We start from the raw sequence: 43484 nt of genomic DNA, 5'->3' as shown, positions 1-43484 counted from the left end.
CGGCGCGCCGCCCCTGCTGCCCGAGCGGCCCACCTCGCAGTACACGGCGCCGGAGATGACCGCCGCCCACCTGGCCGGGACGCCGCCGGACGCGCCGACACCCCAGGGCGACCTGTGGGCGCTCGGCACGACCCTGTACGAGATGGTCGAGGGCCGCCGCCCGCTGCGCGGCCCCATGCCGGGCGCCCGGATCAAGGCGCTCCGGGACGCCCGCCCACCGCGGGTGCGCCGGCACAAGGAGTTCGGGCCGCTCATCGAGGGCCTGCTCGAACCCCACCCGGGCGCCCGCCCGAAGGCGCCGTCGGTGGCCGCGGCCCTGCGCTCGGCGGCCGGCCGGCAGGAGCCGGTCACCGACACCCACTGGGCGCTGGCCACCCCCAAACGACACTCCCGCTGGCAGCGGCTGCGCAGCCTCCTCATCCAGGTGGGCACCCTGGTCGGCAGCCGGCTCGCCGCCGCGTTCACGGCCGGGGCGCTGGCCGCCCTCCTCGGCCTGCGGCTGGCCGGCGGATCGGCCGCACCGGACGTGGCCACCTCGTTCCTGTCGGCCATCGTCCTCGGCACCGCGTCCGGCCTCGTCGTACTGAGCGGGAAGTGCGTGTGGCACGCGGTGGCGTACGTCAGGGTGCGATTCCGGCGCGGGGCGCGGGGCCGGGCCGGTGCCCTGAGCGGAGACGGGGCCGGGGGCGGAGACCTCGGCAGGGGCTCGGGCCGCCGCCCCGCCGTCACCCACGTCTCGCACGCGCACGCACCGTGGTTCCCGCCCGGCCAGGGCGCCGCCGCACCGCCCGCCGCGGACGACGTTGCCCCGTCCGCGGACGGCAGCGTCGCGGTGCAGGCCCGGGGCGGCCCCGAGTCGGCCGTGGTGATCGCCGGGCTCGACCATCAGTCCCTCGTGTTCAGGGGCAACCGTGGCTCCGTGGAGCCGGAGACTAGCGACCGCCGCAAGCCGCGCAAGGCGCAGGCCGGGCGGCCCCGCCCGGAGCCCGGCCCCGCCCGCCGCCACCTGGTCCGCCCGGCGCGGTCCCGCCGCCCCGCCACTACCCGCCCGGGCCCGTCCCGTACGACCACGGCCCGCCCGGAACGATCCACCACCACCCCCGGCCTCACCCACGAGAACCCGGGCGACCCGAGCAACCCCGCCCCGCGCCCGGAGCACGCGGATACGGGCCGGACCGATACGCGCCGGGGCGGCGCGGGCCAGGGTGATGCGCGGCAGGGTGATGCGGGTCGGGCCGGCGCGGGGCGGGGTGATGTGCGGCAGGGTGATGCGGGCCAGGCTCGCATGGGCCGGGATGATGCGAGCCAGGCTGGCACAGGCCAGGGTGATGTGGGCCGCGCCGATACGGGCCGGGTGAGTACGGGCCAAGTCGATACGAGCCACGTGTCCACGGGCCACCCGGGGGCGAACCACCCGGCGCCGAACCACCCCGAGCCCCACCACACAGGCCCCCACCACGCCGGGGACGAACCACCCCACCCTGAGACGACACCCGATGCCGAACTCGACGTAGCAGAAGCCGAATTGGCGGAGCCGGAAGAGGGTGAGCCGTCTCGTACGGCCACACTCCCGCCACCCGCGGCACAGAACCACCGGGACGAGCCACCGCCCGCGGCGGCGCACGAAACCGACCCACCCACGCCGGCGAATGCCACCCAACCGCCCGTGCCGGCGGATGCCACCCAACCACCCGCGTCGGCTGACGAAACCAACCCACTTCCACCAGTGCGCAACACCAACCCAACCCCACCGGTAGCCAACAAGCCCCAGCGTCCGGCCGCCGCAGGCCCTCCCCCCAGGCCAGCCGCCCCAGCGGGCTACCCACCCACACCCCCTTGGCGGCCCACCGGCCCCCCCTGCCTGCCGCGGCTCACGCTGCGCGACGGGCCGGCCCGGGTGGGGGCGCCCGCGGAGTTGGAGTTCGTACTCGAAGTGCCCGACGAGCACCTGTGGGCGCGCCAGCCCGAGCACCCGTCGGCCTACCTCATGCTGGTCGCCGCGGCGCGCACCGCGGGCTTCATCACGCCGCCGGCCCGCAGTTACCGCGCGGGGCACGGCAGCGACGGTGCGGCCACCTTCTCCTTCACGGCGCGCGAGCCGGGCGAGCACCAACTCAGGTTCACCGTCTATGACCGCGACTACGGAGTGGTGCTCCAGGAACTCGACGCCACCATGACCATCGAGGCCCCCGCGCGCCCCGCCGTGCAGGCCGGACCACCCCCGGGCGGGCCCGCGACCCCGGTCGACGCCGCCGAACGCAACCAGGCGCCGGAGTTCTGAGCCGTTGGACGAGAACATTGCCCTGACGAGTAGTCAGGATGCTAGTTACGGCTACCGTCTGACCCTCGCGCCCACCCGCGAGCTCCGGGACCTCATCGTCTGCCTGCGCGTCCAGGACGGCCGGCCGTGGCTCATCGTGTGGGGCGAGACCGGGGTGCTGCCCCGCTCCCGTAGCCGCGAGCACTGGGCCGAGCTGGAGACGGACGTACGTGACATCAAGGACCTGTCGGCGCAGCTCCTGGCCGACTGGAAGGCGTTCGTGGACTACCAGCCGGCCGACCGGGCCGCCGGCATCCGCCCGTACGCCACCGGTGCGGACCTCAGCAGCCGCCCGCCCGGCGAGGTGCAGCGGCGGGTGGCCGAACTCGTCCGGGCCGGCAGCCACCTCCTGGACACGCTGCTGAGCGGCCACGACCCGAACCTGCTGCGGCTGCGCGCCTTCCTCGCCACCGCCCTGCACCGCCGTGACCTGCGCATCCGCTTCGATTCCGATCTTGACCTGCCCTGGCCGCTGTTGGCCGTCGGCGAGGAGGTCCCGCCGATATCGGGCCCGCCACCGGCGCCCGCCCCGTACGCGTCGCTGACGGTTCCGTACGACGTCCAGGTGTCGTCCGTCGCCAGCCCCCCGACCGCCCCCGGGGCCCCGGGCAGCAGCCCCGCCGGAGCCCCCGGCAGCGCCCCCGAGAGCCCGGCCGAGCGCCCGGCCGACAACCCCACCGCCCCCACCGCCCCCTCCGAACTCGCCCAGCTCTTCGACCTCTTCCTGGGTCACCGCCACCTCATCGAGACCGCGTCCGGCGCGTACGAGACGGACTTCTACTACGCGGCCAGCCGGGCCCGCCCGATCAGCAGCGCCAACGTCGACGAGGGGCTGCGCAGGGCGTCGCGCGTGCCCGAGGCGCAGCGGGTGGCCGCCGAGGTGCACAAGCTGCTGGACGACCAGACGGAGCTGACGGAGCGGACGGACAGTGACACCCTCCTCGCCGACCTCGGCACGGCCCACTTCGACGAGGACCTGATGTACTTCTTCTGCCACGGCGCCGTACTCCGCGACGGCGACTCCACCTGGCAGGCGTTCCAGCTCACCGACGCCCGCGCGGTGCACGCCGGCCGCATCGACAGCATCCGCAAGCGGCACACCGAGGCGAACCGCACCCGGGGCGAGTTCGTCCCGTTTCACCCGATGGTGGTGCTGAACGTCTGTTACGCCGGCTCCCCGATGACCGGCAGGTTCGCCAGCCTGGCCGGCAGCTTCATCCAGCACGGCGCGCAGGGCGTACTGGCCCCGTCCATCGCCGTGCCCCAGCTCTTCGGCGCCGAGTTCGCGCTGCGCTTCCTGACCCGCTACCTGGTCGACCGGTCGGCGGCGGGCGAGGCGGTGCGCGACACCGTCCGCTGGTTCGCCGCCGAGTACCACAACCCGCTGGGCCTGATCTACGGGCTCCACTGCGGCCTGGACAGCAGGCTGCCCCCCGCCGCCCCGGACGAAGGAGCGACCGCCCCGTGACCGTGCCGCACCACCGCAGCCCCCGCTCCGGCCCCCGGCCCCGGCCCCGCGACGTCCGCCGCCGGGCCCGCGCCGCCCAGGTCCCGGCGCCGGCCGAGTTCGCCACCGTCGACCTGGACCACGACGGCTGGCTGCTGACCCCCGAAACCGGCGAGCCGGTCCCCGCCGACCGGCTCGTGGACCACCTGGCGCACTGGCTGCGCCCGCCGGAGTGGGCCACCGACATCCTGGTGTACGCGCACGGCTGGCAGACCGGCCAGCCCGCGGCCCTGCGCAACGCCCAGCGCCTGCTGGCCCTCGTCCACCAGCAGCACGCCCGCCACCCGCGCCTCTACCCCCGGCTGCACACGGACGCCGGCTACGCGCCGTGGACCGTGGTCGTCCGCTGGCCCTCCTCGTCCCAGCGGCTGCGCAAGGGCTATTACGCGGTACGCGACCGGGCACACGCGATGAGCGCCCCGGGCCGCGGCTTCGCCCCGCACGTACTCGGTCACCTGCTGGGCTACCTCGACGCCGAACGCGGCGACCCGAGGGCCGACACGCTGCGCACCGCGACCGGCCGCTACCTGCACCTGATCGGCCACTCCTTCGGCGGCAGGTTCCTGTGCGAGGCCGTGCAGTGGGCGGCGGACGCCACCGCCGGCGACACCCTCGGCTGGAGCATCGCCACCGACCCCGGCCGGCCGTTCACCGTCGACTCGCTCACCGCCTTCCAGATGGCGGCCCCCAGCAACGCCTTCGACGGCACGTTCCGCACGCTGCGCCCCGCGGCGGGCGGTCACCGGGCACCGGTCGGCGGCCCGATGGTCTTCACCCACTCCCGCCACGACCACGCCACCGGCTACTGCCACCTGCACGCGGAGCACCTGCCCGGCATCGGCCACGGCGGTATGCGGCTGTCGCCGGCCCGCGGCGACCTGGCCCCCAACGACGTCGCCCACACCGACCTGCACCCGGCCGACCGGCCCTACCCCCGCACCTGCCTGGACCACCCCTTCGTCAACGTCAACGCGAGCTGGCGCTACCGCAACAGCCCCCTGAACCCCCTCCGCGCCCACTCCGACTACTTCCACCCGGAATCGGCCCACTTGCTGCTGAGCTTGGCGGAGTGGTCACGGCCTTGAGGGGCGGTGGGCCATGTCGAGGCGGCTGGGCCGGTCAGGCCAGGGCGGTGTGCGGGATGGTGGTTCGCGCGTGTTCGTAGAGTGCGCGGGCGGTGTTGTTCTTGAGGTGGGGGCGGAGGGAGGTGAGCATGGTGTGCATGCGTTCGTCTGCTCGTGCGGAGTGGACGAGGGGGTAGTCGTCCAGGACGTTGCGCCAGGTGGCGCATGCGGCTTCCAGGTGGCCGACTTGTAGTTGTCGTTCGGCCAGGAGTGCCTGGTGGTGGACTCGTGTGCGCCTGTATACGGTGTGCCGGAGTTTTCCGGCTTGTTGCATGGCGGCGATGGAGCCGGTCAGGTCGCCGAGTTCGTAGCGGACTTCGCTGGTGTGGTAGCTGAGCGCTGCCGGGTCGTAGGAGCCGAAGGTCTTTTCCTGGGATTCTGCTTGGTCCATGGCGACTTCGGCTTCCCGTAGCCGGGCGAGTGCTTCGGTTCGATGGCCGACCTTCGCGGCGGAGTGTGCCTGTTGCCCGGCGAGGAAGGCTCGCATGCGGGGGCCTGCCTGGGGTGAGGCGGCGGCAGCGGCGTCCGCCAGTCGCATGGCTGCCTGGCCGTGGCCGAGGTTCACGGCTTGCACGCTCATGCCGCGCAGTGTGGTGCAGTACGTCAGGTGGTCTTCGGCGGCGCCGGCGAGTTCCAGTGCTTTGACGTAATACTGCTGGGCGACGTTGTGCAGGCCCTCGTCAACGGCCATGTAGCCGGTGAGGTAACACAGGTCGGATGCGGCCGACATCATGGCTTTGCGTACAGGTTCCGGTGCTTCGGTCTTCAGGTAGACCGCCACGGTGTTGATGAGGAAGGCGGCGGCCATCGGGCGGGCGTGGCGGCCCCCGAATTGGTCGTCGAGTTCCGAGATGCGTTCGGTCATGGCGATGACGGTGTTGACGTCGGTCATTCCCATCGCCTGTACGGTGCCGACCTGCGCGGCTTCCATTCTGCCGACCACATCGGGCCAGTTGGGGATGGTTAGGGCGACGGAGAAGAGGCCAGCGCCGAGAACACTGCGGCGTGAGGGGTCCATATCAGCCCTCCCGAGATCGATCAGCCCATCCACGGTACCCGGATGACTGTTCGACTGGCCCGCTGGCGCGGGAAAGCCTGCCTCGCTGTAGGTGATGGGGCGACCCAGCTTGCGCGCAAGGACGTCCAGGATGAGCGGCTGAACTTGCCTTTTGGGCAGATGCCCCATGCGCCATTGATGGACGGAGGGTTGCCGGTACTTGAGGTGCATGCCTTGCTCGGTGCCCGCCTTGTTGACGGCTTGGGCGAACTGACGGTGTGTCCAGCGAGTCTCGTGGAACAGCCGATTGAGGCCCACTGCCGGCTCTGGCGTAGTCACTGGCCTAACTCCCTGCGGTGGTAGGCGGCTTAACTTTCTTAACAACCCGTGGGCCCCACACCGTACCGCTCAGAGCGATGAGTCGATTACCTAGAGCAAGAAGAGCCTCCACGGCCGGTAGGACGGTCGTGGAGGCATGGTGACCGCCCATCGCGAGGTAGACAGTCATGCGCCAGATTACGCCCGAAGGAACCGACAGGGGCAGGGTCGATGCGACCAGCAGCCCCGGAGACGTCCTGACCTGGCCCCCCTGCCAGTGCGGGGACAAGGACCGTTGCCCGGAACTCCGCCCCAAGGCCACTCGGCCCCTCAATCTGTACGGCGACTCCGTTGCCGTGACGGGGGGCGAGGCATGAGGGACGACGGCACTCACCGCGTCCTGATCATGGGTACCCCGCTGCGCTTCTTCCTCAGCTTCGGCGAGGACGGCACGTGGTCACCCGTCACGGACGTTGAGTTCCACGACGCGTACCAGGAGTCGATGTTCGACCCCGACGCGCTACGCAGCAACGTCCTGTGCCCCAACCGCCTTCGCGCGGAGTACGAGACCGTCGAGGGTTGGTGCTGGTCGGACGGCCGGGCCGCGTACGGGCTGATGACCCTCGATGGCCGGGCGCCGCAGGCGTGCGCCGGGTTGCAATCCCTGACCCACGGAGGCGAAGCCGCGTGAAACTCGTACACCCCCTGAACGCGGTCAAGCCCGCGAACCCGCCCCGCGAGGTGTGGGTGTTCTTGCTGATCCGCTGCCCGGTCGAGAACCCGAAGTACTTCGCGCCGCTCGGGATGTGGCCGCGTGTGCTCCAGGTCGTACGGGACGGGTGGGCCTGCCCGCCGGGTGTCGTCGTGCAACCGGGGGAGGCGATCGTCGACGCCGCCCGTCGGGTGGCTGACGCATTGGGCATCCGGTTGCCGAAGGGGGCCGCCCTGCTCGCTGTGGATCAGCAACCCGCCATCGATGGCGAGCAAGACGAAGAAATTGCTTTCGTCTTCGATGGCGGTAGCGCTGCCGAGGACGCCTTCGCCGATCTGCCCCGCGATCAGGTCGAAGTCGAGTGGTCGGCCGTGGAGAACCTGGAGCGCGTCGCGCTCGTGCACGCTCTCCGTACGCGGCTGCTTGCTGTCGAGCCGCCCGTGTTGGTCGAGGGGATGCCGCTGCCCGAGCCCAGGCGGGGGGAGGGGACCGCTTAGGTCGGGTCCCCGACCTTGGGGCCGCCGGGTGCGTGGGTGTGCCCGGCGGGGTCGGTCGGGGTGGGGCGGGCCGGCGTTCGCCGTGCGGCAGCCGCCCGTGCGCGAGCCGTCGAGGGTTCGCCCCGCCCGCCGCCCCCCGCCGAGGGGGCGCGCGTCGTCAGGAGCCGCCATGCCGATGAATGACTGCATATGTCGCTAGCTATCCGGATATGCATGTTCGGCGAGCCGGCGGAGCCGATCGAGCAACGTGGTGCCCCTTCCCGACTCCCCGACTCCCCGGCCTCCCGGTCATTCGGCTTTTCGGCATTCAGCGGTTCAGTAATTCGACATTTCTACATTTCGATAGTTCGACATTTCAACGTTGCGGCATGGGGTGCTTTCGGTCTTTGCCTCCAGCGGCAGGAGGGAGATCCGAATGGGTACACCGGCGCCCGACGAGACGGGCCCGGCCAGCGCCACGCATGCGCAGGCCCTGGACGTGATGATGCAGGACGTGCTCCAGGCGGTGGGCGTCCCGGTCGACGCCGCGTCCGCCCGCCCCATCGCCCCCTTCTACGCCCGCAGCCCGGCCGCGGCCGGCGGCGCGCGCTCACCCGCGGGCGCCGGGCCCACCAGCGCCGGGCCCACCGACGCCCGCGGCCCCACCGGCACTGGCCCCACTGGCACCGAACCCATCAGCACCAAGCCCATCAGCACCGAGCCCCCGGGCGTGCCTCCGGCCGGGGACCCGCAACCACAGGCAATCGTGATCACCTCGGCAGACGGCCTGCCGCGCAGCGCCCTGCACGTGGTGCGCGACCCGCGGGCCCCGCTCGGCTGGCGGGTGGTTCCGCTCGACCTCGGGGCCGGTGTCGAACCGGCCGAAGTCGTCGTCGTACGCCACCCGCTGCGCTGCGTGGTGCTGGACGCCGCGGGCGCGCTGCACGCCTGCGCGTTCGATCCGGAGCGCGGTGGTTTCGGCCCGGCCCGACGGCTAACGGCTGACGACGGCACCCGCTGGGAGGAACTGCGCTCCGACGGCGGGGGGCTGGCCTACGCGCGGGCCCGCGCGCGAGACGGGGCCGACGCACGGCACGGGACCCACACCCAAGACGAGGTCGACGCACTGCACGGGGCCCACGCCCGAGACGGGGCCGAAGCGCAGCACGGGGCCGCCCGCTACTCCCTGCTCCGCGCGGCAGGAGCGCAGGAAGCGGAGTTCCCCGGTGCGGGTCGCGGCAGCGTACTGGTGGACGTCGAACGGGGCGACGGCCCGTACGCCTACGCCGCACGGGTGATCCCGAACGACGCGTACCCCGTACGCGTGCAGTGGCGCAGCGAGGACGGGGCGCGGAGCGGGCAGGTGCGGCTCGCCGACGAGGACGGCAAGCGGGCGCGGCAACTCGTGGCGCTGTACCCGGACGGCGCGGGGGTGCTGGTCCTCGTCGTGAACCGGGACGGTTCCTTCTCCTGCGCCCGGATCGACGACAGCGCGTGTGGCACGGGGCGGCTCGTGGCGGCGCCCGTACCGCCGATGCCGGTGGCCGTGGAGTTCGCCGACGTCGTCCCGCACCGCAGCCGGGAACCTTACGGCGGGGCCGAACGTGATGTCCGGGACGTGTACGCGCTGGACGCGGCGCAGCGGCTGTGGGTGCTGCGCGAGAGCCGGACGGCGCCGGGGCGTTGGCTGCCGCCGGTGCCCGGCGACCGGGAGGTCGGCCGCATCGCCGGCGCCGGCCGGGAGCACGGGGAGCGGGACGCCGCGCGGTTCTCCTGCCACCGCGACGGCCCGCTCCGGCGGCTCCACGTCCACCAGGCGCGTACGCGGCGCTGGCGCGCTGTGGAGGTGCGGCTGCCCGCCACGGCCGGCGAGGCGTACACCGCCGACTTCCACCACGTGGAGGTGAGCGTCTTCGACGCGGTCGGCTCCCCGCTGCCGCTGCACGAGGTCAGCCTCGCCAGCGCCGCGCACGCCGGCGACTGTGAGGTCTACTGGCGGCGGCCCGGGGTGCCGGGCGCCGAACCGACGCTGCACACGCTGACCGCACGGCCGCAGCCGTTCCTGACCGACCACGCGGGGGTGCTGCGGTTCATGGTCCGGGCCACCACGCTGGCCAGGTCGGAGCTGGTGCTGGCGGACGCGGCCGGGGTCCGGGTGATCGTGCTCCGCCCCGGCACCAAGACGCTCGCGTACCTCGCCGGTACGGGCGCCCTGCGCGAGAGCGACGCCCGGGGGCGGCTGCCGGGGTTCGATACCGAGGGGGTGGCGCTTGGCGGCCTCGCCACGGGCGTCGACCCCGGCCGGCTCGCCCGTACCGCCGGCACCATGGGGGCGATCGCCCGGCGCGCGCTGGCGGTACCGGGCGCCCCGTCCGACGTGCACGCGTCCCCCAGTACGGGCACGGCGAGCGTCAGCACGGCCACGGTGCTCGCCAGCACGGGCGCGGAGGGCGATGTCGAGGGCGGCGGCGCCGCTCCGGCTGGCGCCGGGGCAGATGCGGGTGGGGGAGGGGACCCGCTCCTCTTCGGCGACCTGTGGTTCGGGGTGGAGCGCGGCGCGGTCGACGTGGGTGGCTGGGCCGCGGACGGGGCGGGCTGGGTGGCGACCGAACTGGCGCTCGCGGGGCGGGCGGTGACGGGGCCGGGGCCCGCGGGGCGGCCCGGCGCCCCCGGCGTCCGGTTGCCCGGGCGGGGCCTGGAGGAGAGCGGGCGGGCGCTGGGCGCGTGCTTCGCCGGTGTCGGCGTCCCCGCCAGGGAGGCGATCGGCTGGCTGAGCACGTCGACCGACTGGAGGGCCGTGTGGGAGGCGAAGGTGGCGCTCCAGGAGGCCATGCGGCTCTCCCGAAAGGTGCTGGGCCCCGACGGGTTCGCGCGCCTTGACCGGGCCGTTGACGCCTGGCTCGACGCGCGGGAGGAGGACGCTGACCGGCTGCTCGACGCGTTGGCGCACGGCGTGCTCAAGGACAAGTCGTTCCAGACGGGCATCGCCCTCGTCGTGCCCCACCCGGTGGTCTTCGAGGCACTCAACGACCCGATCACCGGCTGGCTGGAGGAACGGCTCCAGCGGTACGGCCCGCTGACCTTCCCCGCGCCCCGGCTCGACCCGGCGGCCGAGCAGGCGTTCGCCGCCGACTTCGCCGCGGTCAGCGACCGCATCATGGGCCACCTGCACACCCTGTGGAGGGCGGTCGGCGACCTCGTCGGCAATCCGCGGCAGGTGTACGGCCAGGACCTCGCCCGCCTGCTGGCCGCGGCCAAGGAGAGCCTGCGGGAGGTCATGGGGTGCGTACGGGAGGTCGTACACAGCCTGCTGCGGGTCGTGGACGCCGCCGTGGAAGCGGTCGTCAGCGTGCTGAACACCGCGCTGGACACCACATCGGGCGGGCCCAACCTCACCCCACTGTGGCAACTTGCCGCGCGCGTTGCGGGGCGCGACGAGGACGACCTGCCGACCGTCGGCGGCCTCCTCGCGCTCACCGCCGCCTACCCCGCGACCGTCGCGTACAAGGTCGCCACCGGGGACGCGCGGGCCAGCCTGTTCCCCGGCGGGGTCTGGCCCTTCCACACCCCCGACGGAGCCGGGGGCCGGGCTGGGGGTCAGGCCGGGGGCGAAGACGGGGGCGAAGTCGGGGGCCGGGCCGGGAGCGAACAGGCCCTGGCACTAGGCGTGTTGACCAGCATGAGTACGTGCTGCCTGGCGTTCGCGCAACCCGGTGTCGACCTGTGGGCCCCGCGCGACCCGGGCCAGCCGCTGTTGCGCCACTTCCACGCCGGCGTCCTGGCGTCGAGCCTGGCGGTGCTCGCGGCGGGCTTCGGCGACTGGACGCTGGCCACCGTCCCCGCTGAGCGCGTCCCGTACCAGGTGCTCGGGGAGGTCATCGCAGGGCTCGGCAGCCTGCTCGCCCTACTGGACGACGACACGCCGGCGGCCCGAACCCTGAACCAGGCGGCGCCCGTCACCACCACGCTGGCGGCGGTGTGCGCACTCCCGCTGGTGGCACAGGCGTGGGAGGCCGGCCACCTCGCAACGGGCCCCGACGAGTGGGCCGCGGCCCTCGGCCCGCTGGGCCCGCTCTTCGCCTTCCTCGCCCTCCCCGAGTTCGCGACGGCAGCGGATGCGCGGGTGCGGGTGCGGGTGCCTGCGGCGCATGCGGCGATTGACCTGGGGGCGCATGTGGCGGCGGCCATTCCCCAACTTGTCGCTGCTTTGGGGTGATTGTTCTTTCCGGCCGTGCCTGGCACAGACCTTAAGGATGCCGATATCACCGGCCAGGAGCTGTCCGAGCGGTGTGGCGGCAACCCGCGAAGACGAGCCCAACCCTGGGGCAACCCCGCAGGGGTTGCCCGTACGAGCAACCCACCCGTACGAGCAACCCACCCAACGCGGTCAACCCACCCCACCCAAGCAACCCCCACAAGCAACCCACCCACACAGGCACCCACTCCACCCCACACGAGTACCCCACCCCACCCAAGCAACCCCCACAAACCCTCAGCAGCCCCTAACCCCGGAGCCCCCAGCCCCAACCCCCGCCCCCTAAATCTGCTTCCTCCGGTCGAACCACATCGTGGCGAGCGTGGGGGCCAGGCCCGTCCAGAAGAGGGCCTGTGGCACCGTCCGCTCCGTCCACGGGACCTCCGCGATCAGCAGGCCGCACAGCAGCGCCAGACCCGCCTGGGCCAGCACCACCTTCGCCCACTTCCCGCGCCGCAGCACGGAGCGCACGTTGAGTTGGACGCCGGCGCGCAGCCGCTGGTAGCGGCGGGCCGCGCCGAACGCCCAGATCGCGGCCATCACCACCAGCACCCACAGCCGCGTACCCAGCGGCACCGGCAACTCCGGCGCCTCCCCCTCCTCGGGGAACAGGTTCACCATCGCGCCCGCCGCCAGCAGACAGATCAGCGCCAGCCACCGCGTGCCGCGCAGCAACCGGTACGTGGCGTGGTCGAGTCCGCTGGTCAGCGACGTCGACGTGGGCACGGCGGCGAGCGCCCCCGCATACAGTTCGGCCGCGTCGGCGGCCCGTACCCCGGGCGCGTTCGCCGCCTTCGCCGTCTGCTGCTCCAGGGCGAGCGAATGCGTCGGGTCGATGCGCAGGATGTGCCGCTCGACCTGGTCCATCGCGGCCCGGTCCCCGGCCACCGCGGCGACCTTCCACAGCGTCATGTACGGGCCGACCGTCTCCGGCGCCAGCCGCACCGCCTCCTCGGCCAGCCCCACCCCCTCCTGGAACCGCTCCTGGCGCGGCGGAATGCACAGCAACTCCGCGGTCAGCGCGTAACCGCCCCACCACTGCGGACTGAGCGCCATCGTCCGGCGCGCCGCCTGCTCTGACTCCTCGCGCCGGTTCAGCGAGCGCAGCACGTAGCCGCGCAGCAGCGTCGCGTCCGCGCTCTCCGGCGCGAGCGCCAGCGCCTGATCGACCGAGTGCAGCGCCTCCGCATCGGCGTCGGTACGGAACTGGCAGCGCGCCATGAGCGTCCAGGCGGCCACGTCCGCGGGGTCCTCGGCCAGCCGGCGCGCCAACAGCTTCTGGGCGTCCGCGTACCGCTCCAGGTCGAACAGCGCATCCGCCTGCGCCGTCATTGCATGCAGGGTGCTCACAGCTTCCGCTTCCGCTTCAGGTACGCCACCAGATCGTCGTACGAGCCGCCCTCGTTGGCGTACATGGCCACGTTGCGCGCGGTGGCGAACCACGGCTCCGTCGAGGGCACCACGGCCTTGGCCGCGCGCGTCAGATCGGTCATGTTGATCATTCGGACGGTGCCGGTACGGGCCGAGTCGAGCAGCGCCTGTTCGGCCGCCGCCTCGCACACGTGGGCCAGATCGGCGCCGGACAGGCCGTCCGTCAGCTTCGCCAACTTGGCCACGTCCACCGATTCGATCGGCCGGTCCTTCAGGTGGTAGCGCAAGATCGCCTCGCGCGCGGGCGCGTCGGGCGGCAGCACCAGGATCGTCCGGTCGAGCCGCCCGGGCCGGCGCAGCGCGATGTCCACGTCCCAGGGCACATTGGTGGCGGCCAGCACGAACACGCCCTCGTTGGCGTTGGCGTCCACCCCGTCCAGCTCCATCAGGAGTTGGTTGACGGTGTTGCGCATGCCGCTGTTCCCGGTACGGCTGCGCTTGCCGCCGAGCGCGTCCAACTCGTCCAGGAACACCACGCACGGGGCCTGCCGGCGCGCCGTCTGGAAGATCTCGTGCATGTTCCGCTCGGAGTTGCCGATCCACATGTCGAGCACGTCGTTGACCGAGACGGACAGGAAGTTCGCCCCGAGCTCACCGGCGACGGCCCGCGCGATGAACGTCTTGCCGCAGCCGGGCGGCCCGTACAGCAGCAGCCCGCCGCGCAGGCTCTTCCCGTACAGCCGGCGCAGCTCCGGATTGCGCAACGGGGCCAGGAACGCGGCTTCGAGCCGCTCCTTGACCTCGTGCATGCCGCCCACGTCCGCCAGCCGTACGGTGCCGGGCGCGGCCACCTCCCAGGCGTCCGCGTCGCCGGCGTCGCCGCTGCCGTCCACGGTCAGCGGCGCCTCCACGAACCGCGGCGGGACGACGCCCCCCACCTCGTTCTCGGCGGCCTGCCAGTCGAAGCCGCCCGGCGGGCGGCCGGGGGCGTCGGCCGGGGTGACTGCGCCTGCGGGCGGGGCGGTTGGCGGCGGGGTGGCTGGGGTGGTCGGGCCGGCCGGTGGGGTGGTCGGTGCGCCTGGCGCGGTCGGCGGGGCGGCCGACGGGGCGGTGGCGCCCGTGGGCATTCCGCTTCCGGATTGGTGGGCCGGGGCCGGGGCGGCGGTGGCGGGGGCCGGTGGGGCGATGGCCCGGGCCATCAACGCGCGCGCCTGCGCGTGGTCGGGCGCGTGCTGCAAGGCCACGGCGCCCTCGGCCACGGCCGCGCCCTGCTGGCCCTCGCCGAGCAACAACTCGGCGAGGTGCAGCCGCAGCGCCACGTCACCGGGCGCGGCCTGCACGGCGGCCCGCATGCTCTGTATCAGGGGTGACTCCTCGGACATGCGCCCACCCTATGTAGCCCCCACCCAGCGTCAGCCGGCCGCCCGGCCGCCATCGACCGGGGTGGGGACGGAGCGGGTGGGCGGGGAGCGGGCGGGGCGGAGCCGACGGGGCGGGCCGCGGGGCCGTCGCGGACCGGGGGACGGGGCGCGGCCCCCGCCACATACGCGCACACCACGACCTTCCACGCCACGCGCACGCGTACGCGCGAGGGGCGGGGCCCGCAGAGACCGCCACCGCGCCGGACCACCCACGTCCACGCGCACGCGTACGCACGCACGCACGCACGTGCACACCCGCCTCCCCGGGCCGCCGGCCCCGCCGACCCCTACGCGGGCAACATCGCCCGCCGTCCCGGCGCCGCGGACGACTGCATCGTCATCCCGCCGTCCACCACCAGGAGTTGTCCGGTCAGATAGCGCGACTCGTCCGAGGCGAGGAAGACCATGGCGTGCCCGATGTCCTCCGGCGCGCCCAGGTACGGCAGCGCATTGCCGCGCTTGAGGTCGGCGATGACGCCAGGCGGCAGGTTGTTCTCCAGCGCGGGGGTCATGACGGCGCCCGGCGCGATGGAGTTGCACCGCACGCCCTGCGGCCCGTACTGCACGGCGATCGACTTGGTCACGCTGACCACAGCCGCCTTCACCGCCCCGTACGCGGTCTGGAGGACGTCACCCACCAGCGCGGCGACCGAGGCCGTGTTGATGATCGAGCCGCCCCCGGCCCGCACCAGGTGCGGGATCGCGTACCGGGAACCGAGCAGCGTGCTGCGCACGTTGCGCGCCACGGCCCGGTCGAACTCGTCCAGGTCCATCCGCAACAGGTCCAGGTCCCGCCGCGGATCGGTCCCGCCGACGTGGTTGCAGAGGACGTGGAGCGCGCCGAACTCGGCCACGGCGGCCTCCACCATGGCGGCGATCGACGCCTCGTCCGTGACGTCCACGGTGACGGCGAGTGCCTGCCCGCCGCCGGCCCGCACCAGCCGCACGGTCTCCGCGGCCCCCGCGGAATCGAAGTCGGCCACCACGACCCGCGCCCCCTGCCGGCTCATCAACACGGCCGCGGCCCGCCCGATCCCACTCCCCGCACCGGTGACGACCGAAACCTTCCCGGCCAACCGCGCCCCACCCGCGGGGCCGGTGCGGAGGGTGTCCGCGCGGTATGCGACGTGCTCTTCCCGTTCTCCGTGTTCTCCGTGTTCCATGTGCTCTTCCATGACGTGCGGTCCTTCCGTCGTACGGGGCTGGGTCACCGGGCTTCGGTGCTGGTGGGGGCGGTCGGGGTGCCGGGGGAGTTGGGGGCGCCGGAGTTGGGGGCGCCGGGGTTACGCGCTGCGCTGGACGTACCCGAAGTGCTGGAGGTACGCGCTGCACTGGACGTACGGGAGGTGTCGGCCGGGCTGCCGGCCGCCGCGCCGGGACCGTCCGCCTCGCGCGTACCACCGATCCCATCCGTACGCCGTACGCGCGGTATCGCGAGCGTGAGCAACAACCCCACGGCGGCTGCGCCCATCGCCACCCCGTAGGTGACGCGGAACCCGTTCTCGGTCGGCACCTCGGCCGGGCCGAGCCGCAGCGTCATGTTCGACAGGATCGCGGCCATCACGGCGCTGGAGGTGGAGGTGCCGATGGAGCGCATGAGGGCGTTGACCCCGTTGGCCGAGGCCGTCTCGGTGACCGGCACGGCGTCCATGATCAGCGCGGGCATGGCGGCGTACGCGATGCCGACGCCACCACTGACGATCACCGCGGTGACCACGATCTGCCACACCTCGGCCATCAGGAACAGCCCCACCGCGTACCCGAGACCGATGACGGCCACGCCGATCAGCAGCGAGGTGCGGGCCCCGTGCCGGGCGGTGATCCGCGTCGAAACCGGTGACAGGGCCATCATCACCAGCCCGCCGGGCGCCAGTGCGAGCCCCGCCATCAGCGTGGACTGGCCGAGCCCGTACCCCGTGGCCGCCGGCGACTGGAGCAGTTGCGGCAGCGTCAGCGACATCGCGTACATCGCGAAGCCCACCAAGACGGAAGCCAGGTTGGTGAACAGCACCGGCCGCCGCACGGTCACCCGCAGGTCGACCAACGGGTGCGCGACGCGCATCTCGTACGCGGCCCACCCCACCAGGACGAGCACACTGGCGGCGAACAGCCCCAGCGTGGTGCCGCTGGTCCAACCCCAGTCACCCCCCTTGGTCACCGGCAACAACAGCCCCACCAGACCCCCGGCGAGCCCGATCGCACCCGGGGTGTCGAACCGCTCGACGGCCCGGCTCGGCGGCGCCGGCAACAACGCGACGACCAGCGCGAGACAGAGCGCCCCGAGTCCGGCGGCGAGCCAGAACAGCACGTGCCAGTCGGCGTTCTCCACGATGGCGGCGGACAGCGGCAGGCCGATCGCCCCGCCGACCCCCAGACTCGCGCTGACCAGCGCGACGGCCCCGCCGACGCGCGGCGCGGGCAGGGTGTCCCGCAACATGCTGATGCCCACCGGAATCACGCCGGTGGCCAGCCCCTGCAACACCCGCCCGACGATCACCGGAACCAGCCCGTCGGACACGGCACACAGCACGGAACCCGCGACGAGCGCGACCAGACTGCCGATGAGGACCTTGCGCTTGCCGTACATGTCACCGAGCCGCCCGGCGATGGGCGTCACGACGGCGGCGGCGAGCAGGGTGGCGGTGATCACCCAGGACGCGTCGGAAGCGGAGGCGTCCAACAGGCTCGGCAACATCGGAATGATCGGCACGACGAGCGTCTGCATGAGCGACACCACGACGCCGCTGAGCGCAATCACAGCGGTCACCGCGCCGGGCCCCACCGCACGGGGGGAGGTGGCTGACAACGTAAGAGCTCCTTGACCGGACCGGCGCCCGCGCGGCGCCGATGACGTGAGGTTTGAGGGGAACAAGCCGACGAAGGCGCGCCCTGCTGCCGGCCCTGCTGCCGGGCTGACCCCGACACGACACCGCGGCCCCGAACGGCGGCCCCGGGGGGACATGGGGTGTGCACGGGGGTGGGGTCGGTCGGTGCCCGGTGTGTACGAGCACGGGGCGTGGTGCGCGGCGCACGGCGTGCGCGAACGCGGGGCACGGTGTGCATGAGCATCATGCATACGATATGCACGATACACATGACATGCATAATGAACAATCCCCGCGGGTGCGGGGCGTCCGGCTGGGCTGTGTGTATGAGTGCGCAGGGTGTGCGGTCCGCGCGGGATACGCGGGATACGCGCGGTGTCGGGCTTGGGGCTACGGGTGCTTGGGGTCTGCGGGGGTTAGGGATCGCGGACGCTTGGGCGCCACGGGCACTCGGGCCTGACGTGTGCTTGGGCCTCGCGGGGGCTTGCCGTCCACGGGTGCGCGGGGGCCGGAGGTGTGGGGGCCCGGGGGGTATGGGGCGCGGCGGTGCGGGGGTCGAAAGGCCGGGGAGCAGCCACTCCATAGGCGGGAGCCGTCCCAGGGGAGGGAGGGGCAACCACATCCCACGAGGGAGTCACTCCTCACCCCCACAGGCGCCCGGCCCCATCCCCCCCCCACACACACACACAGGCGCCCGGCCCCTCCCCAACGCAAGGCACCATGATGAAGAGAACCGAGGCGGAAAGAGACCGAGGGCAAGGGCATGACCGACGAAGAACACCGGCTGAGCGACCTGGAACGAGAGCTGACCCTGCTCTCCCGCCACTTCGTCGCCTCGAAGGGCCCCCGCATCGGCCATACCCTGGACCGCTCGGCGTACGTCCTCCTCACCCGCCTGGAAGCGGGCGACCCGCTCACCCTGAAGGAACTGGCCCACACCTTCCAGGTGGCCGTCTCCACCATCAACCGCCAGGTCAGCGCCATGCTCAAGAACGGCCTGGTAGAACGCATCCCCGACCCCGCAGGCGGCCTGGCCCGAAAGTTCCGCCCCACCCCCCTGGGCCTGGAACGCCTAGCAGCCGACCGAACGATCAGCCTCGCCGGCACCACCCGCCTCATCAAGGCCACCGGCTGGCCCCCCGAAAAGACCGCCCAATTCCTCACCCTGCTCATCGAGTTCAACCAGAGCATCGAACAACTGGAGGGCCTGGCTTGGGAGCGCGACGGGAACGCGGGAAACCCCACGGGCGAGCACTGAACCGAGCCGGCACACCCCTCCCCGAACACTCGGACCCTCGAACACTCGGGGCTATCCCGCGACGCTGCCGCAGCTTGAGGCTTCGGTGAGAAGCGGTCCCTGCGGGAGCGGGGCTGACCCTCCGGGCCTGCGACCGGGTGCACCATCGCGCCATACGCCCCGCACCGGCGGGGTTGCTCCGGGCGGAGTGATGTGGCCGTTCACACCTGAGTGGTGGTCCCTGCGGGAGCGGGGCGGGGGCGGCTGCTCGCGGAAGGCAAGGCATTTCCGCCGGTATCGACGGTGGTGGCGTAGCGCTTTACGTCAAGGCCGCAAAGGCCCCGAAGGGGGCGGCGGGCCGGGCAGCGGTCGGAACCGCAGAGTGCGGGTCACGGCCAGTAGAGGCGGGAGTCCTTCTGCTGGGGTTCCATGCCCTTCGGCGGCTCTACGGAATAGCCCATCTCTCGAAGGGCATCTGCTGCGGATTCGTGAGCATCGCGAACTGCGGACTTGAGTTGCACGACCCGCCACTGCCTGAGGTGCCGGTCGAGGACGCCTTCCCAGTCATCTGCAACGTCGATGGCGAACTCGCGGATGAGGAGCAGCAGGACGTCTTCAAGTGCTGGCCGCAATCGGTGGCCACCCACCGGTAGGTGCATCTCGGACAGGCGAGGTAGCTTCCGTTTCCGCATCTTCGCTGCTGGCCGACCCTTCTTCTTCTCGGCCAGGCGAAGGAGGTAGGCCATCTCGTCCCTGTGGGCATGCACTTGCAGGTGAGCGCCTGGAGGCGTCTGTGAGTGGCGTAGGTACTCGTAACGAAACAACGGGTCCTGTACGCCCTCGAAGTAGACGTGCACATCGGCGCGGTCGGCCGCGAGGTACTTGCTTGGCCCGTCCCAGCAGCAGAAGTGCTGAACATGGAGGCTGATGCACTGCTCGCCGTCAATCTTCACGGGTATGCGCATGCTGCGCCCGTCGGCGGCCAGTGGCGCAACGCGGATGCGGTCGCCCACGTTGAGTGCAGAGAAGCGCGGAGAGCCCTGGCCTAGGACTCCCCGCGTCAGATCTGTCAGAGTGTCGGCGAACTCAGCCGCCTTGTCATTAAGCGTAACCTTTTCAGCACTCACCGTTGAGAAGGTAGTCGATGCCTTCGATGGTGTGCCAAACGTCGAGTTCATCGCTGCTCAGGCTGTAGCTCTCGGCGCGGTCCCGCAGCTCCTCGAAGGTCATGTGTACCTCCGCGAGCAGGCGTTCTCGCTGAGCCCGGAGCTCCACTGGCGTCGTGCTGATCATGGTGGTCATAGGGGTGCTCCCTCATGGTGGTCAGAAGCAAAGTCAAGCAGGCACCTCTGACACTCGACGCTACGTGCTGCGCGACGGTGGGCCAAGTGGGCGTCCGTCACGCAATGTGTCTGGCGAGGGCGTCATGTAGCGAAGTAGCGGGTGGTGGAGGAGTTGATGCGCTGATTAGCGGGAGTGAGCCGAGAGTGAGCGCCAGGAACCGCGAAAAGGGGTGACGGCTGCTGCACAGACCTGTGCGGCAGTGGGCTCCTGAGCCGTGCGTGACTCACGCACTCCTCGCGCAGAAAAGCCCTACGACGGCCGCGCGACCGGCATCACCGACTGGCTCCGCTCCGGGCTGCCCGTGGCCGAGGTGACCCGACGCGCGGGCACGTCCCCGGAGGTCATCGACCGCCACTACGCGGGGGTGATCGACAACAGCGAGGCGGAGGACAACAAGAAGATCGAAAAGACGATGGGGTGGACGGGGAGCGACGCCGGCGCGGCCTAGGAGCCGTGTCGGAGGTGTGTCGCGAACGCTGGGAGACAGTGAGAAAGGGCGGGAGTCAGTGAGACTGACTCCCGCCCTTTTCTGTCGGCATTCGCCCTGGTCAGAACCTGGTTTCAGGTAGTTGACCGGCGAGTGCCCCCGGCAGGATTCGAACCTGCGCACACGGCTCCGGAGGCCGTTGCTCTATCCCCTGAGCTACGGGGGCGTGTCTGCCGTCTTGCTTGGCGACGGGTAGAACACTACCAGCTCGTGAGGGGTGGCCATGAACGCGTTTCTCGGGTGGGACGGGGCGGGGTGTGGTGGGGTGTTCCGGGGGGTTGGCGGGGAGGTTCGGTGGGCTTTTAGCGCATCCGTTGTGTTCCGTGGGGAGGCTCGGCGAAACGTCCCCCGCACGTGGCGGAAGTGGGCAAAACCCGGACGCAGCCGGAGTCGCCCGCCTACGCTTCGAGATGTGCCTGGCGTGTCCGGCCGGGTCCTTGTCGTCGACGACAACAAGGTCATCCGGCAGCTAATCAGGGTCAACCTTGAGCTTGAGGGGTTCGAGGTCGTGACCGCGGCTGATGGTGTCGAGTGCCTGGAGATCGTGCATCGCGTGCGGCCCGACGTGGTCACTCTTGACGTGTCGATGCCCCGTCTCAACGGGTTGCGGACCGCTGCTCGATTGCGGGATGACGTACGTACTCGGCACATCCCCCTCGCCATCGTCAGCGCCTGTACGCAGTCGGATGTCGACAGTGGACAGTCCGCTGGCGTCGATGCCTTCCTTGCGAAACCCTTCGAGCCCGCCGAGCTGGTGCGGCTCGTACGACAACTCGTGCGGCAGTCTGCCGGCCATGAGGTCGGGGAGGACGGTGACGACGACGGCGGTCCGGGATCTGGGCCGTCTGAAGGCGCCGAGCCCGTCGTCCGGCCCGGTGGCTGAGCAGCCGTAGCTGGCGAACTGCTGAGTCGCGACGCCGAGCCGCAGCAGAGCCGGGCCGACGGCCGTCCCGCGTCGGTCGATGGATCGGGTGTCGGCCGGCCGTGGGAGCGGTCGGCGCTCGGAGCGGCGTCGTGGGGGTGACCGGTTCCGGCCCGGGCGGCCGGTTCCGCCCGCGATGCGAAACCCGTTCGCAAAGCCGCCCCCTTTCTCCCATACGCTTGCCCCGTGACCCCCGCGCAGCTCTCCCGCACCGTCGTGCACGCCGTGCGTTCGGCCGTTCAGGCCGGTGAGCTGACCTTGCCCGCGGACGAGCTGGCGCGCTGGGAGCTGGCCGCCGGAGACGGGTCGCGGCCGGGCGTCGTACGGGTTCCCGCCAAGGCCGGTCGGGGGGACTTCTCCTCGCCGATCGCGCTGCGGCTCGCCGCCGCATCGGGTCGTACGCCGCGCGAGGTCGCGGACGTCCTACGGCGCCGCCTCGTACGCGAACCCGGCATCGCCCGGGTCGACCTGGCCGGACCGGGCTTCCTCAACATCACCGTGGCGGACGCCGCCCACGCCGGGCTCGTACGGGACGTCATCGCACAGGGCGACGCGTACGGGCGGGGGCACGGGTTGGACGGGGTGCGATTGCGGTTGCGGCATGCGCCCGGGGCGCGGGCCGAGCTCTGGGCCGAGACCGTCGAGCGGCTGGCCACTGCCTGCGGCGCCGAGCCCGCAACGCGCCCGGCGGACGCGGGTACGGATGTGGGGGGCGGGGCGGTTCTCCCTTGTGCGTCTCTCTCCCGTGCGTCCGGCGACGCCTCGTACGAAGACGCCCTCGACGGCGACCTCGATTCCGCGCCGGGACCTGGCTCCCCAACCGAACTCGGCTCCCCGCCTGGACCCGGCTCCGGGCCACCCCTCGCCCGGGCCCACGGGGCCCGTGAGCGCGCAGTGGACTTCGTCGTGCGTGAGCCCGGGATCGGGGCCGCGGAGCTGGTGGCCTCGCTCGGGCGGGACGGTGCGCGGTGGGCCCTGCTGCGGGCCGCCGCGCACGACCTGCCGGTCTGCGATCCGGCCGTCGTCCTCGCCCAGCGCGAGAGCAACCCGCTCTTCCGCGTGCAGTACGCCCACGCCCGGGTCCGCGCCCTGCTGCGCAACGGCCGTGACCTGGGCATTCTTCCCTCGCCTGAGACCGGGGCCGAGGCCGAGCCCGATGGCGTACGAGCCGATGGCGTACGAAGCGACGACGTACGGGCCGTACGAACCGGTGCCGTACGGCCCGACACCACGCTGCTCGCGCTCCTGGCCGACTTCCCGCGGGTGGTGGAGGACGCCGCGCGGCGAGCGGCACCGGACCGGGTGGCGCGGGAGCTGGTGGCCGTCGCCGACGCCTTCTTCCGGTTCCACGACGGAGCGCCGCCGCTGCCGTGCGGCGAGGAGAAACCCTCGGCCGTGCACCGCGACCGGCTGGCCACCGCCGAGGCCACCGGAACGGTGCTGACCAACGGCCTGACCCTGCTCGGCATCTCCGCACCCGTCCACCTGTGAACCGCTGTAGCCGTAGGAGACCTGACCACCATGAGCCGATCCGCTCACCCCGCCGGACCCCGCCACGGTGACGTGCTGCCCGAGGGGCACTACTTCGCGCCGCCCGCCGACCTCAACGCGCTCGACCCGAAGGTGTGGGCGCGCACCGTCGACCGGACCGACGAAGGGTCGGTCACCGTGGGCGGGCTCGACGTGCGGGCGCTGGCCGAGGAGTTCGGCACGCCCGCGTACGTGCTGGACGAGAGCGACTTCCGGGCCCGCTGCCGGGCCTGGCGGGACGCGTTCGGCGGCGAGGCCGACGTGTTCTACGCCGGCAAGGCGTTCCTCTCCCGGGCCGTGGTGCGCTGGTTGCACGAGGAGGGCCTCAACCTCGACGTGTGTTCCGGTGGCGAGCTGGCCACGGCCCTCTCGGCCGGGATGCCCGCCGAGCGCATCGCGCTGCACGGCAACAACAAGTCGATCGCCGAGATCGAGCGGGCCGTCGAAGCCGGCGTCGGGCGCATCGTGCTCGACTCGTTCCAGGAGATCGTGCGGGTGGCGCACGTCGCCGAGCGGCTCGGCAAGCGGCAGCGCGTACAGATCCGGGTGACGGTCGGCGTCGAGGCACACACCCACGAGTTCATCGCCACCGCGCACGAGGACCAGAAGTTCGGCATCGCGCTCGCCGGTGGCCGGGCGGCCGAGGCGGTGCGGCGGGCGCTCAAGCTGGACGGTCTCGAACTCGTCGGCATCCACTCGCACATCGGCTCGCAGATCTTCGACATGGCCGGCTTCGAGGTCTCCGCGCGGCGCGTCGTGCAACTGCTGGCCGAGGTCCGCGACGAGCACGGCGTCGAACTGCCCGAGATCGACCTCGGCGGCGGCCTGGGCATCGCGTACACCTCGGACGACGACCCGCGCGAGCCGCAGGAGATCGCCGTCGCGCTGAGCCGCATCGTCACCCGCGAGTGCGAGGCCGCCGGGCTCGCCGTGCCGCGGATCTCGGTCGAGCCGGGGCGCGCCATCGTCGGGCCGACCGCGTTCACGCTGTACGAGGTCGGCACCGTCAAGGAGCTCGACGGGCTGCGTACGTACATCAGTGTCGACGGCGGCATGTCGGACAACATCCGTACCGCGCTCTACGACGCCGAGTACTCCGTCGCCCTGGTCTCGCGGTCATCGGACGCCGATCCGATGCTGGTGCGGGTGGTGGGCAAGCACTGTGAGTCGGGCGACATCGTCGTACGGGACGCGTTCTTGCCCGCCGACGTCGCGCCGGGCGATCTGATCGCGGTGCCCGCCACCGGGGCCTACTGCCGCTCGATGGCCAGCAACTACAACCACGCGCTCCGGCCGCCGGTGGTCGCCGTGCAGGACGGGGCGGCGCGGGCCATTGTGCGTCGGGAAACCGAAGAGGACCTGATGCGGCTCGACGTCGGGTGACAATTGGGGGACCGGCGGGCGGTTCGCGCGCGGCGCGCAGCCGCGCGTGCCGGTAGACGAAATAGACATCTCGGATACTGGACGGGTGGCGGAATCTCCCGTCCAGTGAGTGAGACTGGTGCCGACGTATGTGCGGTCGATGCAGAGGAAACGAGGTCGGATGATGCGTACGCGTCCGTTGAAGGTGGCGCTGCTGGGCTGTGGTGTGGTCGGCTCAGAGGTGGCGCGCATCATGACGACGCACGCGGACGACCTCACGGCGCGCATCGGAGCGCCGGTGGAGCTGGCCGGGATCGCGGTGCGCCGCCCCGGCCGGGTGCGCGCCGGCGTACCGGCCGAGCTCATCACCACCGACGCGATGGCGCTGGTCAAACGCGGTGACATCGATGTGGTCATCGAGGTCATCGGCGGCATCGAACCGGCCAGGTCGCTGATCACCACCGCCTTCGAATCCGGCGCCAGCGTCGTCTCCGCCAACAAGGCGCTGCTCGCCGAGGACGGCGCCGCGCTGCACGCCGCCGCCGAGGAGCACGGCGCCGACCTCTACTACGAGGCGGCCGTGGCCGGCGCCATCCCGTTGGTGCGGCCGTTGCGCGAGTCGCTGGCCGGGGACACCGTCAACCGGGTGCTCGGCATCGTCAACGGCACCACCAACTTCATCCTCGACAAGATGGACAGCAGCGGTGCCGGGTACTCCGAGGCCCTGGACGAGGCGACGGCGCTCGGCTATGCCGAGGCCGACCCGACCGCGGACGTCGAGGGCTTCGACGCCGCGGCCAAGGCCGCCATCCTGGCCGGCATCGCCTTCCACACCCGGGTGCGCCTGGACGACGTGCACCGCGAGGGGCTGACCGAGGTCACCGCCGCCGACATCGCATCCGCAAAGCGCAGGGGGTGCACCGTCAAGCTCCTCGCGATCTGCGAGCGGGCGAACGACGGCCGCTCGGTCACCGCGCGGGTGCACCCGGCGATGATCCCGCTCAGCCACCCGCTGGCCTCGGTCCGCGAGGCGTACAACGCGGTCTTCGTGGAGGCCGAGGCCGCCGGGCAGCTCATGTTCTACGGGCCCGGCGCCGGTGGCGCGCCCACCGCGTCGGCCGTGCTCGGCGACCTCGTCGCCGCCTGCCGGAACAAGCTCGCGGGCACCACGGGCCCCGGCGAGTCCGCGTACACGCGGCTGCCCGTCAGCCCCATGGGCGAGGTGGTCACGCGCTACCACATCAGCCTCGACGTCGCCGACAAGCCGGGTGTCCTCGCGCAGGTCGCCCTGGTCTTCGCCGAGCACGGCGTCTCCATCGACACCGTCCGCCAGCAGGGCAAGGACGGTGAGGCGTCACTGGTCGTGGTGACGCACCGGGCGCCGGATGCGGCGCTCTCGGCCACCGTGGAGACGCTTCGGCAGCTCGACACGGTCCGCGGTGTCGCGAGCATCATGCGGGTTGAAGGGGAGTAACGAAAGCAATGACCGCAAACATCAGCGCTCGGCAGGGCACCCACCAGTGGCGCGGGGTCATCGAGGAGTACCGGGACCGGCTGCCGGTCGGCGAGCACACCCCGATCGTCACCCTCCGCGAGGGCGGCACGCCGCTCGTCCCCGCCCAGGTGCTCTCCGAGCGCACGGGATGTGAGGTTCATCTCAAGGTCGAGGGCGCGAACCCGACCGGGTCCTTCAAGGACCGCGGCATGACGATGGCCATCACGCACGCCAAGGAGGCCGGCGCCCAGGCCGTCATCTGCGCCTCCACCGGCAACACCTCGGCCTCGGCCGCTGCGTACGCGGTACGGGCCGGCATGGTCTGCGCCGTCCTGGTGCCGCAGGGCAAGATCGCGCTCGGCAAGATGGGCCAGGCCCTGGTGCACGGCTCGCGCATCCTCCAGGTCGACGGCAACTTCGACGACTGCCTCACGCTGGCCCGCGAGCTGTCCGAGAAGTACCCGGTCGCGCTGGTGAATTCGGTCAACCCGTCCCGGATTGAGGGGCAGAAGACCGCCGCGTTCGAGGTGGTCGACGCGCTCGGCGACGCCCCCGACATCCACGTACTGCCGGTCGGCAACGCGGGCAACATCACCGCCTACTGGAAGGGCTACCAGGAGTACGCGGCGCCCACCCAGCACGGCGGTGCCGTCTCCTCGCGCACGCCCCGGATGTGGGGGTTCCAGGCGTCCGGGTCCGCGCCGATCGTGCGCGGCGAGCCGGTCAAGGACCCGCACACCATCGCCACCGCGATCCGTATCGGCAACCCCGCCTCCTGGGAGCAGGCCGAGCGGGCACGCGACGAGTCGGGCGGCCTCATCGACGAGGTGACTGACCGTCACATCCTGTCCGCCTACCGGCTGCTGGCCGCCCAGGAGGGCGTCTTCGTCGAGCCCGCGTCGGCTGCCAGCGTCGCCGGACTCCTCAAGGCGGCCGAGCAGGGCCTGGTCGACCCGGGCCAGCGCATCGTGTGCACGGTGACCGGCAACGGTCTCAAGGACCCGGACTGGGCGGTGGCCGGCGCGCCGCAGCCGGTCACGGTGCCGGTGGATGCGGACGCCGCCGCCGGCCGCCTCGGGCTGGCGGAACTTCCGGTAAGCGGAGCGGCGGCCCGGGTTACGGCCAAGCGGAATACGTGTTAACTCCCTTGGCATCCGGCCGCCGAGCAGCGATAAAGGAGCGACAGAGGAGCACGGGAAGGCTCGCGACACGCATCGTGCGCCTCCCGTGCGCCCTATGTCGCCACAGAACCTTCCTTCGATAGGCTGTACTGAATCCGCCCCGTTGCAGCGCACCCGGCACAGCGCAATTCGCCTGTGTGCGGCCGTGCCGAACGGTCCGTGCGGTGTTCCCGTACTTCGCCGATCCGCCGCAGTCCCACACCGCAGCCCGCACACGTCCCGACACGTTCGCAGTAATTCGCAGCAACACCTCTCGCCCCACGTCCACAGTCACACAAGGAGAGTCATCGAGCGATGGCCGGTCCAGCGTTCCGTGCCGCCGCCGTCCGGGTGCGCACCCCCGCCACCAGCGCCAATCTCGGCCCCGGCTTCGACTCCCTGGGCCTGGCCCTGGGGCTCTACGACGACGTGGTGGTCCGCGTCGCCGACGCCGGTCTGCACATCGACATCGCCGGTGAGGGCGCGGACACCGTGCCGCGCGACGAGAACCACCTGCTCGTACGGTCCCTGCGGGCCGCCTTCGACCTGCTCGGAGGCCAGCCCCGCGGCCTGGAGCTGGTGTGCGCCAACCGGATTCCACACGGCCGCGGGCTCGGCTCCTCAGCCGCCGCCATCTGCGCGGGGATCGTGGCCGCAAGGGCGGTGACCATAGGCGGCGCCGAGCGGCTCGGAGACGAGGCCCTGCTGGAACTGGCCACCGAACTCGAAGGGCACCCGGACAACGTTGCGGCCTGTCTCTTCGGCGGATTCACGCTGTCCTGGATGGACGCAGGCGTCGCCCGGGCCATTCGGATGACACCGACGGATTCCATCGTTCCGGTGGTCTTCGTGCCCGCCCGCGCCGTGGCGACCGAGACGGCCCGCGGACTGCTCCCGCGCACCGTTCCGCACGCGGACGCGGCGGCCAACGCGGCCCGCGCCGCGCTGCTGGTCGAGGCCCTGACCAGGCGCCCCGAGCTGCTCCTCACCGCCACCGAGGACCGGCTGCACCAGGAGTACCGCACGCCCGCCATGCCCGAGAGCGTGGGCCTGGTCAACCGATTGCGCGCCGACGGCGTCCCTGCGGTCATCTCCGGTGCGGGCCCCACGGTGCTCGCGCTGGTCGAGAGCGGTGCGGCCGAGAAGGTCGCCCGCCTGGCGGGCGAGGGATGGGCGGCCAACCGGCTGGCTCTCGACGCCGTGGGCACGAGCGTCCTGCCGCTCGCCTGACGCACGGGCCCGGGGCGCCTCCCGGACCTGGCTGAAATGCGATTGCCGGACTTGGAGAGGGGGAATGTTTGTTGGAGCCGGTAGTGTTAACCTCAAGTCTGCACCTGTTGCCTTTTGGCCTTTCGCAAAGGCGCAGTGCTCACCGTCCCCCTTCGGGACCACCCTTCTTCCGGGAGCCTCCCCAACTGCCTGAGCAGCCTGCCTGAGCAGTGTTGAGCACGCTCCGGAATCGGCGTGGCGGATCTGAGTGATAGGTCTCTACCGCGCGCCGGACCCAGCACCGATCTTTCCGCCGTCCTGGCGGACCACCGCCCCGGTCAGGTCCATGCAATGCGGACCACAGCCGGACAGCACAACCGGTCGCCGAGCCAGACAGGCCGACGCCCGCTCCAGGGAAGGACCCTTCGTGAGCGACACCACCGATCTGATGGGCGTGAACGCCTCCGGCACCACCGACAGCTCTGTCGGCAGTGCCGCCGCGCCCGCCACGGACGCTGCCGCCGCGCCTGCCACCGGTGCCACTGCCAGTGCCCCGAGGCGGCGCCGTTCCGGTACCGGCCTTGACGCCATGGTCCTGGCCGAGCTCCAGCAGCTCGCCTCCAGCCTCGGCATCAAGGGCACCGCGCGGATGCGGAAGAGCCAGTTGATCGAGGTCATCAAGGAGAAGCAGGCGGGTTCGGGTGGTGCCAAGAGCACCGAGACCGCGCCCGCAGCCGAGGCGCCGGCCAAGCCCAAGCGCCGTACGACCTCCCGGGCCCGCACCGGCGAGAGTGCCGACAAGCAGGCTGAGGGGGCGGCCGAGCAGGCCCCCGCCCAGCAGCAGATCGACATCCCCGGGCAGCCGGTCAGCGACGAGGCCCCGCCCGTCGAGCGCCGCCGGCGCCGCGCCACCGCCCAGGCGGGCAGCCCGGAAGCCGGCGAGCAGCCGGCCGAGCCGCAGCCCGAGGCCCGTAGCGAAGCCAAGGCGGAGGCCCGTAACGAGGCCAAGTCCGAGGCCACGGCCGCAGCCGCCGACGGCCAGGACGGCAAGCCCGCCAAGGCCGAGCGCGCCGAGCGCGGCCAGAAGGGCGAGCGCAGAGAGCGCGGCAACCAGCGCGACCGCGGTGACCGCGGCGACCGCGAGAGCCGCCGCGGCAAGAACGACGACGGCGGCCAGGGCGGCCGTCAGCAGCGCGCGGGCCGTGGCCAGGAGCAGCAGCGGTCCGACGAGGACGGCGAGGACTTCGAGGGCGGCCGGCGCGGCCGGCGCGGGCGCTACCGCGACCGGCGTGGCCGCCGGGGCCGCGACGACTTCGGCAACGAGCCGCAGGTCGCCGACGACGACGTCCTGATCCCGGTCGCCGGCATCCTGGACATCCTCGACAACTACGCCTTCATCCGTACGTCCGGCTACCTGCCGGGGCCGAACGACGTGTACGTCTCGCTGGCCCAGGTCCGTAAGAACGGGCTGCGCAAGGGTGACCACGTCACCGGCGCGGTGCGGCAGCCGCGGGAGGGCGAGCGGCGCGAGAAGTTCAATGCGCTGGTACGGCTCGACTCCGTCAACGGCATGGCCCCTGAGACCGGCCGCGGCCGGCCCGAGTTCGGCAAGCTGACGCCGCTTTACCCGCAGGACCGGCTGCGCCTGGAGAACGAGTCCGGCGCGCTGACCACCCGGATCATCGACCTGGTGACGCCGATCGGCAAGGGCCAGCGCGGTCTGATCGTGGCCCCGCCGAAGACCGGCAAGACCATGATCATGCAGGCGATCGCCAATGCGATCACGCACAACAGCCCCGAGTGCCACCTGATGGTCGTCCTCGTCGACGAGCGGCCCGAAGAGGTCACCGACATGCAGCGGTCGGTCAAGGGCGAGGTCATCTCCTCGACCTTCGACCGCCCGGCCGAGGACCACACCACCGTCGCCGAGCTCGCCATCGAGCGGGCCAAGCGGCTGGTGGAGCTCGGGCACGACGTCGTGGTGCTGCTGGACTCCATCACGCGTCTGGGCCGTGCGTACAACCTGGCGGCGCCCGCCTCCGGCCGCATCCTCTCCGGTGGTGTGGACTCCACCGCGCGCTACCCCCCGAAGAAGTTCTTCGGCGCCGCGCGGAACATCGAGGACGGCGGCTCGCTGACCATCCTGGCCACCGCGCTGGTCGACACCGGCTCGCGGATGGACGAGGTGATCTTCGAGGAGTTCAAGGGCACCGGCAACATGGAGCTCAAGCTCGACCGCAAGCTCTCCGACAAGCGGATCTTCCCGGCGGTGGACGTGGACGCGTCCTCCACCCGTAAGGAGGAGATCCTGCTCGGCAGCGAGGAGCTGGCGATCGTCTGGAAGCTCCGTCGGGTGCTGCACGCGCTGGACTCGCAGCAGGCCATCGAGCTGCTGCTGGACAAGATGAAGCAGACCAAGTCCAACGCCGAGTTCCTGATGCAGATCGCCAAGACCACGCCCGCTCCGGGCAACGGCAACGACTGACGTCGAGCGTCGGACGCGGTGCCGCGCCCCAGTGGCGCGGGACCGGGCGTGAAGCGCCGGCTCCGCCGGTGACGTGCACGTCCCCCCTTTTCCGGGACTCAGGGCCCCTTCCGTACCAGATGGGACGGAAGGGGCCCTTCCGTCTGTCCGGGCCGCACGACGAGACCCGGCGACGGGGCGTCCTGGCCGGTCGGCGGGGCGCCGGGCTGAGATGTGGAGCACAGCGATTACCGGCCACGGCCGGCCCGGCTGATGCCGCTGATGCCGATGAAACAGCAGGTGAACGGCGTCGATACGGGCCGTGGGAGAGACCGTGCCGGCGATCAAGAGGCGATTTTTACCTGGGCCTTGGCATGCAACCCTGGCGCCTGAGCCCTCGTCTGACTAGTCACGATGGGGCGCGCCAAACCGTGGCGTCAGGGGGTAGCGAAACCACCGAGGACTGAGGAGCCCATGGCGGACGAGAGCAAGAGCGAGTCGGTGGACCGGCGTCGCCATGGCCAAAAAGGCAAGCGCCGCAGGCCGAAGCAGACGACCAAGCGGCGTCGCGGACTGGTGATCACCGCATGGATAGCCGGGTCCGTCGTCCTGCTGGGCGGGGGAGCGCTCGGATACCTCTACTACCGGCTCAACGGCAACCTGACCGGTGTGGACATCAACGCCGCACTGGGCACCGACCGCCCCGACGACGTGGACAACGGCTCGATGGACATCCTGGTCCTCGGCTCGGACTCACGGGCCGGCAAGAACAGCAAGTACGGCAAGGACGAGGGCGGCGCCCGCTCGGACACCGCGATGATCCTGCACGTGTACGAGGGGCGGAAGAAGGCCAGCGTCGTCAGCATCCCGCGGGACCTGCTCATCGACCGCCCCCCTTGCACCAAGGACGGCCAGGAGGCCCCGGCGGCGCACCGGGCGATGTTCAACACCGCGTACGAGGTCGGCGGGCCGGCCTGTGCGGTCAAGACCGTTGAGGCGATGACCAGCATCCGCATGGACCACTACATGGAAGTGGACTTCTCCGGCTTCAAGAACCTCATCGACGACCTCGGCGGCGTGGACATCACCACGACCGAGCGCGTCCGGGACAAGAAGAGCCACCTCAACCTGGAGCCCGGGGACCACACCCTCAACGGCGAACAGGCGCTCGGCCTGGTCCGCACCCGGCACGCCGTCGGCGACGGCACCGACCTCGGCCGGATCAAGCTCCAGCAGGCGTTCATCAAGGCCCTGATCGACCAGGTCAAGGACGTCAACCTGTTCGGCAGCCCGAAGAAGCTGTACGACCTGGCGGACACCTCCACGAAGTCGCTCACCACCGACTCCGAGCTGGCGTCGGTCGACAAGCTGCTGGGCTTCACCCGCGGCCTCAAGGGCATCGACTCCAAGCACATGACGATGGTGACGCTGCCGGTGGTGTACGACACCATCGACATCAACCGGGTGGTGCCGATGGAGGAGAAGGCCCAGCAGGTGTGGCAGGCGCTGCTGGCCGACCAGCCGATCCCGAAGTCCGCCACCGAAGGCTCGGTCGGCAACCAGCCGGAGGCCGGCAAGGTGGTCGAGAGCGCCAACGGGCCCGAGCCCGACCCCACCGGCGGCTCCACGGGCCCGACCCCCACCACCAGCACCCCGGCCCTGACCCCGACCGGCACCCGCGGCTGAGCCCCGTCCGGGCGCGTCGGGCCACCGGCCGCGCCCCGTGACCTGGGCCGTACGAGGAAGTCGTACGAGGAAGTCGTACGGGAAGGGCGTACGGGAAGGGCGTACGGGAAGGGCGTACGGCGAGTCGTGAAGAGGCCGCACGGCAAGGCGTCGGGACGAAGCCCTACGGGCAGCCCTGCGCAAGCCGTGCACCGGCCGTCCGACCAGCCTCCGTCCGCTCCGGCGCGCCGGTCGGTGGGTTCCCCGGGCGGCCTGCCCTGGGGTGGGGGAATACCTCCCGACCGGCCCCCGTTTTGGGAGATGCGGCCAGTGCTGGCAGACTGGTCCGTCGGCTCCGGTTCACGTCGGGCAGCCATCCCTTCCAACCTGCCCATCAGGTCGAAGGGGGCCCAGCGACCCGGTGCCCTCCCGAAACCTAGGAGATTCCCTTGAAGAGCGACATCCACCCCGAGTACGTCGAGACCCAGGTGAGCTGCACCTGTGGCGCGTCGTTCACCACTCGTAGCACCGTGGGCGAAGGCACCATCCGTGCCGACATCTGCTCCGAGTGCCACCCGTTCTACACGGGCAAGCAGAAGATCCTCGACACGGGTGGCCGCGTTGCCCGCTTCGAGGCCCGCTTCGGCAAGAACGCCGGGTCCGCCAAGAAGTAGCGACCCCTTCGGCGCCGGTTCCCGGCCGCCCCGCCGGGGGTGGCCGGGGGCCGGCGTTCTGTCGTAGCGGCCACCTCCGGCCGCTGCGCGGGCCCGCGCCGACCGGCGCACGGGCCCCGTCCCACACCAGAGCCCCCTTGCGGAGAAACGAGTCCCGATGTTCGAGGCGGTCGAGGAACTGATCGGCGAGCACGCCGACCTCGAAAAGCGGCTCGCCGACCCCGCGGTCCACGCCGACCAGCGGGAGGCGATGCGGTTGAACAAGCGGTACGCGGAACTGACCCCGATCATCGCCACCTACCGCGCCTGGAAGGCGTGCGGCGAGGACATCGAGGCCGCTCGCGAACTGGCCGCCGACGACCCGGACTTCGCCGACGAGGTCAAGGAGCAGGAGAAGCTCCGCGAGGAGCTGACCGAGAAGCTGCGGCTGCTGCTCGTACCGCGCGACCCCAGCGACGACAAGGACGTCATCCTGGAGGTCAAGGCGGGCGAGGGCGGCGAGGAGTCCGCGCTGTTCGCCGGCGACCTGCTGCGCATGTACCTGCGGTACGCCGAGCGCGTCGGCTGGAAGACCGAGATCATCGAGGCCAACGAGTCCGACCTCGGCGGCTACAAGGACGTGCAGGTCGCGGTCAAGACCAAGGGCGGTGGCGGTGCCACCGAGCCCGGGCAGGGCGTCTGGGCGCGGCTGAAGTACGAGGGCGGGGTGCACCGCGTGCAGCGGGTTCCGGCCACCGAGTCACAGGGCCGCATCCACACCTCGGCCGCCGGCGTCCTGGTCACGCCCGAGGCCGAGGAGGTCGAGGTCGAGATCGGGCCGAACGACCTGCGCATCGACGTGTACCGCTCGTCGGGACCCGGCGGCCAGTCCGTCAACACCACCGACTCCGCGGTCCGCATCACCCACCTGCCCACCGGCATCGTCGTCTCCTGCCAGAACGAGAAGAGCCAGCTCCAGAACAAGGAGCAGGCCATGCGTATCCTGCGCTCACGACTTCTCGCCGCGGCCCAGGAGGAGGCCGAGCGCGAGGCGTCCGATGCGCGCCGCAGCCAGGTCCGTACGGTGGACAGGTCCGAGCGCATCCGTACGTACAACTTCCCGGAGAACCGGATCTCCGATCACCGGGTCGGCTTCAAGGCGTACAACTTGGACCAGGTGCTCGACGGCGAACTGGACGCGGTCATCCAGGCGTGCGTCGACGCCGACTCCGCGGCCAAGCTGGCCGCCGCCCAGTAGGAGGGGCCAGTGCAGCAGTCACCCGGGGGCCGCCCCCCGAACCCGCGGTCCGTGCTGCTCGCTGAGGTGGCACAGGCCACCCAGCGGCTCGCCGACGCGGGCGTGCCATCGCCGCGCTTCGACGCGGAGGAACTCGCCGCGTTCGTCCACGGCGTCAAGCGGGGTGAACTGCACGCCGTCGCCGACGCGGACTTCGACGCCCGCTATTGGGAGACGATCGCCCGCCGCGAGGCCCGCGAACCGCTCCAGCACATCACCGGGCGCGCCTTCTTCCGCTACCTGGAACTGCACGTCGGCCCCGGCGTCTTCGTCCCCAGGCCGGAGACCGAGTCGGTGGTCGGCTGGGCCATAGACGCGGTACGGGCCATGGACGTGGTCGAGCCGCTCATCGTCGACCTGTGCACCGGTTCCGGGGCCATCGCCCTGGCCCTGGCCCAGGAGGTGCCGCGCTCGCGCGTGCACGCCGTCGAACTCGACGAGAACGCCCTCCAGTGGGCCCGTAAGAACACCGAGGGCTCCCGGGTCGTCCTGCACCACGGCGATGCGCTCACCGCGCTGCCGGAGCTGGACGGCCAGGTGGACCTGGTGATCAGCAACCCGCCGTACGTGCCGCTGACCGAGTGGGAGTACGTGGCCCCCGAGGCCCGCGACCACGACCCGGCGCTGGCGCTGTTCTCCGGCGAGGACGGCCTGGACACCATCCGCGGCATCGAGCGCACCGCGTTCCGGCTGCTGCGTCCGGGCGGCGTCGTCGTGGTGGAGCACGCCGACACGCAGGGCGGCCAGGTGCCGTGGATCTTCACCGAGGAACGGGGGTGGGCGGACGCCGCGGACCACCCGGATCTCAACAAGCGCCCCCGCTTCGCCACCGCACGCCGGGCCATGCCATGACGAGCGCCATGGCGAAAGCACGCCCGCGCGGCGCAGCCGCGGTGCGCGACGGTGCGCCCCGGCAGACATTGGTCACGTACGAGGAGGTCCGTTAAATGGCTCGGCGATACGACTGCGGTGACGCGACCGACCGCAAGACCGGTCTGCGCGAGGCCGCGTCCGCGATCCGCCGCGGGGAACTGGTCGTGCTGCCCACCGACACCCTCTACGGGATCGGGGCGGACGCGTTCAGTCCGGAGGCCGTCGCTGACCTGCTGGCCGCCAAGGGCCGTGGGGGCGGCATGCCGTCGCCCGTCCTCGTCGGGTCCCCGAACACGCTGCACGGACTGGTCACGGACTTCTCCGAGCAGGCGTGGGACCTGGTGGACGCGTTCTGGCCGGGCGCGCTGACGCTGGTCGCCCGCCACCAGCCGTCGCTGACCTGGGACCTGGGGGAGACCCGGGGCACGGTCGCGGTGCGGATGCCGCTGCACCCGGTGGCGATCGAGTTGCTGACCGAGTTCGGGCCGATGGCCGTCTCCAGCGCCAACCTGAGCGGCCACCCGTCGCCGCAGGACTGCGACGCGGCCCAGGACATGCTCGGCGACTCCGTCTCGGTCTACCTCGACGGCGGGCCCACGCCGGCCACCGTGCCGTCCTCGATCGTGGACGTCACCGGCAAGGTGCCGGTCCTGCTGCGCGCGGGTGCGCTCAGCGCCGAAACGCTTCGCGAGGTCGTACCCGATCTTGAGGTGGCCAATTGACGTCCCCCCACGGGCGTGGCATAGCGGACGGTGGCTTCACCCGCGACGGTGACCCCGACGGCGCGGGCACCTTTCGCATCCTCCACGTCAGCACCGGCAACGTGTGCCGCTCGCCCATCACCGAGCGGCTGAACCGGCATGCCCTGGCCCACCGGCTCGGCGACCCGTACATCGGCGGTCTGGTCGTGGAGAGCGCGGGCACCTGGGGACACGAGGGCGCGCCGATGGAGGCGCACGCCGCCACGGTCCTGGCCGACCTCGGCGCGGACCCGGCCGGCTTCCTCGGCAGGGAACTCCTCGACGAGCACGTCATCCGCGCCGACCTGGTGCTCACCGCGACGCGCGACCACCGGGCCCAGGTGATCTCGATGGGGCACTCGGCCGGGCTGCGCACCTTCACGCTCAAGGAGTTCACCCGCCTGGTGCGGGCCATAGACCCGGCGACGCTGCCCGACCCCGAACTCAACGGCGGCGTGGTCGAGCGCGCCCGGGCGCTGGTACGGGCCGCGGCGGCGCTGCGCGGCTGGCTGCTGGCCCCCACCGAGGACGCGGACGAGGTGCACGACCCGTACGGGGCGCCGATCACGTTCTTCCGCAGCATCGGCGACGAGATCAACCAGGCGCTCGACCCCGTCGTCACGGCCCTGACCGGGGTGCCGACCCGGGCGTGAGGGCGTGCCGGACCCGGCGTGTGAGGACGCTGGCCCTGGCGTGAGGACGCCGGTCCGGTGTGCGGCTGCGGGCTGGTCGGCGGGTGCCGGCCGGTGGCCGGGGGTGGGTGTCCGGTCGGCGGCTGCTGTGTTGTTCGCCGGTTGTTGTGGTGTTGCCGGTCGCGCCGCCGGTTGTGATCCATCGCCCCCGGCCCCGGCTCGCTGTCCGTCGCGGCGCCACCCGGCCCGTACCGCCGTGCAGGAGTCGCCCGCAGGGAATCCGGGCGGCTCGTGCCCCGCAGGGGCTGACACGGGCTCGTATGGGCTCCCAGGGGCTCGTACGGGCGAGATGCCGGCCCCGCCCGCAGCCGTCGACCCGGCAACCGCCGGGCCGCAGCCGTCAACCCGCAGCCGCCGGGCCGCGGCGCCCGCCGCTGCGTGGCTGGGACGCCGCCGTTCGGTCGGCGTCTTCGCCCGGGTGCCGCGCGCCGTCCCCGACACCGGGCGCGGTTCGTCCGCCGGACCTACATTGGGCGGTACGTCCCCGTCTAGGCCCGGAGCAGCCGCCATGTCGGTCATCGCCACGTCCCTGCCACAGACCCCCTGGGGAACCGACCTCGCCGCGCTCCAGCGAGCCGACCCCGAAATCGCCGGAGTGCTGCTCGGCGAGGTGGAGCGGCAGTCCGGCGGGCTCCAGCTCATCGCGGCCGAGAACTTCACCTCGCCGGCCGTGCTCGCCGCGCTCGGCTCGCCGCTGGCCAACAAGTACGCCGAGGGCTACCCGGGCGCCCGCCACCACGGCGGCTGCGAACTGGTCGACCTCGCCGAACGGATCGCGATCGACCGGGCCAAGGCGCTCTTCGGCGCCGACCACGCCAACGTCCAACCCCACTCGGGCTCGTCCGCCATGCTCGCCGCGTACGCCGCACTGCTGCGCCCCGGCGACACCGTGCTGGCCATGGCGCTACCACACGGCGGCCACCTCACCCACGGTTCGCCGGCCAACTTCTCCGGCCGCTGGTTCGACTTCGTCGGCTACGGCGTGGACCGCGCCACCGGCCTCATCGACTACGACCAGGTGCGCGCGCTCGCCCTCGCGCACCGCCCCCGGGCCATCGTCTGCGGCTCGATCTCGCACCCGCGCCACCCCGACTACGCCGCGTTCCGGCAGATCGCCGACGAAACCGGCGCCTACCTCATCGCCGACGCCGCCCACCCCATCGGGCTGGTCGCCGGCGGCGCCGCCCCGAACCCGGTGCCGTACGCGGACGTGGTGTGCGCCACCACGCACAAGGTGCTGCGCGGCCCGCGCGGTGGCTTGATCCTGTGCGGTGCGCCGCTCGCCGAACGCATCGACCGGGCCGTCTTCCCCTTCACCCAGGGCGGCGCGCAGATGCACACGGTGGCGGCCAAGGCGGTCGCCTTCGCGCAGGCGGCCACCCCCGACTTCGTGGGGTACGCGCACCAGGTGGTCGCCCACGCGCGCACGCTGGCCAGGGTGCTGACGGAGGAGGGGCTCGGACTGCTCACCGGCGGCACCGACACCCACTTGATCAGCGCGGACGTGACCGGACTCGGCCTTGACGGGCGCACCGCCCGCGGACTGCTGGCCGCCGCACACATCGTCCTGGACACCTGCGCCCTGCCCGCCCCCGGCCGGGGCGCCGGCTATCTGAAGGGCATCAGGCTCGGCACCGCGGCCATCACCACGCAGGGCCTGGGCACGGCCGAGGTGGAGCGGGTCGGGCGGCTGATCGGGGCCGCCCTGCGGGGGGAGCCCGGAGTGCGCGACGCGGTCGTGGAACTGGCCGGGACCTTTCCCCCGTATCCGACCGCGGCGACGGCCCGGACCAGCGACGGGAACCGTTGAACCGCGCCAAGCGTCTGTCTTGAAGTTCACAGAAGAAGGCCGGACACGCATAGGGTGTGGGGCTGTGATGGCCAGCGAAACCTCTGGGGCAGCCCGTGCGTGAATACCTGCTGACGCTGTGTGTCACGGCTGCGGTCACCTATCTGCTCACCGGCCCGGTGCGGAAGTTCGCCATCGCGGCCGGGGCGATGCCCGAGATCCGCGCCCGCGACGTGCACCGCGAACCGACCCCGCGGCTTGGCGGGATCGCGATGTTCGGCGGACTGTGCGCGGGATTGCTGGTCGCGGCCCACCTGACCAACCTCAAGAACGTCTACGAGATCTCCAACGAGCCGCGCGCGCTGCTCTCGGGCGCCGGCCTGATCTGGCTGCTTGGCGTCCTGGACGACAAGTGGGGCGTGGACGCGCTGGTCAAGCTGGGCGGCCAGATGATCGCCGCCGGCGTGATGGTCCTCCAGGGCCTGACCATCCTGTGGATTCCGGTGCCCGGCGTCGGCACCGTCTCGCTCACCCCCATGCAGGGCACCCTGCTCACCGTGGCGCTCGTGGTGATCACCATCAACGCCGTCAACTTCGTCGACGGCCTGGACGGGCTGGCCTCGGGCATGGTGTGCATCGCGGCCACCGCGTTCTTCATGTACGCGTACCGGATGTGGTTCGGGTACGGCGTGGAGGCCGCGGCCCCCGCGACGCTGTTCGCCGTCATCCTGATGGGCATGTGCCTGGGGTTCCTGCCGCACAACATGCACCCGGCGCGGATCTTCATGGGCGACTCGGGGTCGATGCTGATCGGCCTGGTGATGGCCGCCGGCGCGATCTCGATCACCGGCCAGGTCGACCCCGACCTGCTGAACTCCTCCGCGGGTTCGGAGCGGGCCGCCGTGCACGCGATGGTGCCGGTGTACATCCCGCTGCTGCTGCCGCTGACCGTCCTCGCGGTGCCCGTCGCCGACCTGGTGCTGGCCATCGTGCGGCGCACCTGGAACGGCCAGTCGCCGTTCGCCGCCGACCGCGGCCACCTGCACCACCGTCTCCTGGAGATCGGCCACTCGCACAGCCGCGCCGTGCTGATCATGTACTTCTGGTCGGCGCTCATCGCCTTCGGCGCGGTGGCCTACTCGGTCAACTCGGCCAGCGTCTGGGTGGTCCTCACCATCGCCGTCCTGAGCGGCGTCGGCCTGGTCCTGCTGCTGCTCCCGCGCTTCACCCCGCACGCGCCGCGCTGGGCGGAGCAGGTCTTCCCGCCCCGCTACCGGCGCGGTCGCAGGCGAGGTGCGCACGCGGCGGGCGGCGCCCCGTACGAGGCGGCGGCGGACCCGGAGCGGACGGCGGGCGAGGACGATCCGCAGGAGGCGGACCGGGAGTCGGTGCCGGCCGGGTTCCACGGGGCGACGGCGGTCGGGGACCGTTCGCGGCTGCCGCAGCGCCGCCGGATCAGCACACACCGCTGACCGGGCGCCGCCCCGCCGGGCACTCCTGCCGGGTGTTCCCCGCCGGACGCCGCACCGCCCGGCCCGCCGCTCTCGGGTGGCGTACGGGTCCTGGCGTTACGGGTCCGGGGCCGGCGATGCGCAAGGCAGTCGATACGCAATGCAAAGGTGCGAAGGCCGGCGCCCGAGGAGGAGCGGCCGGCGGGGTGGGGCCCGATAAGGTGCATCCGCCCCTTACCAGACTTGGGCGACGACGTCAGTTAGGCGCGACGGAAGTCACCCTTCCGTGTGACGGGCAGCACACTTTATAGGTAAAGGCCTCATCAAATAGTTTGTGATACCGTTCACGAAACCCGGTGCACAGATCCTAAGGGCCCCAGTGCGATGGTCCTTTGGGTCCTAGGTCATCCCCTGCTCCGGGCTACGCTCGTCCATGACGACGCCCGCCCTCTCGCCCAGCCGGAGCTGCCGCCATGCAGTCGAATGACGCCCGAATCTTCCTCCATACCGCCGTGCCCACCGCTGCCGCCGGCGTACTCGCCGTCGTACTCAGCGCCGTGTTCGCAGGTGGCAAGGGGGCGATCGGTGCGGTCATCGGTGCGCTGTTGGTGATTGCGCTCATGGGCATGGGGCTCGTCGTCCTCCAGTGGATCGCCAAATCCCTGCCCCAGCTTTTCCAGGGCATTGGACTGGTGCTGTACGTGGTGCAGCTCCTGCTGATGGTGGTATTTCTCGCGGTGTTCAAGAACACGACGTTCTTTAACCCCCGGGCGTTCGCCATCACCCTGGTCGCCGCCACCATCGTGTGGATCGGAGCCCAGGCCCGTGCGCAGATGAAGGCCAAGGTCTTCTACGTCGACCCGGCGGCTGCCCAGGCGCAGAAGCCAGAGACCGCAGGGTCCTCGACGTGACACGTAGGGGCGGAATAAATGTCCGCACGAGCGCCTGCTATCGTCCGGTGCCATCTGCGGCACGGCTGGCGCCGGCGGCTGAACTCCCGTATTGCGCGGGACGCAACCAGCGGCCACCTCGGCAGGTGCCAGTGACCCGCCCCGGCCCAGCGCCGACCAGCCGCTCTCTCATCCGTAGGACCAGTCCAGTGCCGTTCCGTGGCTCCGTGCCGCGCCGACACAACGAGGTTGCCGTACCCATGCGCCACGCTGAAGGAGCTCGCGGTGAGTTCTGACCAGACGCTCGCCTTCGAGACCGATTGCCACATCTTTGACGGGTGCGGCTTCCCGGCCCCAGGGCTTCACTCGTTCACTTTCGACCCGATCTTCACCGTCGGCAGCTTTGAGTTCAACAAGCCGATGCTGCTGGCGTTGCTCGGAACGGTTGCCATCGTCTGGTTCTTCTGGGCGGCCTTCGGAAAGGCCAAGGTCGTTCCGGGCAAGCTCCAGATGGTCGGCGAGGCGGGGTATGACTTTGTCCGTAAGGGCATCGTCTACGAGACCCTGGGCAAGAAGGAGGGCGAAAAATACGTCCCCATCATGGTCTCGCTGTTCTTCTTCGTATGGATCATGAACCTGTGGTCGATCATTCCGGTGGCACAGTTCCCGGTGACGTCGATCATCGCTTTCCCCGCCGCCATGGCGCTGATCGTCTACGTCCTCTGGATGTACCTGACCTTCAGCAAGCACGGCTTCATCGGCGGTCTGAAGAACATCACCGGCTATGACAAGTCGCTCGGCGGAGTGCTGCCGCTGGTCATGTTCCTGGAGTTCATGTCCAACGTCATCGTGCGCCCCTTCACGCACGCGGTCCGGCTCTTCGCCAACATGTTCGCCGGTCACCTGCTGCTGCTGATGTTCACCATCGCCAGCTGGTACCTGCTGAACGGGATCGGCATCGCGTACGCGGGTGTCTCGTTCGTGCTGACCATCGTGATGACGGCCTTCGAGCTGTTCATCCAAGCCGTCCAGGCGTACGTCTTCGTGCTGCTGGCGGCCACTTACGTACAGGGCGCTCTGGCCGAGCACCACTGAGCACCCGCCTCCCTCAGTCCCGTCCCATAGACGTCCGGTGGCCAACCCCCACCGGTCCGTGAAAGAGAAGGAAGAACCGGCATGTCCGCTCTCCAGACCATTGCTGCTGGTGTCGAAATCAAGGGCAACCTTGGCTCGATCGGTTACGGCCTCGCGGCCATCGGCCCCGGCGTCGGCGTCGGCATCATCTTCGGTAACGGCACCCAGGCTCTTGCCCGTCAGCCCGAGGCTGCCGGTCTGATCCGCGCCAACCAGATCCTCGGCTTCGCCTTCTGTGAGGCGCTCGCCCTGATCGGTCTGGTTATGCCGTTCGTCTACCCGACCAGCTGATCACGGCGTAACGCCCAGTTGATTCGACGAAAGGCACTGATGTGAACGCCCTGGTACAGATGGCGTCCGAGGAGGCAGAGAACCCCCTCGTCCCGCCGATCCCAGAGCTCGTCATCGGCCTGATCGCCTTCGCGATCGTCTTCCTCTTCCTCGCCAAGAAGCTCCTCCCGAACATCAACAAGGTTCTGGACGAGCGCCGCACGGCGATCGAGGGCGGCATGGAGAAGGCCGAGGCCACCCAGGCCGAGGCGCAGCAGGTTCTCGATGACTACCGGGCCCAGCTCGCTGACGCCCGCCACGAGGCCGCGCGCCTGCGCCAGGAGGCGCAGGAGCAGGGCGCCACGCTCATCGCCGAGATGCGCGCGGAGGGTCAGCGGCAGCGTGAGGACATCATCGCCGCTGGTCACGCCCAGATCGAGGCCGACCGCAAGCAGGCCGCGCTCTCGCTGCGCCAGGACGTGGGCAAGCTCGCCACCGAACTGGCCGGCAAGCTCGTAGGCGAAGCGCTTGAGGACAACGCCCGGCAGAGCCGCACCATCGACCGCTTCCTCGACGGGCTTGAGGACAGCGCGACGAAGGCCGAGGCCACGCGATGAACGGAGCGAGCCGCGAGGCGCTGGCCTCCGCACGCGAGCAGCTCGACGCGCTGACGGACAACACCTCCGTCGACGCGGCGAAGCTCGCCGAGGAGCTGGCCGCCGTCACCACGCTGCTCGACCGCGAGGTGTCGTTGCGCCGGGCCCTGACCGACCCGGCACAGTCCGGCGACGCCAAGGCCGAGCTGGTGGGCCGACTGCTCGGCAGCCAGCTCGGCGGCGAGGTCATCGACCTGGTCTCCGGCATGGTCCGCTCCCGCTGGTCGCGCTCGCGTGACCTGGTGGACGCGGCCGAGGAGCTGACGGCCAGCGCCGACCTCATCGCCGCCCAGCGCGCCGGTGCGCTCGACGACGTGGAGGACGAGGTGTTCCGGTTCGGCCGGATCGTCTCCTCCTCCACCGAGCTGCGGGCCGCGCTGGCCGCGAAGGCCAGCCACCAGGGCGCCGCGGCGGCCAAGGCGGAACTGCTGCGCACGCTGCTCGGGGGACGGGCCAACCCGGTCACCGAGCGGCTGGTGGTCCGCCTGGTCACCCAGCCCCGGGGACGTAGCCTGGAAGCAGGGCTGGACGCCCTCTCCAAGCTGGCCGCGGACCGCCGCAGCCGCATGGTCGCCGTCGTCACCTCCGCGGTGCCGCTCACTGACCAGCAGAAGCAGCGCCTCGGCGATGCGCTCGCCAGGGTGTACGGGCGCTCCGTGCACCTCAACCTCGAAGTGGACCCCAGCGTCCTCGGCGGGGTCACGGTGCGCATTGGCGACGAGGTCATCAACGGCAGCATCGCGGACCGTCTCGACGAGGCGGCCCGGCGGATGGCCGGCTGACCAGCCACCAACTCAACAAGCATTGCTAGCGGCCCGAGTTGGGCCGACTGAGTCCT

35 protein-coding genes and 1 tRNA gene are annotated in these 43484 nt (G+C 71.5%); 28 read left to right on the top strand and 8 right to left on the bottom strand.

Annotated features, from left to right (window positions below; translation table 11 throughout):
* From AAHZ94_RS01340 to AAHZ94_RS01330, 3 genes are all read left to right on the top strand, one after another.
* A partial coding sequence (locus AAHZ94_RS01340; RefSeq protein WP_502964558.1) for a serine/threonine-protein kinase occupies positions 1-2281 on the top strand: 2281 nt, incomplete at its 5' end.
* A 4-nt stretch (positions 2282-2285) separates the two neighbouring features.
* Positions 2286-3788 carry a CHAT domain-containing protein gene (locus AAHZ94_RS01335; protein WP_349989951.1) on the top strand — a complete coding sequence of 501 codons (1503 nt, stop codon included), beginning with the start codon at positions 2286-2288 and terminating at the stop codon, positions 3786-3788.
* Positions 3785-4912, top strand: coding sequence for a hypothetical protein (locus tag AAHZ94_RS01330; protein ID WP_349989950.1), 1128 nt, complete (start codon positions 3785-3787; stop codon positions 4910-4912). Before AAHZ94_RS01335 ends, AAHZ94_RS01330 begins: the two co-directional genes overlap by 4 nt.
* 34 nt (positions 4913-4946) lie before the next feature.
* Here AAHZ94_RS01330 and AAHZ94_RS01325 read toward each other — a convergent pair whose 3' ends face one another.
* Positions 4947-6287 carry an NsdA family TPR-like regulatory protein gene (locus AAHZ94_RS01325; RefSeq protein WP_349989949.1) on the bottom strand — a complete coding sequence of 447 codons (1341 nt, stop codon included), beginning with the start codon at positions 6285-6287 and terminating at the stop codon, positions 4947-4949.
* Positions 6288-6639: 352 nt separating this feature from the next.
* Here AAHZ94_RS01325 and AAHZ94_RS01320 point away from each other — a divergent pair, with 352 nt between their 5' ends.
* The 3 genes from AAHZ94_RS01320 to AAHZ94_RS01310 all read left to right on the top strand — a co-directional run bounded on the left by AAHZ94_RS01320 (position 6640) and on the right by AAHZ94_RS01310 (position 11670).
* Positions 6640-6957, top strand: a complete 318-nt coding sequence (locus AAHZ94_RS01320; RefSeq protein ID WP_349989948.1) for a hypothetical protein — start codon at positions 6640-6642, stop codon at positions 6955-6957.
* On the top strand, positions 6954-7475 hold the full coding sequence (locus AAHZ94_RS01315) for an NUDIX hydrolase (protein WP_349989947.1): 522 nt from the start codon (positions 6954-6956) through the stop codon (positions 7473-7475). Before AAHZ94_RS01320 ends, AAHZ94_RS01315 begins: the two co-directional genes overlap by 4 nt.
* Positions 7476-7890: 415 nt before the next feature.
* Entirely contained in the window at positions 7891-11670 is a 3780-nt protein-coding gene (locus tag AAHZ94_RS01310) for a hypothetical protein (protein WP_349989946.1), read from the top strand.
* A 321-nt stretch (positions 11671-11991) separates the two neighbouring features.
* Here AAHZ94_RS01310 and AAHZ94_RS01305 read toward each other — a convergent pair whose 3' ends face one another.
* The 4 genes from AAHZ94_RS01305 to AAHZ94_RS01290 form a co-directional block, all read right to left on the bottom strand.
* The gene (locus tag AAHZ94_RS01305; protein ID WP_349989945.1) at positions 11992-13041 is read right to left on the bottom strand and encodes a tetratricopeptide repeat protein; all 1050 of its coding nucleotides are present in this window, start codon (positions 13039-13041) and stop codon (positions 11992-11994) included.
* Positions 13042-13055: 14 nt separating this feature from the next.
* Positions 13056-14462 (bottom strand): ATP-binding protein, encoded by a 1407-nt coding sequence (locus tag AAHZ94_RS01300; protein WP_349989944.1) that lies wholly within the window; start codon positions 14460-14462, stop codon positions 13056-13058.
* Positions 14463-14788: 326 nt separating this feature from the next.
* Entirely contained in the window at positions 14789-15676 is an 888-nt protein-coding gene (locus AAHZ94_RS01295; RefSeq protein ID WP_349989943.1) for an SDR family NAD(P)-dependent oxidoreductase, read from the bottom strand.
* A gap of 32 nt (positions 15677-15708) precedes the next feature.
* Positions 15709-17307 carry an MFS transporter gene (locus AAHZ94_RS01290; protein WP_349989942.1) on the bottom strand — a complete coding sequence of 533 codons (1599 nt, stop codon included), beginning with the start codon at positions 17305-17307 and terminating at the stop codon, positions 15709-15711.
* Between the two features lie 782 nt (positions 17308-18089).
* Between AAHZ94_RS01290 and AAHZ94_RS01285 the strand changes: the two genes are divergently transcribed.
* Complete coding sequence (locus AAHZ94_RS01285) at positions 18090-18584, top strand: MarR family winged helix-turn-helix transcriptional regulator (RefSeq protein ID WP_349989941.1); 495 nt, start codon at positions 18090-18092, stop codon at positions 18582-18584.
* 368 nt (positions 18585-18952) lie between these two features.
* Here the strand turns inward: AAHZ94_RS01285 and AAHZ94_RS01280 are convergent, their stop codons facing one another.
* Both AAHZ94_RS01280 and AAHZ94_RS01275 read right to left on the bottom strand, forming a co-directional pair.
* On the bottom strand, positions 18953-19690 hold the full coding sequence (locus tag AAHZ94_RS01280; protein ID WP_349989940.1) for a hypothetical protein: 738 nt from the start codon (positions 19688-19690) through the stop codon (positions 18953-18955).
* Positions 19680-19865 (bottom strand): hypothetical protein, encoded by a 186-nt coding sequence (locus AAHZ94_RS01275; protein ID WP_349989939.1) that lies wholly within the window; start codon positions 19863-19865, stop codon positions 19680-19682. The genes AAHZ94_RS01280 and AAHZ94_RS01275 overlap by 11 nt, the downstream gene beginning before the upstream one ends.
* Before the next feature lie 256 nt (positions 19866-20121).
* On the opposite strand from AAHZ94_RS01275, the gene AAHZ94_RS01270 reads away from it, so the two are divergent.
* The gene (locus tag AAHZ94_RS01270; RefSeq protein WP_349989938.1) at positions 20122-20355 is read left to right on the top strand and encodes a hypothetical protein; all 234 of its coding nucleotides are present in this window, start codon (positions 20122-20124) and stop codon (positions 20353-20355) included.
* A 133-nt stretch (positions 20356-20488) separates the two neighbouring features.
* On the opposite strand, the gene AAHZ94_RS01265 is transcribed toward AAHZ94_RS01270, so the two are convergent.
* Positions 20489-20560: transfer RNA gene (locus AAHZ94_RS01265), tRNA-Arg, on the bottom strand.
* 246 nt (positions 20561-20806) lie between these two features.
* Here AAHZ94_RS01265 and AAHZ94_RS01260 point away from each other — a divergent pair.
* The 20 genes from AAHZ94_RS01260 to AAHZ94_RS01165 all read left to right on the top strand — a co-directional run bounded on the left by AAHZ94_RS01260 (position 20807) and on the right by AAHZ94_RS01165 (position 43428).
* Positions 20807-21277, top strand: a complete 471-nt coding sequence (locus tag AAHZ94_RS01260; RefSeq protein ID WP_349989937.1) for a response regulator — start codon at positions 20807-20809, stop codon at positions 21275-21277.
* A 225-nt stretch (positions 21278-21502) separates the two neighbouring features.
* Entirely contained in the window at positions 21503-22807 is a 1305-nt protein-coding gene (gene nrtL, locus AAHZ94_RS01255; protein WP_349989936.1) for an ArgS-related anticodon-binding protein NrtL, read from the top strand.
* Between the two features lie 30 nt (positions 22808-22837).
* Positions 22838-24229, top strand: a complete 1392-nt coding sequence (gene lysA, locus AAHZ94_RS01250) for a diaminopimelate decarboxylase (protein WP_349989935.1) — start codon at positions 22838-22840, stop codon at positions 24227-24229.
* A gap of 160 nt (positions 24230-24389) precedes the next feature.
* Complete coding sequence (locus AAHZ94_RS01245; RefSeq protein WP_349989934.1) at positions 24390-25682, top strand: homoserine dehydrogenase; 1293 nt, start codon at positions 24390-24392, stop codon at positions 25680-25682.
* 8 nt (positions 25683-25690) lie between these two features.
* The gene (gene thrC / locus AAHZ94_RS01240) at positions 25691-26845 is read left to right on the top strand and encodes a threonine synthase (protein WP_349989933.1); all 1155 of its coding nucleotides are present in this window, start codon (positions 25691-25693) and stop codon (positions 26843-26845) included.
* A 333-nt stretch (positions 26846-27178) separates the two neighbouring features.
* Positions 27179-28093, top strand: a complete 915-nt coding sequence (gene thrB, locus AAHZ94_RS01235) for a homoserine kinase (protein WP_349989932.1) — start codon at positions 27179-27181, stop codon at positions 28091-28093.
* A 406-nt stretch (positions 28094-28499) separates the two neighbouring features.
* Positions 28500-30557 carry a transcription termination factor Rho gene (gene rho, locus AAHZ94_RS01230; RefSeq protein WP_349989931.1) on the top strand — a complete coding sequence of 686 codons (2058 nt, stop codon included), beginning with the start codon at positions 28500-28502 and terminating at the stop codon, positions 30555-30557.
* Between the two features lie 453 nt (positions 30558-31010).
* On the top strand, positions 31011-32222 hold the full coding sequence (locus tag AAHZ94_RS01225) for an LCP family protein (protein WP_349989930.1): 1212 nt from the start codon (positions 31011-31013) through the stop codon (positions 32220-32222).
* 428 nt (positions 32223-32650) lie between these two features.
* On the top strand, positions 32651-32875 hold the full coding sequence (gene rpmE / locus AAHZ94_RS01220; RefSeq protein WP_349989929.1) for a 50S ribosomal protein L31: 225 nt from the start codon (positions 32651-32653) through the stop codon (positions 32873-32875).
* 157 nt (positions 32876-33032) lie between these two features.
* Positions 33033-34112, top strand: coding sequence for a peptide chain release factor 1 (gene prfA / locus AAHZ94_RS01215; RefSeq protein ID WP_349989928.1), 1080 nt, complete (start codon positions 33033-33035; stop codon positions 34110-34112).
* A 9-nt stretch (positions 34113-34121) separates the two neighbouring features.
* On the top strand, positions 34122-35003 hold the full coding sequence (gene prmC, locus AAHZ94_RS01210; RefSeq protein ID WP_349989927.1) for a peptide chain release factor N(5)-glutamine methyltransferase: 882 nt from the start codon (positions 34122-34124) through the stop codon (positions 35001-35003).
* Positions 35004-35098: 95 nt separating this feature from the next.
* Positions 35099-35746, top strand: a complete 648-nt coding sequence (locus tag AAHZ94_RS01205; RefSeq protein ID WP_349989926.1) for an L-threonylcarbamoyladenylate synthase — start codon at positions 35099-35101, stop codon at positions 35744-35746.
* Complete coding sequence (locus AAHZ94_RS01200; protein WP_502964557.1) at positions 35743-36417, top strand: arsenate reductase/protein-tyrosine-phosphatase family protein; 675 nt, start codon at positions 35743-35745, stop codon at positions 36415-36417. Before AAHZ94_RS01205 ends, AAHZ94_RS01200 begins: the two co-directional genes overlap by 4 nt.
* Before the next feature lie 547 nt (positions 36418-36964).
* A complete protein-coding gene (glyA, locus tag AAHZ94_RS01195; protein ID WP_349989925.1) occupies positions 36965-38266 on the top strand; it encodes a serine hydroxymethyltransferase in 1302 nt (433 codons plus the stop codon).
* Between the two features lie 95 nt (positions 38267-38361).
* A complete protein-coding gene (locus AAHZ94_RS01190) occupies positions 38362-39717 on the top strand; it encodes an MraY family glycosyltransferase (protein WP_349989924.1) in 1356 nt (451 codons plus the stop codon).
* Positions 39718-40169: 452 nt separating this feature from the next.
* Positions 40170-40607 carry a Cg1360 family ATP-synthase-associated protein gene (locus tag AAHZ94_RS01185; RefSeq protein ID WP_349989923.1) on the top strand — a complete coding sequence of 146 codons (438 nt, stop codon included), beginning with the start codon at positions 40170-40172 and terminating at the stop codon, positions 40605-40607.
* A 264-nt stretch (positions 40608-40871) separates the two neighbouring features.
* Positions 40872-41681: a F0F1 ATP synthase subunit A gene (gene atpB, locus AAHZ94_RS01180; protein WP_349989922.1), complete on the top strand. Its 810-nt coding sequence runs from the start codon at positions 40872-40874 to the stop codon at positions 41679-41681.
* Between the two features lie 81 nt (positions 41682-41762).
* The gene (locus AAHZ94_RS01175) at positions 41763-42011 is read left to right on the top strand and encodes an ATP synthase subunit C-like protein (protein ID WP_184572433.1); all 249 of its coding nucleotides are present in this window, start codon (positions 41763-41765) and stop codon (positions 42009-42011) included.
* A 41-nt stretch (positions 42012-42052) separates the two neighbouring features.
* Positions 42053-42607, top strand: a complete 555-nt coding sequence (locus AAHZ94_RS01170; protein WP_349989921.1) for a F0F1 ATP synthase subunit B — start codon at positions 42053-42055, stop codon at positions 42605-42607.
* Positions 42604-43428 carry a F0F1 ATP synthase subunit delta gene (locus tag AAHZ94_RS01165; protein ID WP_349989920.1) on the top strand — a complete coding sequence of 275 codons (825 nt, stop codon included), beginning with the start codon at positions 42604-42606 and terminating at the stop codon, positions 43426-43428. Before AAHZ94_RS01170 ends, AAHZ94_RS01165 begins: the two co-directional genes overlap by 4 nt.
* The last annotated feature ends 56 nt before the right edge of the window (positions 43429-43484 follow it).

It is taken from the genome of Streptomyces sp. HSW2009, from assembly GCF_040240285.1.
Taxonomy (GTDB): domain Bacteria; phylum Actinomycetota; class Actinomycetes; order Streptomycetales; family Streptomycetaceae; genus Streptomyces.
The sequence above is the reverse complement of the archived record's forward strand: the minus strand, read 5'-3'. Positions and strand labels throughout refer to the sequence as shown.

Bases quoted from the DNA above. Each gene is read 5' to 3' on its own strand.
- AAHZ94_RS01205 (WP_349989926.1), top strand. From the start codon at position 35,099: ATGGCTCGGCGATACGACTGCGGTGACGCGACCGACCGCAAGACCGGT.
- AAHZ94_RS01305 (WP_349989945.1), bottom strand. From the start codon at position 13,041: ATGACGGCGCAGGCGGATGCGCTGTTCGACCTGGAGCGGTACGCGGAC.
- AAHZ94_RS01175 (WP_184572433.1), top strand. From the start codon at position 41,763: ATGTCCGCTCTCCAGACCATTGCTGCTGGTGTCGAAATCAAGGGCAAC.
- AAHZ94_RS01295 (WP_349989943.1), bottom strand. From the start codon at position 15,676: ATGGAAGAGCACATGGAACACGGAGAACACGGAGAACGGGAAGAGCAC.
- AAHZ94_RS01185 (WP_349989923.1), top strand. From the start codon at position 40,170: ATGCAGTCGAATGACGCCCGAATCTTCCTCCATACCGCCGTGCCCACC.
- AAHZ94_RS01310 (WP_349989946.1), top strand. From the start codon at position 7,891: ATGGGTACACCGGCGCCCGACGAGACGGGCCCGGCCAGCGCCACGCAT.
- lysA (WP_349989935.1), top strand. From the start codon at position 22,838: ATGAGCCGATCCGCTCACCCCGCCGGACCCCGCCACGGTGACGTGCTG.
- AAHZ94_RS01300 (WP_349989944.1), bottom strand. From the start codon at position 14,462: ATGTCCGAGGAGTCACCCCTGATACAGAGCATGCGGGCCGCCGTGCAG.
- thrB (WP_349989932.1), top strand. From the start codon at position 27,179: ATGGCCGGTCCAGCGTTCCGTGCCGCCGCCGTCCGGGTGCGCACCCCC.
- AAHZ94_RS01320 (WP_349989948.1), top strand. From the start codon at position 6,640: ATGAGGGACGACGGCACTCACCGCGTCCTGATCATGGGTACCCCGCTG.
- AAHZ94_RS01245 (WP_349989934.1), top strand. From the start codon at position 24,390: ATGATGCGTACGCGTCCGTTGAAGGTGGCGCTGCTGGGCTGTGGTGTG.
- AAHZ94_RS01275 (WP_349989939.1), bottom strand. From the start codon at position 19,865: ATGACCACCATGATCAGCACGACGCCAGTGGAGCTCCGGGCTCAGCGA.
- glyA (WP_349989925.1), top strand. From the start codon at position 36,965: ATGTCGGTCATCGCCACGTCCCTGCCACAGACCCCCTGGGGAACCGAC.
- thrC (WP_349989933.1), top strand. From the start codon at position 25,691: ATGACCGCAAACATCAGCGCTCGGCAGGGCACCCACCAGTGGCGCGGG.
- AAHZ94_RS01165 (WP_349989920.1), top strand. From the start codon at position 42,604: ATGAACGGAGCGAGCCGCGAGGCGCTGGCCTCCGCACGCGAGCAGCTC.
- prfA (WP_349989928.1), top strand. From the start codon at position 33,033: ATGTTCGAGGCGGTCGAGGAACTGATCGGCGAGCACGCCGACCTCGAA.
- AAHZ94_RS01225 (WP_349989930.1), top strand. From the start codon at position 31,011: ATGGCGGACGAGAGCAAGAGCGAGTCGGTGGACCGGCGTCGCCATGGC.
- AAHZ94_RS01285 (WP_349989941.1), top strand. From the start codon at position 18,090: ATGACCGACGAAGAACACCGGCTGAGCGACCTGGAACGAGAGCTGACC.